Here is a 57671-nt window from a genome sequence, read left to right as displayed (position 1 = left end):
CCGGTAATTTAACGCTAACGCAAGCTCATTGTGTCGATAACAGAAGCGGTGATGTATTTAGCTGGAAAGCGGAACTTAACAATAAAAGCACCGCACTTCAGGGATGTGCTGCCCTTTCAAATGGCGACTCCAGCCACGACTGGCTTGGCAGCTACCGAGCTCGAAGCACACAAACAGACGGCTTTTCAGTTCAGCTTGAACTCAATGCGGATCACACCGCTTTTACTCACTACCATTACAGCAACGGTGACCCAAGTACCCAAGAGAGCGGCTACTGGCAACAACTCAATCCTAATCAAGTAATGGTGACCATGACGCACTATCAAAACCAGCCACTGTTATCGGAACGCATATACACCCGAAAAGGTTCCAGCTTGAAAGCCATCAAAGAGAAGGTGAATGGCATTGTGTACCCCATTCAGGGTGACGGCTTAGAGCTGTTCGCAGACAGCGGCTCTTATACTCAGCAGTTAGACGCTCCAGACATTAAGACTAATGCACCGCTCAAAGACGCCACTGTGGTCTCTTCTAATCAGTTCGATAACCAAGTTGACAAAGCTGTACGTCAGTATTTCACGTTACACAAGACTGATCCCAAAAACACACGTTACCGCTGGCTAAAATACGACTTGAATCAGGACGGTCGACAGGAGCTGCTCACTTATCTGGACTGGTGTGGTGCTCAAGGTTGTACCCTATTGATTTTTGAAAACAAAGGCAGTGATCAGTGGCGGTTCCACTCCCGTATCACCCAAGTAACAACGCCGTTTAAAGTCAGCCAGCATAACAAGCTAGGCTGGCACGACTTGGAACTGGAAGTAACAAATGGCGAGAAGAAAAGCGTTCATTCACTGTCGTTTGATGGTATCAGCTACCCAGTCAGCCCAAGTTCAACACCAGAGCTATGGTCACCCTCTAACGCAGTAGTGAATTTGTTTTCCGATGCTCAGCCACCACAAACAGGTGTGAAGATGTAATGCCGACTGATTCAGACAATAGTGCTTGTTCTCAGTGTCATCTGACATGGAACTGCGTATGTGAAGCTCTGCCGGATATCCGCACAAGCTGGCGCTTAGTATTACTGACTCACCCGAATGAGTTTCGCCGCGAAACGAATACCGGACAATGGCTGGAAAAGTCTTTTCAGCATTGCGAAATCATAGAGTGGAACCGGGTAGCACCGCCTGAAAGATTGTGTGCTCTGCTGGATGATCCATTGATTGAAGTATTTTTGTTGTTTCCCGGTGAAAACAGCCTCCCTTTAACCCCCTCTTCGTTTGAAGATAACGGCAAACACAAGGTATTCATTGTTCTGGATGGCACCTGGCAGGAAGCCAAAAAGATGTACAACCGCAGCCCTTGGTTGAAAGCTTTGCCACATTGGAACCTTAAAATGTCGGGCGAGTCTTGTTATTCGCTTCGCAGAAATCAAACTTCGGGGCATTTCTGTACACTGGAAGTTGGCATCCAATTGTTATCATTATCAAATAACAGCAAGAACGAACCTCTGCGTCGGTTTTTTGAACATTATCTGAATGTCTATCAAGCTGAGAAGAGTGGGCATCAATGGAAAGGGAACCAACATGACAACAACTCAAAATAACCCCTTGATTGCGCATTTTCACCGCCAGAAGCTGGCTTTTGAGGGTGAAAAGTACCCGAGCCTGGAAGAAAGAAAGCAAAGACTGAAGGCATTGAAAGACGCCCTGCTCCTCTATCAGGATGAGCTATGCGAAGCCGCTTCGAAAGATTTTGGTGCCAAACATCATTATGAAACACGGCTGACGGACATTCTGCCTTGCATTCAGCAAATCAAATACACCAATAAGCGACTGAAAAAGTGGATGAAACCACGTCGTCGCCATGCCGGTTTGGTGCTGGCACTGTCGCAGGTACGAGTGCAGACTCAACCACTGGGCGTGGTCGGGATTATAGCCCCGTGGAACTTCCCGGTGTTTCTTTCCATTGGTCCCTTGATTACCGCTCTTGCTGCCGGCAACCGTGCCATGATCAAAGTGAGTGAGTACACACCGCGAACCAATCAGGTACTCATCAAAATGCTGCGCAGCATTTTCTCAGCCGAGTTGGTGCACATAGTAGAAGGTGATGCGCAGGTAGCCGCACAGTTCTCTTCTCTCCCTTTTGATCACTTACTGTTTACAGGTTCGACAGAAGTGGGAAGAAAAGTCATGCAATCGGCTGCCCCTAATTTGACCCCAGTAACTCTGGAACTCGGTGGGAAAAGCCCGGTGGTTATCGGTCCGGACATGACCATGGATGATGCGGCAGAAAGGCTGGTTTACGGTAAAACGCTCAATTCCGGGCAGATTTGCGTATCTCCCGATTACGTCTTGATTCCAGAAGGGAAAGCCAAAGAATTTGTCAAAGCCTACAAGCACCACTTCAGCTATCTCTACCCGTCTGGGGTGAATTGTGACGCCTACACAAGCGTGATCAGCCAGTCGCATTTTGAGCGTATTCAACGCTGGCTGGATGAAGCTGAACAAGGTGGAGCGTGGATTGAACCTGCCAACAAATACTCCATCGACAGCAGTCAAAGAAAAATGGTGACTCAACTTGTGATGGATGCGCCTGAAGACAGCCAGTTGATGCAAAATGAAATCTTCGGTCCTGTACTTCCCATAGTGGCTTACAAAAATCTGGACGAAGCCATCAAATACATCAACCAACGCCCGAAACCGCTGGCGTTGTATGTGTTCTCTCATGAAAAGCTGACGGTCGAAACCGTTCTGGAAAAAACGCACTCAGGTGGCGCTTGTGTCAATGACACCATTTTGCATGTGGTGGCTGAGGACGCACCGTTTGGAGGGGTCGGGTCTTCAGGAATGGGGCAATATCACGGAGAAGAAGGCTACTTAACCTTTAGCAATCAACGAACCGTGGTCGCCAGAAAGAAACTCTACCCCACGCGGATGATTCACCCTCCGTTTCGCAGTATCCACCAGCTAGTATGCAAGTGGCTCCTTCGCTAGCAGTGGTGAAGGTTCTGCAAGATAAAACCCCTGTAAGTAATCGACGCCCAGGTCTTCCGCAACGCGGCAGACCTGCTCATTGTGAACGAATTCTGCCACCGTTCTGGCTTCGAACACGTGACACAACCTCACAAGCTGCATTGCAATCTGTCGCTGGCGACGATCTTTATCGATATTGCGAATGATGCTGCCATCCAGTTTGATGGTATCGGGTTCGAGCTTAATGATTTCATCAATATTGGAATAACCTGAGCCAAAATCGTCCACCACGATCTTCGCACCTAATCCTTTAAAGTGGTTACACACCTCGCGCATACGGGTGTAGTCTTTGATTTGTTCCGTTTCCAGCACTTCAATCCCTACCCGCTCCGGTCTCACCATTTTCTGCAAGGCGCTTTCCAAAAGGTACAGAGTTTTGTCGCTCATTAAGTCTTGTGGCGAAAGGTTAATGGAAAATGATTCATCACTGTGCGACATCGTTTCAAAGACATGGTTAATCATCTGACGACTCAGGCGCGTATAGATATGAGTACCTTCGATGATGGGTAAGAATTTACCCGGAGGGATCACCTGATTGCCATCTTTGATGCGAACCAGACATTCCTGAGAGACCTTCGCATGACTATGAGCAGCAAATATTGGCTGTGCATAGGCGATGACTTTATGGTCGAGCACAGCGCGGCTCACTGAAGCCAGCCAGCTTAACTGCTCTTGCCGGTTTTCTTCTTCCTTTTCCAAAAGTTTGGCATTACACATATGCCGGTTGTTTTTCATCCCATGCTTGCGAGCTTCAATCGATTTGATCAACAGCTCTTCTACACTCGTATCGGGGAAGTCACGGCGACTGACCAAACCACCGCATATAGAAACAGACAAGCAATCGAGATCCGGAAGACCAAACGGCTCAAAATTAACATGCTCAATGGCATCCACCAGCTCAGTGAACAGGTGACGGATATAAAGCCCGGTATGATGCGAAGGGAATACTGCTGCCCATTCTCCAACGCCAATGCTGTACAACTCTGCGCTGCCACCAAAGCGTTGCCACAGTTGTTCTTTAAAGTACTGGCTGAGATCTTTTAGCAGTTGATCGCCCACCTGATACCCGTACTTTTCGTTTACCTGACTGAAATTGGTCAGTTTCACCGTAAGCAGGTGCTCACTAATACGAATCGAGGCTAAACGTTCTTTTAACACTGAACGGTTTGGCAAGCCTGTGCGACGATCGCGGCGGTAGCTTTCCGTCAACCTGCGAGCCTGTTCCAGCAGCTTCTGCTCCATGTTGGTTTGCATGTCATCCACATCAGCGACGGCATTGCGGATTAAGGAAAAAAGTGGAGAGACGTGATGCTGATAGGTTGCCCTTTCTTCGCAAACTTCGTTGGTGATGACTTCGTGTTCACGCATTGCCAGATAGGTTAGGCTATGATGCATGATAGTCTGCTGATTCACATCGCGGTACAGCTCACCCAAACAGTAGGAGCCGTTTACGCTTCCTGCTGAAGCAAATGGGCGGGTTTCGTTTACATCGTCGATAAAGTCGAGGCGCGAGGAACAATTGTATATGAAGACACTTTCCGGCTGATGACGACGCAGGTTTTTTGCTCCAATGCGCACTTGCTCTTCGGTGAGTGACGGATGGTTATAGCAGAACCGAACTTCATCACCTTCTTGCCAATGCGTATCGAACTCTATACCACCATCTTCGAGCTGACGGACAGGCACATACACTTTCTGACCGTTTGCTTCGCCTTTCATCAATGGAAAATCGTACAGTTGTTCAAAAGGTACCGGATTTCCATCGGCCAGATAGCGGTTATACACCTGCTGAACAGGCACACCATCAAGCTTGTAAAGCACGCCATCTTTGGCTTCGGTTATCCGAAAAGTTCGACCAATAGGGTTCCATTCCGCAAAACACCCTCGCCAAACATTCAGATCGTGATTGTGCAAAGCGACGGCAACACAGGCATGATGAAAAATCTCTTCACCGCACAACACCCAGCGCCCGAAGAGATTGGGCTGAGATAAACCACCCGCCACGGGCAGCTCGAAAGGCAGCTCGTTGAACGCTTCAAATACCTGATAATCCTTTGAGCCAAACAGCAGCGTTTCTTTGTCATCGACTTGTTCAGCAAAACAGATGACGGCTTTGGTTTCTTCTGTAATCTGCAACTGCTCAATCAGTGCCTCACCATCACGGGATTGATCGCCAGTGTAAGGAATAACACAAGCGCTAAGGCGGGTTTCATCCAGCTCGGTAACCACAACCAAAGTTCCAAGACTGACGATATCGCCGTCTTTGATGCAATGACTGGTGCTCTGACCCAGGATAGTTGCGTTGGGAAATCTTTGCTGGAGTAACCGACTGTACTCGACGACAAGGTCGGAAGATTGAGTGGAGAAGACCTGAATCAGGTGCTGGGCGCTTTGATTCCAGGAAAACTGCAATACCTCAGCTTGCAGCTGGCTGAGATCCTGAACCAAAATCGAGTGACATTGCATATTACAGATTATTAACAGATAGAGGTTTTCGCCACTATAACGTTTGCGTATCAGAGGAAAACACGCATCGGATCAACTTTTTCTCAACTAGCTAATAATATTTCAGTTTTTAGTGATTATGCTCCAAGTTTTATGCGACGCCATGTAAAGCAATAACAACAAAACAATAGATAGAGCGTAAGTACCCACTAACTAAAATTAATGCAATCAATACCTTACTAGTTTTAATAAACAGCTCATCGTACGGATTTCGACGTCCGGTAAAGTACGCATATGACGGTTCATTGAAATGTTAGGAAACTGATCATTGAACCAGCACGCCATATAACCAGCCTCTTTCGCACCAAACACGTCACTGATTCCATGATCACCAACATGAAGGATGGATTCAGGGGGAAGCTTTAAATGGCTTGCAGCGCGTTCAAACATCTCCGGATGAGGTTTCGCCTTTCCGTCAGGTCCCGCTTTTAACACAAGGGAAAAATACTGAGCAAGCCCTACCTCTTCAGGATCGACATTGCCGTTAGTGATCGCCACCAGCGGCATGTGTTTCGCCAGTTCAGCCATCACCAGATGCGTTTCTGCAGGAATATCAATTTGATGACGCCAGTACCTTACCTGCTCCATCACTTTAGGAATCGCGACTTCCACCTCTGAAGCGTCATAGCCGGCATGGATAAACGCTAACCTCAGCTGTTGCTGGCGAAGTAAAGTCACGTCGTTGGCAAGCTCTGGGTTCTCCTGTCGAGCCTGTTTTTTAAAGGCAAACCAGTCGTCATTATTGTAAGCGCCGCATTTTGGATAATTCGTTCGAATCCATGCCTGTACTTCTTTCTCTACCCGATGGATGACTGGTACGTTGTCATAAAGCGTGTCATCCAGATCAAAAGTCATGGCTTTGATATCAGAGATAGAGCGGTAGAAGTGCATTATTCGTCCTTGTCTGTTTTGTCTTTCTTGCGGGCTCTGGGATGCGCCTTATCGTACGCATTAGCCAAATGTTGGAAATCTAAGTGGGTATACACTTGAGTGGTGGAAATGTTTTCGTGCCCAAGCAGTTCTTGCACCGCACGTAAATTACCACTGGATTCTAATACGTGTGTCGCAAAGGAATGACGCAGTTTGTGTGGGCTGATGTGGCTGGCAACAGACTGTTTCTGCCCCCACTCTGCCATGCGTTTTTGCACATTGCGGTGAGATATTCTTCCCCCCAGTTTGGACACAAACAAAGCAGGCTCATCAGGAGACGCCAGTTCGCCGCGCACTTTTAGCCAGTTGGACACCCACTCTTTGGCAAGCCCGGAGAACGGTACTTTACGTTCTTTGTCGCCTTTACCCACCACACGCAGCTCGCCCCGCGACATCGAAATGTGTTTCACGTTGATGCTGACCAGCTCTGCCAGACGCAAGCCTGCGCCATACATGAGTTCCATCATTGCGCGGTCGCGTACCGATAGCGGATCATCTTCATTCACTTCAAGCAGTTGACCCACTTCATCCACATCCAGATTCTTGGGTAACGGACGTTGCTTACGAGGCGCGGACACGCCTTTCGCAGGATTCGCCTGCAAATCGCCACGTAGAATGAGGAAATCAAAGAAAGAACGAAGGGAAGACAATCGAGTTGCAATGCTGCTGGGCTTCATGCCATCGCGCATGCCTTTACTGGCAAGCTGTCGAACCCAGGCGGCATCAACTTGTGACCAGTTTTTTAATCCTAGGGAGACCAGATGCTCTGCCATACTGGTCAGCTGAAGTTTGTAATTCCTTTGGGTATGAAGACTAAGCCCCCGTTCACTTCTTAAAAATTCGTAGAAGCTGTCGAGAGGCTTTTGAATACTACTTGGAAGAGGTGCATTGGACATGAGGGCTCTCTTCATTCTGCCAGGAAAGAGTTTCCACTAAATGGCTGACCACCAGCGTCAAATGACGCAAAAACAGGGTATCCATATTAGGCTGGAAATGACCGCCATCATCACTGGAAAACGCAATGACTCCCAATGGTTTCTTTCTGATTATAGGCAAAATGGCAAACGAACCCAGTTCAGAGACCGTTTCTTCACTGAATAACAGAGTGCGATCCGTCTGCTTCAAGCGACCTAAGAAGGCATCTTTACCGTTAAAGTGGTTGGTCGCAAAGCGCTGGTATTGCTCCTGAGACACAGCACGCTCGCTATCGGGAGCATTGAAGACCTTCATCCACCCTTTCAGCCCTAACTCACGCGCTTTTTCTTCAATACATTCCGCAACCTGATTCAAGTTGTCGCATTGAAGCACCTGCTGCTGCAAGTCCATAAACTCGTGGAAAGTACGATCATTGTTTGCCGCCAAAGACATCAACTGGGTGATCTCTTCTTCCAGCTCTTCAATACGCTGACGGTGGCGGTTCAACTGAACTTCTACCAGAGAGACAGCGCCTTGCTGGCGATGAGGGATCGAAAGACGCTCTACCAAATCAGCGCGATGCTGAAAGAAATCTGGGTTGTCTAACAAATATTCCGCGACAATTTCTGCTGTCAGAGCATCGGCTTCTGGGTAAGACAAAATGTTTCCTTATCTGTATTAGGATCTGTTGACCCTAGCAACTTAACTGACCGTCAAATACATGAGTCGCCGGACCCGTCATATAAAGCGGTTTTCCCGGTCCCTGCCAACGAATTTTCAGGTCACCACCTGGCAGATGAACTTTCACTTCGTTGTCCAGCAGCTCCTGCAGGATACCAACGGCAACGGCACCACAAGCGCCACTTCCGCATGCTTGAGTTTCGCCAGCACCGCGCTCATAAACACGAAGGTTAATTTCATTGCGAGAGATGACCTGCATAAAGCCGGCATTCACTCGCTCAGGGAAACGTTCATGAGATTCAAGTAATGGGCCTAAGGTATCAACGTCCGCCATTTCTGTATCATCAACCACAGTGACTACGTGCGGATTCCCCATGCTGACGGCACCACAGAATAAGGTCTTGTCTTCGGCACGCAGAATATAAGTCTTCTCTTTCTGCTTGGCTTTAAACGGGATTTTTGAAGGTTCGAATACAGGCTCACCCATATTGACGGTCACCTGATCCCCTTCTTCAATATTCAGCACCATTTTACCTTTCTTGGTGCTAACGCTAATGGCGTGCTTGTTGGTCAGCCCTTTCATTCGGACAAAGCGTGCAAAACAACGAGCGCCGTTGCCACACTGCTCCACTTCGCTACCATCCGCATTAAAGATGCGATAGTGGAAGTCTGTTTCCGGATCATAAGGGGCTTCAACCACCAGCAGTTGATCGAACCCGATTCCGGTATGACGATCCGCCAGGCGGCGGATCAAATCCGGAGAAAAAAACACATTTTGGGTAATGCAATCCACGACCATAAAGTCGTTACCCAATCCGTGCATCTTAGAAAAATGAAAGTGCATGTGTATCAACTTACTCCGGTAACACTTGTTCCAATTCCCACAAACTGCTCAGCTCTTCACGCTTACGCACTAAATGGCTTTGCTTGCCGTCCACCATGATTTCAGCGGCACGCGTACGGGAATTATAGTTCGATGACATCACGAACCCGTAGGCACCAGCACTGCGAACTGCCAACAAGTCACCTTGCTCAAGAACCAAGGCACGATCTTTACCCAGGAAGTCGCCCGTTTCACAGATAGGTCCCACCAAATCATAGTTCGTTGGCTCACCTTCACGTGGGGTGACTGGCACGATGTCTTGCCATGCCTGATAAAGCGCCGGGCGCATCAGATCATTCATCGCCGCATCAATGATGGCAAAGTTTTTATGTTCTGTATGCTTAAGGAATTCAACCTGAGTCAGAAGAATACCTGCGTTTGCCGCAATGGCACGACCAGGCTCAAAAATCAGCTCCAGATCGGAATGGTTGTCCAAACGCGCTAGCAGCGCCTTAGCATAGTCAGATGGCTGCGGTGGCAATTCATCTTTGTAAACCACACCCAAACCACCACCTACATCTAGGTGGTCAATTTCAATACCTTCAGCTTTAAGTTGGTCAATCAATCCAAGCAAACGGTCAACGGCATCGATAAATGGTTCGATGTCAGTCAGCTGAGAACCGATGTGGCAGTCGATACCATGAATATCCAGGTGCTCCAGGCTTTGTGCGAATTTGTAGACGCGCAGTGCCTGATCGAATGCGATACCGAATTTGTTCTCGAGTAGACCAGTAGAAATATAAGGGTGAGTTTTGGCATCCACATCTGGGTTGATGCGCAGGGAAATCGGTGCTTTTACGTTAAGCTCTTTCGCCACCTGGTTGAGTAGCTCAAGCTCTGGCTCAGACTCCACATTGAAGCATTTGATCTTCAGTTCAAGAGCTCGGCGCATTTCTGAAGCAGTTTTTCCCACACCAGAGAACACAATCTTAGCTGGATCGCCACCAGCTGCCAGCACACGTTCTAACTCGCCCTGGGATACAATATCAAAGCCCGAACCCAATCTTGCTAAAACGTTTAGCACACCAATGTTGGAATTGGCTTTTACCGCATAACACACCAGGTGAGGGTGCTCGCCGACGGATTTATCAAACGCGTTCCAATGACGTTCCAGCGTTGCACGAGAGTAAACGTAAAGTGGCGTGCCGTATTGCTCTGCCAGTTCAGTTAGTGCGACATCTTCAGCCCAAAGCTGACCATCATCCTGATAATTAAAGTAATCCAATGTAGTATCCCTGTTTCTTACTGTTGCGTTTGTTCGTTTTGCTCGGAGTCACTTGGCAGATAGAGTGACCCTGTTTGCCCGCACCCGGCCAAGCCAAGTACCGCAAACATAAAAAGTGCCATGATTGACTTTTTCATACTGCAATTCGTGATTAATAACTCAATGCCCCCTATAATCGCACCACACTCAGGAAAAGCAATAGGATATAAGGGATGAACGATACTGAATTTCATCAATTAGTGGATGAGCAGCTACAAATAATAGAAGAAGCCATCGATGATTCCGGTGCGGACATCGATTATGAAACATCCGGCAATGTCATGACCCTTGAATTTGAGGATCGCTCGCAAATCATCATCAACCGTCAGGAACCCATGCACGAAATCTGGCTGGCGTCGAAATCGGGTGGTTTTCACTTCAAACTACAAGGCGATGAGTGGATCTGTTCAAAAACAGGTGTTGAACTGATCACCATGGTGAAAGAAGAGTGCGAAAAGCACGCCCAAGAATCGATTGATTGGGAATAAGTCTGCTTTATAAAAGCAAAAAGGAGCGCTAGGCGCTCCTTTTTAGTTTGAGTTGATTTCAGGCATTCACCGCGTTATTTGAACGACTCTGAGAAGAGGAATCGCTTCGATATGGCACAACATAAGTCTCACCATCTTCTGGATTGATGATTTGGTAGTACTGAGGCAAATTGAAATTGATGAACTTAGAGCTGATCTCTAATTCGTCCTGATTCGACGTATAGAAGCGGTTCACGTTGCTGATCATCTCGTCTTTATCACCGCTGAACTGATGATATACCTCTACGCGGTTAGCTTCGTCCAACACATAGATATTGAACCCTTGCTCGGTGTCTTCGAAGAAGAACTGGATCAGACCTTCGCTGGCAAAGCTGTCGACTACAGCAGGAAGCTGATAATCCTGCTCCTTATCCAGCATCATCAACGGTGAACCTTTCAGCTTGTTGGTGGAGATACTGCGGTAAAAATCCACCGAGTTTTCCAGTTTCTGAACGGATACTCCGCGGCGCTCGAAGAACAGACCATATACCTGCTCACCAATTCGAATGGCTTTAAAGCGGCGGCGTTTTTCCTGCTCAACAGGCTTGAGACGTAGCTCAATGCATTCAGCCAATAGCTGATAAACCATATTGCGCATCACACCACGAAGGTTTTTGCTATAGCAGAACACGTCCACAGACTCTGGTGGTAACGCGTCCTGGTGCATTTTTCCAAGTACCGTTTTCAGAGCGTCCAGCATGGCTGTTTCGCCCGTAAAATGCAGCGTTCTCACTTCGTGCCATGAATTGCGGTATACCAGATCAACGCTGCCGACTAAGCTGCGGTGTTCTTCACCAAAACTGAAAATGTCGATGTTCTTCAAATCAACTTTGAGTGACTTGCCTTTAAGTTCACTGGTCGGGTCATTTTCAAAGTTGATGAACATTGCAAGCTGGCTGATTTCACACGGGCTCGCCAGCGCTTCCATTGTCGGACGGCGCTTATGTAGTGAAAAAGTATTACGCAGGTCACTGACCATCTGATAGAACTTGTCGATATCCAGCTCAGCTTCACGCACCACAGAATGCAAGCGGGTAGATTCGGTAATCAAGCCATTGAAAAATGACCAGGCCACAAGCTTACTGAGGTATTCATTGTGCTCCAGATGTTTCTGACCAATGATTGCGTGCGGATCAAGTGGCTGCTTATACAGATACCAGCCTAACTTATTGGTTCGACCCGGAGAGACCTGAATGAAACTTAAGTCCGATTCGTGCAAGTCTGGAGAAATCTGAGGATTCAGCAAAGTGACTTTGCCCGGTAATACCTCAAATGCGGCGTAAAGCTTTCGAGCAAGAATACTGATGTCTTGCGGACTGATCGCCGAGGTAATGTCATTGCGGCGAGCAAACTGAATTAAGTTACGGTAGCTGGTCATCAGAGCGTCAAGCAGCTCGTGATGCACTACTTTCACCTGTTCGACTTTCCAGTTCCGACGATCATCCAGCTCTTCAATCACACTGTCTGACCATTGCCACTTCTTCACCATGTCACCCAGAGCTTCACGACGCCATGCTACTGAACCAACACCCGGTTCGCGAGAAAGCTTTTCATGAGTTTTCAGGTAGAAACAGCGGCGAACTAAGTCCAGACGCCTGTGGTCATCCACTCGCTCCAGATAACGCGTCACTTTTTCCAGCATCAGATAATACGCGTCCATCCCGTAGAGATCGGGCTCATGCGAGAAGAAACGACGCTTGGAATCAATGCAAAGGAGTCGAGTTGCTGGGTATTCCCATGAATAGGCTTCAAGCAAAATGGCTTTCAAGACGGACTTATACGGAGAGTCGATGCTCTTATAAAGTTGCCATAGGTTGGAACCGAAATACTCTTCGGCAGGAATTCGGTCAAGCTGACCAAAATCGATCCACTCATCGCGGTTGATGTCACCGTTGTCGACGAGTTGTTTTACGTAGTCGTCGTACGCTTCTTCCATCTCTGGCGGCACAACCTGCCAGAGCAAGCGCTGCCCCGCCAGGCGAACTGCCGAGCGGTAAAATTCATCTAAAAGCAGTAAATGCTGCGAGGAACCACAGTTGTCCCCGGTCATTTCTTCAGAACGATTACTTCTAAATCGTTCTTCATCCATTAAGAAGAAGTTGGCTTCCACCCCTAAGTTCTTCGCCCAGTCAGTAATCAGCAAACATTTGTTGGTCAGGCTTTCTCTTTCTGCCTTTGGCATGGATGGAGATACACAAACCCACACATCTAAATCACTGGAAGTGCTTTGACCGATAGACGATGTACTTCCCATGGTGTACAGAGCAAGAATCCCTGGATTTTCGGCAGTCTGTAAAGATTCTCCTAATGTCAGTTCCGTATCATCAACAAACTGTTGTTGAGTCACGTTAAGAGAGAAATTCGTAATGCCGAATGGAACGTTGCTTTCGAGATAACCTGGAATGGATGGATGATTGAAATGCAGAAGTGCAGGCAGTAAATGGAATACGCGTTGACTTTGCGTATCCATCAGAGCAAGGGCTCGATCAATACGCTGTTGATTCAACAAATCCAATCTGTGAACAAGTGTTTCGGTAAATGCCTGCAAGGGGGTGATTCCTTGAATTCTTGGTTAAATTGATGTTTTTGCTCAAAGTGTATTCACAATCGCCACAAAAACGTGATCAATTTAACACTTTCCTTCTCAAGGGTAAAGAATAAGCGTATATCTTAAACATCAGCTTTCATCTTCTTCCTGCATCTTGCCCTGCCGCACTAAGTGTCATCCCTTCTGCCCTATAGTAATAATAGACCGAATAACATTTGAGATATTGATCACATATTTTTTTCTTAATATCGAGATTAGAGGTCGCGCCCTATGCTGCTGTGATGAAACAGTAATACTTTACTGAATGGAGTGGTAGGATTAGCGCATCCGATTGACCTATATGGAAACACTATGTCAGAAAGAGCTCCCATTCGAATCGCAACCAGAAAAAGCCCACTTGCCCTTTGGCAGGCAAACTTTGTTAAGGATGCACTGAAAGCAGCACACCCCGGTTTAAACGTTGAGCTGGTAACAATGGTGACGAAGGGAGACATCATTTTAGACACCCCACTAGCCAAAGTGGGTGGAAAAGGATTATTTGTAAAAGAGCTGGAAGTCGCCATGCTGGAAGGCAGAGCCGATCTGGCGGTACATTCTATGAAAGATGTTCCTGTCGATTTCCCCGAAGGTCTTGGTCTTGTCACTATTTGCGAGCGAGAAGATCCACGAGATGCATTTGTTTCGAATACTTACGCCAATATTGACGACCTTCCTCAAGGTGCAATCGTCGGTACGTGTAGCCTGAGACGCCAATGCCAGCTAAAAGAATATCGCCCGGATCTGCAGATAAAAGAACTGCGAGGCAATGTGGGCACGCGCTTAGGCAAACTGGATGCGGGCGAGTACGACGCCATCATATTGGCTGCCGCTGGCTTAAAACGCCTTGAACTTGAAGAGCGCATTCAAAGCTTTATCGAACCTGAACAGTCTTTACCTGCCGTCGGCCAGGGCGCAGTTGGCATTGAATGCAGACTGGATGACGAAGAGCTTATCAAGCTGCTTGAACCATTGAACCACAAAGCGACCGCTGACAGAGTGAGCGCAGAAAGAGCGATGAACCTGACGTTGGAAGGTGGGTGTCAGGTGCCTATTGGCAGTTACTCACTCATTGAAGACGGAAAAATCTGGTTGCGTGCATTAGTGGGTGAGCCTGATGGTTCAAAAATTGTACGCGGGGAAATTAAGGGACCTGTCGATAAAGCCAGTGAGTTAGGTGTTACTCTCGCGCATCAACTGCTTGATGATGGCGCCAAAGAGATTCTAGAACGCTTATATCAGGATCACGAATAGGCGACTATGGCAGTTCTCGTCACCCGACCTGGTCAAGATGGCATCGAACTATGCGAGGCGCTGACTTCGCTACATATAGATGCCATCCACCATCCATTGATTAAACTACAACCCACCCAAGACCACCACCCCCTGCTCGAAAAGCTACAAACCGCAGATATCATTATTGCGGTAAGCCAGCATGCTGTTCATTACGCGCACCAAATTCTTTCTCAACATCATTTAAGTTGGCCAGAAGGTAAGCTTTACCTTGCCGTTGGTCAAAAAACTGCGTACAAATTAGGCAAAGTAGCGCAACAAAAAGTACACTATCCGACAACCAGCGATAGCGAACACCTTCTGCAATTACCTCAAATACAAAGCGTTTCTCAATGCTCCATCATTATTTTGAGAGGGAATGGCGGTCGAGAACTGATCTATCAGTCGCTACTCGAAAGGGATGCCAAAGTTGAATACGTCGAAGTTTATCGACGTTCACCTCTCCCTTTCGATCCAGAACAGGTTATTCAGCATTGGCGCAGCCGCAATATTGATACCTTAGTTCTGACAAGTGGTGAACAACTCCAATATTTGGATAGTTCACTCAGTGAAATGCAAAGAAATTGGCTGCAAACTTTAAGCCTTCTAGTGCCAAGCCAGCGAATAGCGACAATCGCCAGGGAACTGGGATACAAAAATATCGTCAACATAGGCAGCGCGGCAAATTCGGACTTGTTGAATGCAATCAGCAAGAAACAAACAGGACAAGAGCATGGTAAGTAAAAAGAACAACAAAGAGCACATTGAACCTGAAGAAACAAAAGAGGAAGTGACGGAATCCAAAGAACCCATCACTGAACCTGAGGAAGAAGTGGTAACTTCCAAGCCTGAAGAGCCAGAACAAGAGCCTGTTGAGTTTGAAGAGAAACAAGGCAAGCGTGGCGTTAAACTGGGCACCATTGCCATTATTCTTGCATTGATATTTGGCGGCGGACTCACTTACCTTATCCAGCAGAAGTCTCACCAGCACGAACAGCAAATTGCCCAGTTAAAAGCGCAGCTGACTTCCACTCAGACAAATCTGTCGCAAGAGATGGAAACCACCAAAAATGAAGTAGCAGCGCAGAGCCGCGACGTCTATAACCGCACTCAGGTGGAACTGGAACAGCAGCAGAAAAGTATCGAAAGCCTACAACTGGCACTGGCAGACGTAAAAGGTCGCCGACCAAACGACTGGCTGTTGGCTGAATCGGATTACTTAGTGAAACTGGCCGGTCGTAAACTATTCCTGGAGCACGATATTGTCAGTGCGACAACCCTGATGGAAAATGCCGATCAAAGGATTGCAGCACTGAATGATCCAAGTCTGGTACCTTTACGCCGCGCCTTAGCGAACGACATCACTCTGCTACGCTCATTACCCTTGATTGATCGTGATGGGTTAATTCTGGCACTGACCAGTCTTCAGCTTCAGGTCGATGAACTGCCACTTGCGAATGCCATTCTCCCTGAAGCCCCTGTTGTCGAGACAAAGGAAGTATCTGAAGACATTAACGACTGGCAACAAAACCTTCAAACATCATTGAAAGAGTTTTCAGAGCACTTCATCACCTTCCGTACTCGTGATGGAAACGTGATTCCCCTTCTCTCACCTGAGCAGCATTTCTACCTTCGAGAGAACATCAAAGCGAAGATCGAAACCGCAATGAAAGGGGTGTATACGGAACAGGGTGAAATTTTCTCTACGTCTCTGAAAGTCGCGCATGAATGGTCTACTCAATTCTTCAACCTTGATAACCCAGCAGTGCAAAGGTTTAACCAGCGCCTAGAAACACTTGGTAAGCAAAACATCCAAGTCAATTACCCAGTGAAACTTGAGACCCAAGAGTTATTGTCTGACGTCATTGCTGATCGTTTACGCCGTGAAATGACAACCATCATCACGGAGGAAACCAAATGATTCGATTGATTTTCCTCTTTATCGTGCTGGGTGTTGGGCTGTATGCCGGTACTCAGTTCTCAGGGCAACAGGGTTACGTCCTCATTTCGATCGCAGACAAAACCATTGAAATGAGCGTGACGACACTAGTCATATTTGTCGTTGCCCTGCTGGCTGCACTGTTTGGTATTGAGTACCTGATTAAGAAAGTGCTGTATACCAGCAGTGCGACCTGGAACTGGTTCAGTGTGCGCAAAATGAAACGCGCACGTCGATACACCAACGAAGGAATCATTAAACTTCTGGAAGGTGACTGGAAAGGTGCGGAAAAGAAAGTGACACGCTGGGCAAATCATCACGATATGCCAATACTTTGCTATTTAGTCGCTTCCGAAGCCGCCCAGGGTTTAGGAGACAAGAGCAAGCGTGACCACTACCTGGAGCTGGCATCTAAGCAAGAAAACTCAGATCTGGCGGTTGAGTTAACACGTTCTAAGCAACAAATCAGCGACGGTCAATATGAACTCGCACTTGATACTCTTCATGACCTTAAAAGAAAGTACGCAACGAACCCCGTCATTACGGAACTGCTCAAAGTGGTTTATAGCAAATTATCACTTTGGGACAGCCTGATTGAGTTACTGCCGCAACTGAAGAAAGCCAAACAGATCGATCAGCAAGAGTTTGACGAGCTTACGCAAAAAGCGCAGTGCGGTTTATTGGCGGATGTCGCTCAACAAAAAGGGAGCGAAGGGCTATTGGCTTATTGGAATACTCTTCCGCGTAAAGCCCGCCAGAATGATGTTTTACTGTATTGCCTACTTGAGCAGCTCATTGAGCGTAAAGCAGATTCGCAAGCATACATTATCGTTCGAGATCATTTGAAGAAGCACTCAGATGACAAGCTCTATGCACTGATTGCAGAAATGAACTTGCCAGACTTACATCCAGCTGTCGTACTGCTACAGGGAGTGCTTCAAAAGGATGGTGAAAACGCGGTAGTGCACAGCACTCTAGCGCAACTGCTGATGCGTCAGGAGAACTGGTCTGAAGCACAACACCACTTTGAGCAGGCTCTGAAGCTTCGTCAGGACATTTCCGACTATGCTTACCTTGCGGATGTGTTGGAGAAACAACAGCTCACTCAAGCGGCTGGAGACGTTTCTCGTAAAGCCTTGTCCTTGATGGACAATAAGCCGCAATAACTAATCGTCCCCCTTCTACAAAGCCAGTGTTCAACCACTGGCTTTTTTATTACCTCACGCAAATCCCTTCCAGTAACAAGTAACCACTTCTAACCGTTTCTGTTCAACACGATTCTATTCTGTAGCCCTGCTGATCTTATATCGATACTTCACAAAGTAACTTGGGTTCAATTCATTGGGTTCGAAACTGCACTAAAGAGATCATTTGACACTCTTTAGTAAAGTAGTTCCAAAGTAGATTACTAATAGGTTCTCAGGAAAAAACTTTCTCGTGATACGTTGCTAAGGTCTTACAGTAATACAAAGTGGTTGCATGGGCATAAGATGGGGTTACACATTTTCTTGTAGATAAATGCTTTTAAACGAAGAGCAACACGAGCTTTCCAATGGATTTGAGATTGTTGTTCAAAAGAAATAGCGGAGGCTAGAAAGGCATGCGAACGGGCGCGCATTCTAACGTAGCTCATTTACCCATACCCATTGGGTAAGCAAAACTGACAGATAAGAAAAAGCCCTAGCATTGCTGCTAGGGCTTCGTCTGAATAAATGGCGGAGTGGACGGGACTCGAACCCGCGACCCCCGGCGTGACAGGCCGGTATTCTAACCAACTGAACTACCACTCCGCAGTGGAATACCCGCTTATCAAAAGCAGATGTTCAAATGTAAAGCCTGGCGATGTCCTACTCTCACATGGGGAAGCCCCACACTACCATCGGCGCTATTGCGTTTCACTTCTGAGTTCGGCATGGAATCAGGTGGGTCCACAACGCTATGGTCGCCAAGCAAATTCTTAATTCGGAAAGCTGTTTTTTTTAATTCTGATTCTTACACATTCAATGTTCTTATCTGAGTCCATCAAAACCCCTTGGGTGTTGTATGGTTAAGCCTCACGGGCAATTAGTACAGGTTAGCTCAACGCCTCACAACGCTTACACACCCTGCCTATCAACGTTCTGGTCTCGAACAACCCTTTAGGATACTTAAAGTATCAGGGAAGACTCATCTCAGGGCTCGCTTCCCGCTTAGATGCTTTCAGCGGTTATCGATTCCGAACTTAGCTACCGGGCAATGCCATTGGCATGACAACCCGAACACCAGAGGTTCGTCCACTCCGGTCCTCTCGTACTAGGAGCAGCCCCCTTCAATCTTCCAACGCCCACGGCAGATAGGGACCGAACTGTCTCACGACGTTCTAAACCCAGCTCGCGTACCACTTTAAATGGCGAACAGCCATACCCTTGGGACCGACTTCAGCCCCAGGATGTGATGAGCCGACATCGAGGTGCCAAACACCGCCGTCGATATGAACTCTTGGGCGGTATCAGCCTGTTATCCCCGGAGTACCTTTTATCCGTTGAGCGATGGCCCTTCCATTCAGAACCACCGGATCACTATGACCTGCTTTCGCACCTGCTCGAATTGTCATTCTCGCAGTCAAGCGGGCTTATGCCATTGCACTAACCACACGATGTCCAACCGTGTTTAGCCCACCTTCGTGCTCCTCCGTTACTCTTTGGGAGGAGACCGCCCCAGTCAAACTACCCACCAGGCACTGTCCTCACTCCCGATAAGGGAGCCAAGTTAGAACATCAAAGCTACAAGGGTGGTATTTCAAGGACGGCTCCACGCAATCTGGCGACTGCGTTTCAAAGCCTCCCACCTATCCTACACATGTAGGTTCAATGTTCAGTGCCAAGCTGTAGTAAAGGTTCACGGGGTCTTTCCGTCTAGCCGCGGGTACACTGCATCTTCACAGCGATTTCAATTTCACTGAGTCTCGGGTGGAGACAGCGTGGCCATCATTACGCCATTCGTGCAGGTCGGAACTTACCCGACAAGGAATTTCGCTACCTTAGGACCGTTATAGTTACGGCCGCCGTTTACCGGGGCTTCGATCAAGAGCTTCGTCCGAAGACTAACCCCATCAATTAACCTTCCGGCACCGGGCAGGCGTCACACCGTATACGTCATCTTACGATTTTGCACAGTGCTGTGTTTTTAATAAACAGTTGCAGCCACCTGGTATCTGCGACTCTCGTCAGCTCCATCCGCAAGGGACTTCACCGATAAGAGCGTACCTTCTCCCGAAGTTACGGTACCATTTTGCCTAGTTCCTTCACCCGAGTTCTCTCAAGCGCCTTGGTATTCTCTACCCGACCACCTGTGTCGGTTTGGGGTACGATTCCTTACAATCTGAAGCTTAGAGGCTTTTCCTGGAAGCATGGCATCAATGACTTCATCACCGTAGTGACTCGACATCGTGTCTCAGCCTTAAAGAGAGCCGGATTTACCTAACTCTCAAGCCTACGCACTTGAACCTGGACAACCGTCGCCAGGCCCACCTAGCCTTCTCCGTCCCCCCATCGCAATTGTAAGAAGTACGGGAATATTAACCCGTTTCCCATCGACTACGCTTTTCAGCCTCGCCTTAGGGGTCGACTTACCCTGCCCCGATTAACGTTGGACAGGAACCCTTGGTCTTCCGGCGAGGGAGTTTTTCACTCCCTTTATCGTTACTCATGTCAGCATTCGCACTTCTGATACCTCCAGCAGCCCTTACAGACCACCTTCAACGGCTTACAGAACGCTCCCCTACCCCGCATACAAAGTATGCAGCCGCAGCTTCGGTGTATTGCTTAGCCCCGTTACATCTTCCGCGCAGGCCGACTCGACCAGTGAGCTATTACGCTTTCTTTAAATGATGGCTGCTTCTAAGCCAACATCCTGGCTGTCTGAGCCTTCCCACATCGTTTCCCACTTAGCAATACTTTGGGACCTTAGCTGGCGGTCTGGGTTGTTTCCCTCTCCACGACGGACGTTAGCACCCGCCGTGTGTCTCCCGGATAGTACTTACTGGTATTCGGAGTTTGCAAAGGGTTGGTAAGTCGGGATGACCCCCTAGCCTTAACAGTGCTCTACCCCCAGTAGTATTCGTCCGAGGCGCTACCTAAATAGCTTTCGGGGAGAACCAGCTATCTCCAGGTTTGATTGGCCTTTCACCCCTAGCCACAAGTCATCCGCTAATTTTTCAACATTAGTCGGTTCGGTCCTCCAGTTGATGTTACTCAACCTTCAACCTGCCCATGGCTAGATCACCTGGTTTCGGGTCTATATCCAGAGACTGAGCGCCCAGTTAAGACTCGGTTTCCCTACGGCTCCCCTAGATGGTTAACCTTGCCACTGAATATAAGTCGCTGACCCATTATACAAAAGGTACGCAGTCACCCCGAAGGGCTCCTACTGCTTGTACGTACACGGTTTCAGGTTCTATTTCACTCCCCTCACAGGGGTTCTTTTCGCCTTTCCCTCACGGTACTGGTTCACTATCGGTCAGTCAGTAGTATTTAGCCTTGGAGGATGGTCCCCCCATATTCAGACAGGATATCACGTGTCCCGCCTTACTCGATTTCACTTTAAATCCGCTGTCGGTTACGGGGCTATCACCCTGTATCGCGCTCCTTTCCAGAAGCTTCACCTGACGCATAAAAAGCTTAAGGGCTAATCCAATTTCGCTCGCCGCTACTTTCGGAATCTCGGTTGATTTCTCTTCCTTCGGGTACTTAGATGTTTCAGTTCCCCGAGTTCGCTTCACTGAGCTATGTATTCACTCAGCAATACTTACTTATGTAAGTGGGTTTCCCCATTCGGAAATCCCAGACTCAAATGACTCTTACTGTCTTATCTGGGCTTATCGCAAGTTAGTACGTCCTTCATCGCCTCTGACTGCCAAGGCATCCACCGTGTACGCTTAGTCACTTAACCATACAACCCCAAGAGGTTTCTGTATGTTCAAACAACCAAGGTTTGTGTCTCTCATTATTGAATGAGCGAGAGACATTCGATTTTGCCGGACTCAAATATAAACATCCTATGGATGTTTCCAAGAACACTTGAATGTGTGTTGGTACCTAAAACACAGTTTTAGGATTTGAGAACTTTTAATTGAATAACAACGCTTATCCGAAGATAAGGGGATTGTTGCTATTCGTCAGCTTTCCAAATTGTTAAAGAGCAAATTACTTCCTAAGAAGCACATTTTCTAAAGACTTTCAGCTACGCTGCATAGGCGTCAAAAATTCCAACCACATACGTTTTAATGAAGTGGTTTGGAAAGATTATCCAAAAATACTTAGAGAATGGTGGGCGATACCGGGCTCGAACCAGTGACCCCCTGCTTGTAAGGCAGGTGCTCTCCCAACTGAGCTAATCGCCCACATATGTTTTGATTTCCTGTGGCAGGAAATGGTGGGTCGTGCAGGATTCGAACCTGCGACCAATTGATTAAAAGTCAACTGCTCTACCAACTGAGCTAACGACCCAATGGTATCCCGTAGGGGAGTCGAACCCCTGTTACCGCCGTGAAAGGGCGGTGTCCTAGGCCTCTAGACGAACGGGACACTAGTTGTGAGTGTTTGGGAACACTCTGCTCTCTTACGTTATAAACCGTACCAATCTGTGTGAACACTCATCGCAATAATCATCGTATAAGGAGGTGATCCAGCCCCAGGTTCCCCTAGGGCTACCTTGTTACGACTTCACCCCAGTCATGAACCACAAAGTGGCAAGCGTCCTCCCGAAGGTTAAACTACCTGCTTCTTTTGCAGCCCACTCCCATGGTGTGACGGGCGGTGTGTACAAGGCCCGGGAACGTATTCACCGTGGCATTCTGATCCACGATTACTAGCGATTCCGACTTCATGGAGTCGAGTTGCAGACTCCAATCCGGACTACGACGCACTTTTTGGGATTCGCTCACTCTCGCAAGTTGGCCGCCCTCTGTATGCGCCATTGTAGCACGTGTGTAGCCCTACTCGTAAGGGCCATGATGACTTGACGTCGTCCCCACCTTCCTCCGGTTTATCACCGGCAGTCTCCCTGGAGTTCCCACCCGAAGTGCTGGCAAACAAGGATAAGGGTTGCGCTCGTTGCGGGACTTAACCCAACATTTCACAACACGAGCTGACGACAGCCATGCAGCACCTGTCTCATAGTTCCCGAAGGCACCAAAGCATCTCTGCTAAGTTCTATGGATGTCAAGAGTAGGTAAGGTTCTTCGCGTTGCATCGAATTAAACCACATGCTCCACCGCTTGTGCGGGCCCCCGTCAATTCATTTGAGTTTTAATCTTGCGACCGTACTCCCCAGGCGGTCTACTTAACGCGTTAGCTCCGAAAGCCACGGCTCAAGGCCACAACCTCCAAGTAGACATCGTTTACGGCGTGGACTACCAGGGTATCTAATCCTGTTTGCTCCCCACGCTTTCGCATCTGAGTGTCAGTATCTGTCCAGGGGGCCGCCTTCGCCACCGGTATTCCTTCAGATCTCTACGCATTTCACCGCTACACCTGAAATTCTACCCCCCTCTACAGTACTCTAGCCTGCCAGTTTCAAATGCAGTTCCGAGGTTGAGCCCCGGGCTTTCACATCTGACTTAACAAACCACCTGCATGCGCTTTACGCCCAGTAATTCCGATTAACGCTCGCACCCTCCGTATTACCGCGGCTGCTGGCACGGAGTTAGCCGGTGCTTCTTCTGCAGCTAACGTCAAAATGTGCATCTATTAAATACACACCCTTCCTCACTGCTGAAAGTGCTTTACAACCCGAAGGCCTTCTTCACACACGCGGCATGGCTGCATCAGGCTTGCGCCCATTGTGCAATATTCCCCACTGCTGCCTCCCGTAGGAGTCTGGACCGTGTCTCAGTTCCAGTGTGGCTGATCATCCTCTCAGACCAGCTAGGGATCGTCGCCTTGGTGAGCCTTTACCTCACCAACTAGCTAATCCCACCTGGGCATATCCTGACGCGAGAGGCCCGAAGGTCCCCCTCTTTGAGCCGAAGCTATTATGCGGTATTAGCCATCGTTTCCAATGGTTATCCCCCACATCAGGGCAATTTCCCAGGCATTACTCACCCGTCCGCCGCTCGACGCCATTATCGTTCCCCGAAGGGTCAGACAACTCGTTTCCGCTCGACTTGCATGTGTTAGGCCTGCCGCCAGCGTTCAATCTGAGCCATGATCAAACTCTTCAATTTAAGATTTGGTCGGCTCAATGAATACTGATTACATTACATAGTAATGTTGAATTGACTGTGCCGGTATTGCTACCGATTGGTCACTCAGTTCATTGAAACCTAATTTGAAACCAAAGTTTCTAATTGGATTATCATCAACGAGTGCCCACACAGATTGATAGGTCTATATTGTTAAAGAGCTTTGCTTTCAGTGCGTTAGCACTTAGGCAGGACGCGTATAATACGCGATTGACTCTGTAAGTCAACATAAAATTCTAAACTTTTGTTTAAAACCTTATGGTGACTGAACTCTGTCGAGTTCAATCAGAATCAAAACCTGGCGATGTCCTACTCTCACATGGGGAAGCCCCACACTACCATCGGCGCTATTGCGTTTCACTTCTGAGTTCGGCATGGAATCAGGTGGGTCCACAACGCTATGGTCGCCAAGCAAATTCTTTAATTCGGAAAGCTGTTTTTTTAAGTTCTAGTTCTTACACATTCAATGTTCTTATCTGAGTCCATCAAAACCCCTTGGGTGTTGTATGGTTAAGCCTCACGGGCAATTAGTACAGGTTAGCTCAACGCCTCACAACGCTTACACACCCTGCCTATCAACGTTCTGGTCTCGAACAACCCTTTAGGATACTTAAAGTATCAGGGAAGACTCATCTCAGGGCTCGCTTCCCGCTTAGATGCTTTCAGCGGTTATCGATTCCGAACTTAGCTACCGGGCAATGCCATTGGCATGACAACCCGAACACCAGAGGTTCGTCCACTCCGGTCCTCTCGTACTAGGAGCAGCCCCCTTCAATCTTCCAACGCCCACGGCAGATAGGGACCGAACTGTCTCACGACGTTCTAAACCCAGCTCGCGTACCACTTTAAATGGCGAACAGCCATACCCTTGGGACCGACTTCAGCCCCAGGATGTGATGAGCCGACATCGAGGTGCCAAACACCGCCGTCGATATGAACTCTTGGGCGGTATCAGCCTGTTATCCCCGGAGTACCTTTTATCCGTTGAGCGATGGCCCTTCCATTCAGAACCACCGGATCACTATGACCTGCTTTCGCACCTGCTCGAATTGTCATTCTCGCAGTCAAGCGGGCTTATGCCATTGCACTAACCACACGATGTCCAACCGTGTTTAGCCCACCTTCGTGCTCCTCCGTTACTCTTTGGGAGGAGACCGCCCCAGTCAAACTACCCACCAGGCACTGTCCTCACTCCCGATAAGGGAGCCAAGTTAGAACATCAAAGCTACAAGGGTGGTATTTCAAGGACGGCTCCACGCAATCTGGCGACTGCGTTTCAAAGCCTCCCACCTATCCTACACATGTAGGTTCAATGTTCAGTGCCAAGCTGTAGTAAAGGTTCACGGGGTCTTTCCGTCTAGCCGCGGGTACACTGCATCTTCACAGCGATTTCAATTTCACTGAGTCTCGGGTGGAGACAGCGTGGCCATCATTACGCCATTCGTGCAGGTCGGAACTTACCCGACAAGGAATTTCGCTACCTTAGGACCGTTATAGTTACGGCCGCCGTTTACCGGGGCTTCGATCAAGAGCTTCGTCCGAAGACTAACCCCATCAATTAACCTTCCGGCACCGGGCAGGCGTCACACCGTATACGTCATCTTACGATTTTGCACAGTGCTGTGTTTTTAATAAACAGTTGCAGCCACCTGGTATCTGCGACTCTCGTCAGCTCCATCCGCAAGGGACTTCACCGATAAGAGCGTACCTTCTCCCGAAGTTACGGTACCATTTTGCCTAGTTCCTTCACCCGAGTTCTCTCAAGCGCCTTGGTATTCTCTACCCGACCACCTGTGTCGGTTTGGGGTACGATTCCTTACAATCTGAAGCTTAGAGGCTTTTCCTGGAAGCATGGCATCAATGACTTCATCACCGTAGTGACTCGACATCGTGTCTCAGCCTTAAAGAGAGCCGGATTTACCTAACTCTCAAGCCTACGCACTTGAACCTGGACAACCGTCGCCAGGCCCACCTAGCCTTCTCCGTCCCCCCATCGCAATTGTAAGAAGTACGGGAATATTAACCCGTTTCCCATCGACTACGCTTTTCAGCCTCGCCTTAGGGGTCGACTTACCCTGCCCCGATTAACGTTGGACAGGAACCCTTGGTCTTCCGGCGAGGGAGTTTTTCACTCCCTTTATCGTTACTCATGTCAGCATTCGCACTTCTGATACCTCCAGCAGCCCTTACGAACCACCTTCAACGGCTTACAGAACGCTCCCCTACCCCGCATACAAAGTATGCAGCCGCAGCTTCGGTGTATTGCTTAGCCCCGTTACATCTTCCGCGCAGGCCGACTCGACCAGTGAGCTATTACGCTTTCTTTAAATGATGGCTGCTTCTAAGCCAACATCCTGGCTGTCTGAGCCTTCCCACATCGTTTCCCACTTAGCAATACTTTGGGACCTTAGCTGGCGGTCTGGGTTGTTTCCCTCTCCACGACGGACGTTAGCACCCGCCGTGTGTCTCCCGGATAGTACTTACTGGTATTCGGAGTTTGCAAAGGGTTGGTAAGTCGGGATGACCCCCTAGCCTTAACAGTGCTCTACCCCCAGTAGTATTCGTCCGAGGCGCTACCTAAATAGCTTTCGGGGAGAACCAGCTATCTCCAGGTTTGATTGGCCTTTCACCCCTAGCCACAAGTCATCCGCTAATTTTTCAACATTAGTCGGTTCGGTCCTCCAGTTGATGTTACTCAACCTTCAACCTGCCCATGGCTAGATCACCTGGTTTCGGGTCTATATCCAGAGACTGAGCGCCCAGTTAAGACTCGGTTTCCCTACGGCTCCCCTAGATGGTTAACCTTGCCACTGAATATAAGTCGCTGACCCATTATACAAAAGGTACGCAGTCACCCCGAAGGGCTCCTACTGCTTGTACGTACACGGTTTCAGGTTCTATTTCACTCCCCTCACAGGGGTTCTTTTCGCCTTTCCCTCACGGTACTGGTTCACTATCGGTCAGTCAGTAGTATTTAGCCTTGGAGGATGGTCCCCCCATATTCAGACAGGATATCACGTGTCCCGCCTTACTCGATTTCACTTTAAATCCGCTGTCGGTTACGGGGCTATCACCCTGTATCGCGCTCCTTTCCAGAAGCTTCACCTGACGCATAAAAAGCTTAAGGGCTAATCCAATTTCGCTCGCCGCTACTTTCGGAATCTCGGTTGATTTCTCTTCCTTCGGGTACTTAGATGTTTCAGTTCCCCGAGTTCGCTTCACTGAGCTATGTATTCACTCAGCAATACTTACTTATGTAAGTGGGTTTCCCCATTCGGAAATCCCAGACTCAAATGACTCTTACTGTCTTATCTGGGCTTATCGCAAGTTAGTACGTCCTTCATCGCCTCTGACTGCCAAGGCATCCACCGTGTACGCTTAGTCACTTAACCATACAACCCCAAGAGGTTTCTGTATGTTCAAACAACCAAGGTTTGTGTCTCTCATTATTGAATGAGCGAGAGACATTCGATTTTGCCGGACTCAAATATAAACATCACAAGGATGTTTCCAAGAACACTTGAATGTGTGTTGGTACCTAATTCATAGAATTAGGATTTGAGAACTTTTAATTGAATAACAACGCTTATCCGTAGATAAGGGGATTGTTGTTATTCGTCAGCTTTCCAAATTGTTAAAGAGCATGATTCGTTAAGAACCATTTTTAAATATTCTGTATCAAGAAAATACTTAAAGATGGTGGAGCTAAGCAGGATCGAACTGCTGACCTCCTGCGTGCAAGGCAGGCGCTCTCCCAGCTGAGCTATAGCCCCATAAAGATCCAATGTCTGACCCGCTATCTTTGGGAAGATAGTGGTGGGTCTGAGTGGACTTGAACCACCGACCTCCCGCTTATCAGGCGAGCGCTCTAACCAGCTGAGCTACAGACCCAACATTGCTCTTAACGTTATAAACCGTATCAATCTGTGTGAACACTCATCGCGACTTATTCGTCTTCACTTTAAAAAGTAAAAACAAACTATCCGTATCGTATAAGGAGGTGATCCAGCCCCAGGTTCCCCTAGGGCTACCTTGTTACGACTTCACCCCAGTCATGAACCACAAAGTGGCAAGCGTCCTCCCGAAGGTTAAACTACCTGCTTCTTTTGCAGCCCACTCCCATGGTGTGACGGGCGGTGTGTACAAGGCCCGGGAACGTATTCACCGTGGCATTCTGATCCACGATTACTAGCGATTCCGACTTCATGGAGTCGAGTTGCAGACTCCAATCCGGACTACGACGCACTTTTTGGGATTCGCTCACTCTCGCAAGTTGGCCGCCCTCTGTATGCGCCATTGTAGCACGTGTGTAGCCCTACTCGTAAGGGCCATGATGACTTGACGTCGTCCCCACCTTCCTCCGGTTTATCACCGGCAGTCTCCCTGGAGTTCCCACCCGAAGTGCTGGCAAACAAGGATAAGGGTTGCGCTCGTTGCGGGACTTAACCCAACATTTCACAACACGAGCTGACGACAGCCATGCAGCACCTGTCTCATAGTTCCCGAAGGCACCAAAGCATCTCTGCTAAGTTCTATGGATGTCAAGAGTAGGTAAGGTTCTTCGCGTTGCATCGAATTAAACCACATGCTCCACCGCTTGTGCGGGCCCCCGTCAATTCATTTGAGTTTTAATCTTGCGACCGTACTCCCCAGGCGGTCTACTTAACGCGTTAGCTCCGAAAGCCACGGCTCAAGGCCACAACCTCCAAGTAGACATCGTTTACGGCGTGGACTACCAGGGTATCTAATCCTGTTTGCTCCCCACGCTTTCGCATCTGAGTGTCAGTATCTGTCCAGGGGGCCGCCTTCGCCACCGGTATTCCTTCAGATCTCTACGCATTTCACCGCTACACCTGAAATTCTACCCCCCTCTACAGTACTCTAGCCTGCCAGTTTCAAATGCAGTTCCGAGGTTGAGCCCCGGGCTTTCACATCTGACTTAACAAACCACCTGCATGCGCTTTACGCCCAGTAATTCCGATTAACGCTCGCACCCTCCGTATTACCGCGGCTGCTGGCACGGAGTTAGCCGGTGCTTCTTCTGCAGCTAACGTCAAAATGCGCATCTATTAAATACACACCCTTCCTCACTGCTGAAAGTGCTTTACAACCCGAAGGCCTTCTTCACACACGCGGCATGGCTGCATCAGGCTTGCGCCCATTGTGCAATATTCCCCACTGCTGCCTCCCGTAGGAGTCTGGACCGTGTCTCAGTTCCAGTGTGGCTGATCATCCTCTCAGACCAGCTAGGGATCGTCGCCTTGGTGAGCCTTTACCTCACCAACTAGCTAATCCCACCTGGGCATATCCTGACGCGAGAGGCCCGAAGGTCCCCCTCTTTGAGCCGAAGCTGTTATGCGGTATTAGCCATCGTTTCCAATGGTTATCCCCCACATCAGGGCAATTTCCCAGGCATTACTCACCCGTCCGCCGCTCGACGCCGTTGTCGTTCCCCGAAGGGTCAGACAACTCGTTTCCGCTCGACTTGCATGTGTTAGGCCTGCCGCCAGCGTTCAATCTGAGCCATGATCAAACTCTTCAATTTAAGATTTTGGTCGGCTCAATGAATACTGATTACATTACATAGTAATGTTTGAATTGACTGTGCCGGTATTGCTACCGATTGGTCACTCAGTTCATTGAAACCTAAATTGATACCGAAGTATCTATTTGGATTATCATCAACGAGTGCCCACACAGATTGATAGGTCTATATTGTTAAAGAACTTGGCTTTTCGAGAAGTTTTTCTCTCAAAGCGGAGGTGCATTCTAGCGAGATAATTTGAAGAGTCAAACACTTTTTCAAATTTATTTTCTCAGAAGTTTTTCACCTCTCTGATTCAGCTGAAGCCTTGTGGCGTCTGCCGTGTCAGTGAGGCGGCATTATAGAGACACGAATCACATTGGCAAGCCTTTTTTGAGAAAAAATTCAAAAAAGTGCCTTTTCGATGAATATTCAATCAAAAACAAAAAAAGAGGGTTAAAAAACCCTCTTTTCTTTCTATTTATCTTCAGTATTTAGATAAATGCGTAGGCGTCAGCGTACATCTGATCTCGGTTGGCTTGCTTAGATTGCGTGAATTGCTCTCTTGCCGCACCTGCCATTTCAAATCGACCTGCTATATAGATGTCGACGTTTTCCAGACTTTCAAAATCTGCTTCCACGGCTTGGAGTACGTTTCCGACTTTACCCGCCCAGTTTTCTGGTGCTTCCTCTACTACTGGTACGAATGTGATATTACCGTGCGCGTTTGCGATTTCATGCAACTCTTCTTTTGCATATAGCTGGCATTCGTCTTTTGCTCCCCAATATAGGTGGATCGCGTTTGACAAATTTTGACTTACGCAGTGGTCCAAAATAGAGCGTACGTAACTGAAGCCTGTGCCACCAGCGATTAATAGCAGCGGGTTTTGGCTTTCTTCACGAACCCAAGCATCACCATGTGGTGCATCGATGGCAATATCGCCACCCTCTTCTAACGCTTTTTTCATGGCTTCAACCACTTCGCTTGCGTAGGCGTTGTGCTCCGCAGCTCCGATATGAAGCTCTAGTTCACCTTCGTGACGGCAAGGGCTGCTTGCAATAGAAAATGGACGTTTGTCTTTTTCACCCATTTCAACCAACAGGTATTGACCTGCTTTAAAGCTGACTGGTGTTTCTGGGTGCAATAGAATTTGGTATGTGTTGCACGCCAAAGACTCAATGGACTTTACTTGGCACTTAATTGTCATGGTTTCCTCTTACTCACTTTCGAACGTGAGTAGTAAATCACTTTCGGCGTATGCCTGACATGGGAAGATCCAACCGTGAGCTATTTCTTTTTCCGTAAGCATAGGCTCAAGGTGATAGCTGACTTCCCCTTCTAATTTTCTGCACATACACATGGCACATGCGCCTACTGTACAACGATGCGGGAAGCGATAATTATTGTTGAGCGCTGCTTCCAGTATTGTTTGCCCAGTAGAAACTTCAAATACCCATTGCTGGGGCATTATTGTGACGGTTTGAGTCATTCTATTCCTAGTTGATCCCAAATCTCATCAATTTTTGCGACTACCGCAGGGTCTTTCTTAATGGGTCGACCCCATTCACGCTGGGTCTCTTCTCCTTCGACCTTATTGGTCGCATCCAGCCCCATTTGAGTTGTTGGGAGATTAGCTTCTTGCTTCATTAATGTATCGCGAGCAGGATCCATACGTGTGGTTATCGCCCAAATAACATCGTTCCAATCTCTTACATCTACGTCTTCATCGCAAATGATGATGTATTGAAGGTGGATATGCGCCTCAAACTCTTCCCAAAGCGCATTCATTAAGTTACGCCCCTGCCAGGCTTCACTTTTATTGATACTGATAATTGCCATGCTTCTGCCATTGGCAGTTTCAGGTAAATAGAGATCAATCTGCTCTGGGTGATTCTGTTTGAACTGAGCAACCAATCTATCTACGGTTTCCGCTTCAGGCATTGCTTCTTCAAGTTTTGCAGAAACGGACAGTTCTGCATCCCACTTTATCGTGGCATCCAGCCCCATCTTCGACCCGAGCCCTACTACTGGAGAAGCGAAGTCTAGAGAATCAATTGGCGTGTTTTCTATCATGACGGTATCGCGAACAGGATCCATCTGCGAAGTCATGGCATGAACCACTTCATTCCAGTCTCGAGTATTGACACTCTCATCGACCACGATAACGAACTTAGTGTACATGAACTGGCGAAGGAATGACCAAACTCCCATCATGACGCGTTTGGCATGTCCCGGATATTGCTTTTTCATCGACACAACGGCCATGCGATACGAGCAACCTTCGGGTGGAAGATAGAAGTCGATAATCTCTGGGAATTGCTTCTGCAAGATAGGCACAAACACTTCGTTCAGTGCAACACCCAGTACCGCTGGCTCATCCGGCGGACGACCCGTGTAGGTACTATGGTAGATTGGGTTTTCACGCATGGTTACGTGAGTGACGGTAAAGACGTGGTGTTTCTCTACCTCATTGTAGTAACCGGTATGATCGCCATAAGGACCTTCATCGGCATATTCGCTTGGGTCGATGTAGCCTTCCAGAACAATCTCTGCGCTGGCAGGTACTTCCAAATCGTTGCTGACCGATTTCACCACTTCGGTTTTACTACCCCGAAGCAAGCCTGCAAACGCGTATTCAGATAATGTATCTGGCACTGGAGTTACCGCACCAAGGATGGTAGCTGGATCCGCGCCAAACGCGACGGAAACTGGAAAAGGTTTACCTGGATTGGTTTCCATCCAATCTCTGAGATCGAGCGCGCCGCCACGGTGAGCAAGCCAGCGCATGATGACTTTGTTTTTACCAATCTTTTGCTGGCGATAAATCCCTAAGTTCTGGCGTTTCTTGCTCGGACCTTTAGTGACGGTTAACCCCCATGTTAAAAGAGGGGCTACGTCATCTGCCCAACAGCTCATCACTGGCATCTTATCCAGATCAACCTGATCGCCCTGCCACACCACTTGCTGACATGCTGCTTTTCGCAAGCGCTTCGCAGGCATATTCAAAACCTGACGAAAAACTGGGAGCTTATCTAAAGCGTCTTTAAACCCTTTCGGCGGCTCAGGCTCTTTTAAATAAGCCAGGAGCTTCCCAACTTCCCTCAGTTCGGAGACATCTTGCCTTCCCATACCTATGGCGACCCGCTCCGTGGTACCAAAGAGATTAGTTAACACAGGGAAGTCGTAACCAATTGGGTTTTCAAATAACAGAGCAGGACCACCAGCACGCAGCGTGCGATCGCTGATTTCTGTCATTTCATAGTGAGGGTCAACCGGGTGAGTGATGCGTTTTAGCCGACCGTCCTGTTCCAGACGATCTATAAAGTCGCGTAAATCCTTAAAACTCATAAGCCTTTCTTGTGGCAGGTTAAACTGCGCGCATTATAGCAAATATAACTTGGTAACCTAAAGATACGTACATTTTACAAGTTAGTAGCAATGCAATGGCTAGGGTCTGTTGACCTTTCGCGGTTAAATTTTGTTCGAGTTCTATGTGGTTTAATCGCGGCGCAAGGTCTTTAGCTTAGTCATTCTAAGCAAATACCTTGCAACAAAGAGTAAAGCACATAGAAACGAACCCTTTGGGCAGCATTTGTGGTTCCTTTCTACTGCGTTACCGCTTATTGATGTAGATCGACTACACCTAATAAACGCTGCCTTGTATAAAGAACCCACAAATCGCTGCAAAAATCAGCTCGAAAGGTCAAAAGACCCTACTTATCTTTTCCACCAGACAGAGCTTTAAGCAGTGACTTGGTGTTCAGACCACGATGGTTTTCTGCCAACTGTTCAACCCATCGGCGATGACCATGGCTAACAAGATTGCGGGCAATCACCGAAGCGCCATCCGATTGCTCCAGTTTCTTAATCAAAAAGGTTTTCACTTCAATGGGGAGTGGGTCGAGACGTGTCAGTTCGTTAAGGGCTTGATCATGCAGCGAGGGATTTTCGCTGGCGAGCATCACCTGTTGCAGGGAAAATTCGTCTTTGGTTTTGGCTAAGCGAACCATCTCGGCTCTGGTATGTTGATCGGCTTTCATTCGCCAGAGGATTTTGTACACCTCGGGATCTTCACTCACCTGCGCCATTCGAACGACAACTTTGGTGGATGGAAGCCAATTGGCAACTGGATTATGAGTAAGCTGCTGGGTGAGGTGATTCAGAGCTTTGGGAGATAGTCCATCAAGTTCGCGAATTAAAAGCGCTTCTCTTGCTTTGTTCTGCTTGTCTTTGCCTTCTGTCAGCCACTTGGACAATTTTAGTTTCTGCTGCTCTGCCTGAAGAATGAAGGTCAGTATCTGCTGATCGCCGTGCCAACGCTTTAATAAGCGACTGGCTACTGCACCGCTGTCGAAAGCTGGAATGGTAAATTCGTAACCGTCACCCTGCTTGCGAACTTTATATGGAGAAGGACGACCGATTTGCTTCTGAACAAACTTCGCCATTGACGTCGTCAGGATGATGTCTTTCTCTTCCATATGCTCGAGCAATAAAAAACGAACCACATCCTGTTGTGGCAAGTTGAGTCTTTGGAGAGCGAATTCCAATGAATCAACTTCATCAGTCAGAACTAACTGATAAAGCTCATCGGCTTTGGTGAGTATTTGCTGGTTCTCTATCCATTGCTGTGCTTCATCCTGTGAGAGCTCTTTTGCCATCACCGGAGAAAACACCAAAAGTAACGATATAAACCATGCTAACTTTCCCTGTCGCATATTCACATCCTGTTAACGATTTCGTTTATTCTGCAACCATTATGGAACAGACGCAAACAAAAACACCACCCTGAAAGGTGGTGTTTTGTTAAACAATATTACCGCTTTTTACTGACGACGCATGGCGTCAAAGAACTCATCATTGGTCTTTGTCATTGCCAGTTTGTCGATCAGGAATTCCATCGCATCGATTTCGCCCATTGGGTGAACGATTTTACGCAGAATCCACATTTTCTGTAGCTCGTCCGCTTTCGTAAGAAGCTCTTCACGACGAGTACCACTGCGGTTAAAGTCGATAGCTGGGAATACACGTTTCTCAGCAATCTTACGGTTCAGGTGCAATTCCATGTTACCTGTACCTTTAAATTCTTCGTAGATAACTTCATCCATCTTAGAACCAGTATCCACCAGCGCTGTTGCGATGATTGTCAGGCTTCCGCCTTCTTCTACGTTACGCGCCGCACCAAAGAAACGCTTTGGACGGTGAAGTGCGTTTGCGTCTACACCACCAGTCAGTACTTTACCTGAAGAAGGTACTACTGTGTTGTAAGCACGCGCCAGACGTGTGATGGAATCCAGAAGGATAACTACGTCTTTCTTGTGTTCAACCAAACGCTTCGCTTTCTCGATCACCATTTCGGCAACCTGTACGTGGCGAGATGCTGGCTCGTCAAACGTTGACGCAACAACTTCGCCTTTTACCAAACGTTGCATCTCGGTTACTTCTTCCGGACGCTCGTCGATAAGAAGTACCATCAATTCACATTCTGGGTGATTGTGAGCAATGCTCTGAGCAATGTTTTGCAGAAGCATGGTTTTACCCGCTTTTGGCGGAGCAACAATCAGACCACGCTGACCTTTACCAATCGGTGAAGCCAAATCCAGTACACGCGCCGTGATGTCTTCGGTAGAACCGTTACCACGCTCCATCACCATACGTTCGTTGGCGTGAAGTGGTGTTAAGTTTTCGAAAAGGATTTTGTTGCGGGCGTTGTCTGGTTTGTCGTGGTTGACGGTGTTGACTTTAAGAAGGGCAAAATAACGTTCACCGTCTTTTGGTGGTCGAATCTTTCCTGCTATCGAGTCACCTGTACGCAGGTTAAAACGACGAATCTGACTTGGTGAAACATAGATATCGTCAGGACCTGCTAAATAAGAACTGTCGGCACTACGTAAGAAACCAAATCCATCTTGAAGAATTTCCAGAACCCCATCGCCAAAGATGTCTTCACCACTTTTCGCGTGAGCTTTCAAAATAGCAAAGATAATGTCTTGTTTTCTTAGACGCGCTAGGTTTTCCAAACCCAGGCTTTCACCTAGTTTCACGAGCTCAGACACAGGTCTGTTCTTCAGTTCTGTCAGGTTCATAGTAGTGGATACTTGTTTAGTCAAAATAGGATCTGTTGTGTTAGTTAGAGAGATTTGGTCACAGGATCGACCAAGAAATGAACATTTGTTTAATTAACGTGCGATAAACTAGCACTAAAATCAAGCCTAGTCTAGCCATTAGAAAAAATCAAAACCGTGCATCTGGACATAGAGCACGGTTTTATGACCTCGTTTGCACTCGCTATCAGATGTTAGCGTCTAGGAACTCTTTAAGCTGAGTCTTAGACAGTGCACCAACTTTGGTCGCAGCAACGTTGCCGTCTTTAAATAGCAGCAATGTTGGGATACCACGGATACCAAACTTAGGTGGTGTGTCCGCGTTTTGATCGATGTTTAGCTTGCCGATAGTGAGCTTGCCTTCATATTCTTCTGCGATTTCGTCAAGAATCGGCGCAATCATTTTACAAGGACCACACCATTCTGCCCAGAAATCAACCAGAACTGGACCTGCAGCTTTGATTACGTCGTCTTCAAAACCGTCATCAGTTAGCTGCAAAATCTTGTCACTCATCTTCCACTCCGTTGTGTTTTTCAGGAACTGGTTGGATGATAACCAGTAAATAGATGCCCTATTGGAATGTATTTACTTTCGTAATGCAAGCTTAAGCTGATATTCTATAGCCATGAAAAAGACGCATATCACAGAGCAAAAGTTCGCCGATTTGGATTTACATCCCCAAATCATTGATGGGCTTGAAAAAAAAGGGTTCGAGTATTGTACCCCTATTCAAGCCTTGGCGTTGCCGGTACTGCTCACCGGCCAAGACATTGCAGGCCAGGCCCAAACGGGTACTGGTAAAACCCTAGCGTTTCTTACTGCTACTTTTAACCACCTGCTGAGCACACCAGAACACGAAGGACGTAAACCATCGCAGCCACGCGCGATTGTTATGGCACCAACACGTGAGCTGGCTATCCAGATTTTCAACGATGCCCAGCCTTTGATGGAATCGACAGGCATTAAAGCAGCATTGGCTTACGGCGGCGAAAGCTACGATAAGCAGCACGCTGTGATCGAGAAAGGCGTCGATATTCTGATCGGCACCACTGGACGCATCATCGACTTCTACAAGCAACGTGTCTTCAACCTGAACAACATTCAGGCGGTGGTATTGGATGAAGCCGACCGTATGTTCGACCTCGGCTTTATTAAAGACATCCGTTTCTTGTTCCGTCGTATGCCAGAGCCAAAAGATCGCCTGAACATGCTGTTCTCGGCTACTTTGTCTTATCGCGTTCAAGAGCTGGCGTTTGAGCACATGCATAACCCAGAGCATGTTGTTGTTGAACCAGAAAGAAAGACAGGTCACCGCATTCAGGAAGAGCTTTTCTACCCTTCTAATGAAGACAAGATGACGCTTCTGCAAACACTAATAGAAGAAGAATGGCCAGATCGCGCAATTGTATTTGCCAATACCAAATACAAATGTGAAAACATCTGGGGGCATCTGGCTGCAGATGGTCACCGTGTAGGTCTTCTTACTGGTGACGTACCGCAGAAGAAGCGTGAGCGCATTCTGGAACAATTCACTCAAGGTCATGTTGATCTGCTCGTTGCGACTGATGTCGCGGCACGTGGACTACACATTCCTCAAGTGACACATGTATTCAACTACGACTTACCAGACGATTGTGAAGACTACGTACACCGCATTGGTCGTACTGGTCGTGCTGGCGCAAGTGGTCACTCCATTAGCTTTGCGTGTGAAGAGTACGCGATCAACCTGACGGCGATCGAAGACTACATTGAGCACCCAATTCCGGTTTCCGATTACGATGCCAGTGCTTTGATCAGCGGCTTACCTGCGCCATTGCGTCTGCGTCACAAATCGCACCCACGTCGCACTAATACTGGTGGCAACAAGCCAGGCGGCAACCGCAAGCGTCACTCGCGCCCAAGAAACCAACGTCAGTCGTAAGGAACACTACAAATATTTATGAGTCAGTCAGCTACCTCGCCGCTCTACGCTGCTATCGACCTCGGGTCGAACAGTTTTCATATGCTCGTTGTGCGTCATATTGATGGCAGCGTTCAGACCATGGCCAAAATCAAACGCAAAGTACGTTTGGCCGCTGGGTTAAATAAGGAAAATGAACTTAGCGCTGAAGCTATGCAGCGAGGCTGGGACTGTCTCAGCTTATTTGCAGAAAGGCTGCAGGATATTCCGCCTGAAAACATCCGCATTGTCGGTACCGCGACGTTACGTACCGCCACAAACGTGGATGTGTTTCTGAAAAGAGCCAATGAAATACTCGGCTACGAAATTGACGTCATCTCGGGTGAAGAAGAAGCCGCTACCATCTATAAAGGCGTGGCACACACGTCGGGTGGTTTAGGTAAACGCCTGGTTGTGGATATCGGTGGTGCCAGTACTGAGCTCATCATCGGTGAAGGCTTCGATGCCAAAGCCCTGACCAGCTTGAAAATGGGCTGTGTCACCTGGCTGGAGCAGCACTTTAAAGATCGTCAGCTTACGGCAAGCAACTTCAGCACCGCAATTGAAGCAGCGAAGAATACACTCTCTCCAATTCTAGAGCAGTACAAAGACATTGGTTGGGATGTGTGTGTCGGTGCCAGTGGTACTGTACAGGCGTTGCAGGAAATCATGCTGGCGCAGGGTATGGATGAAGTGATCACCCATGCCAAGCTAAAGCGGCTTCAGAAGCAAGCCATGCTGGCGGACCATCTTGAAGAGCTGGATATTGATGGCTTAACGCTTGAGCGAGCTCTGGTCTTCCCTAGTGGTCTGTCTATCCTGATTGCCATTTTTGAGCTTCTGGAAATAGATTCCATGACTCTGGCAGGCGGCGCACTGCGTGAAGGTATGGTTTATGAAATGATGGCAGAAATGCGCCAGAATGATATTCGTGACCGTACCATTACATCGCTTCAATCTCGCTACCAGCTGGATTCGGAGTACAGCGAGCTGGTAGCCGAGTCCACCAGCCAGCTTCTTAGCCAGTGTGGTGGAGAAGCCTGGATTGCGGAGCCTCAGGCTCAATACCTGTTAACAACAGTGGCTAAGCTGCACGAAATCGGGTTAACTATTGATTACAAAACAGGCGGCGAGCATAGTGCGTACTTACTTCATAACCTTGATTTACCAGGTTATACACGCGCTCAAAAGCACCTGCTGGCAGAGCTTGCAAGGCGTTATCGTGAGCAATTGAGCTCCCTGCCAGAGCAGCACGCTCTGTCCGGTCAGAGTGCAAAACGCGTACTTCGTCTGCTGCGCTTGTCTGTACTGCTCACCCACCGTCGCTGTCGCAATCTTCAGCCACGCGTGACCCTCAATGCGGATGGTGACAGGCTGGAACTGTGCGTAGACAGCCAGTGGTTGGAAGCAAACCCGCTCACCAAAGCTGAGCTTGAAATTGAAGCCAACCGTCAGTCTGATATGGGCTGGCCATTGAGTCTGAAAGCCTGTTAGTCATACATTCTTAACGAATATCAAATACCAGAAGACCTCGCATTGCGAGGTCTTTTTTTTCATATCAAAGCCAGGTTACTTAATCGCTACTGACGCTAAGATGCGTCGCTTTCCGGTAAATGGCTGTCTGGCGTGCAAGACCGTGTAGTTATTTACGAGAAGCACATCTCCGGCTTCCCAGCGAAAATTCACACACAACTCGTCCATAGCGGCTTTGGTCTCTTCCATGACTTCGGCGTCCATAAACTCACCCGAACCGGTGGTCACGGCTTTGGTTGATACATTCCGGCTGTCGTTCCAGCCGTCGTATACCGCAATCATAGAGTTAAAGAAGGTTTTTTCCTGCGTCTCTTCATCTAGCCGAATGGCAGGTAACGTCGAAGTCTGAGTTTTCAGCACCCCACCGTCTTCCCACTGCCAAGTCATATTGTGTTCCCTAAGCTTAGCTTCACACTCTTCACGCGTCTGCACGTTGAAGGTCTCTTTCCAGGAACGACCTATGGGAGAAGAATTGTCGGTTTCTTCTGGCATGTAGCGTACGTAACGCACCCCCTCTTCTTCTATCTTTTGTGCAAACTCAGAATTTATCTCAAAGAATCTCTGACAGATTTCAGAAGAATGCAGAATCGAAGTTGCTCCGCCAGTTTCTGATGGGTAATCACAATAGAAGAAGATATAGCCCGGCGGGTTAGGCACTTGGGCCATCTCGTGGTGAAACGGGATCTTTTCCGTTGCTGGCGCTTCATTGGCAGTCACAATTCGAGATTGCGTAACCTGAACACGAGGAGCCGCTCCACCAATGTATGGCATGTTTTCGTAGTTGGACTGATTGAGCAGATCTTCAAATAAATCGGCATCTTTTACTGGGAAACCACGCAGCAAAACAGCGCCATGTTCAATCAGCTTTTCATGGACAGCGTCCTTCACCTCTGCAAACCAATGAAGCATTGCGCTAGGTTCGCTGGCCACCGTTGAGTCTGGCGGAGAGACAACCAAAGGAAATGCTCGTCCGTTCACCATTTTTTGTTCAGATATATTTCCGATATTTAGGGTCATCCCTTCCTCCAAACATGAATCAATAGTAAATGAATGTTAAATCAACTTAACAGCCATTAATTAAAATGTAAATCAATTGTGAATGAATTTGCATCTCGGTCACGAATTCCATGCGACTGAACCTAACCAATCACAGATTTGAATAGATGAAAGGGAACATAGAGCCCGGTGAGCAAGTCGCCCAGAGCATTCACAAATCACATCAACCCAAGTCACGTCTAGCAACTGGGCGAAGCCAGGAAAACCTCTCCAACTCAATGGAGAGGTTGAGACCAATTATTTCAATTCGCTTGCGTAGGTATCCGCGATACGCTGTTCAGCGTTACCTGCCTCTGATACCAGCAGATTGTAGTATTTCTCGCCTTGCTTCACGTTCTTAGTGAACCATTGATAAACGGGCTGAGCTTTGGCTTTGAATTGATCTTTTTCTGCCTGACTCGGTACGTACAACTTACCTCCAGCCTTAGCAAAGTCCTGATACGCTTTGATCGACTTACGCTTAGGTGAAGCGAAGGTGGCTTGTTGCAACGCATAGAACCCGTCAACAACGACTTTACGAAGGTCTTCTGGCATTTTGCTGAATTGCTGGTTGTTCATAAACCACAGGGCTGCCATGTAAGCATGGCCATCCAGCGTGACGTATTTCAGCCCCGCTTCTGGGAACTTCATCCCCATGATGTCGGTGATGCCGTTTTTTGATCCTTCCACCACACCAGTCTGGAATGAGGTGTAAAGCTCTGGCCACGGGATAGGAGTCGGGCTGGCACCCAATGATTTAACCAGTTCTTGTGGCAGATCCGCGACGATGGTACGAATCTTCAATCCTTTAATGTCATTCGGTGATTTCACTTCGCGCTTAGTGTTGGCAAAGTTACGCCAGCCGCCAGTATTACCAATGGTCATCAAGCGAACTTTGTTGCCTGAGTCTTTCAGTATGTCCTTTCTCATCTCTTGCACGAACGACCCACTGAGCACCTCTTCGGCAACACGGTCATCCGACAGAATGTAAGGCAGGTCGAGCACCTGAACGTAAGGGAACATATTAGCGGTACCACCGGATGTGGATACGTAGATATCGATCGAGCCATCTTCCAGCGCTTGGACACATTCCGTACCATTGCCGCATAGCTGGGTACCAATGAACAGATCGACCGAGATTTTTCCGTTAGAGCGGGACTCAACAAAGTCTTTAAATACGACCAGCCCATCATAGTCTTCGTCGTTTTCGTTCGAGTTTGCAACAGCCCTCAGACGAAAGTCCGCAGCCTGTACCGCCGAAATCGATGAAGCAAGAACCAGAGCAGCAAGACTGTTCACTATTGCTTTAGCAAATTTCATAATCTCTTATCCTTTTGACTTATTTCACTTTCCTGTTTTTGGTAAGCACTGAGTTTATTGTTATCCCCGTCCTCAATGACCTACCCTTTTGACCTTGCGGTCGGTTATCGCAGACACCCCAATCGGGCTGACTGCAAATCTAATGTACAAGCCCCAGCCACTTTGGAATCGTCATTGATACTGACGGGAAGAAAGTGATCAGGAAAATCACCAGAATCTCTACCGCCAGAAACGGAAGAATGCCTTTAGCGATGGATTCCACCCGCTCCCCTGACACGCTGGATGCCACGAATAGCACCAGCCCCATCGGCGGCGTCGCCAAGCCAACGGTCAGGTTGACACTCATGATGATGGCGAAATGCACTGGGTCGATACCAATAGAGATAAAGATAGGCGCCAATATGGGGCCTAAAATGATGATGGCAGGACCTGCGTCGAGGAACATCCCGACGATAAAAAGAAGAATATTGATGGCAAACAGCAGGATAAGTGGGTTCTCACTCACCCCCAACACCCAGCCTGCCAGGTCTTCTGCCGCATGCGATAAGCTCACAACCGTCTTAAACGCTAAGGCAGATCCAACCAGCAGTAATACCACGGCAGAAGACGACGCCGAACGGGCGAAGATTTCCGGCAACTCGCTGGTTTTGATGGTTTTCAGCATGAACAGGCTTAGGAAGAGTGCATACCCCACGGCAATGGCAGACGCTTCGGTGGGCGTGAAAATCCCCCCCACTATGCCACCCAGAATAATCACTGGCGTCAGCAGCGGAAGAATCGCCGCTCTGGTTGCCTGCCCACGTTCAGGCCAGGTGGCTTTCTGACTGGCGACGGGAAAGTCGTGCTTTTTCGCCATTAAGGAAGTCACCCCCATCAGTGCCAGCCCAATCAAAATCCCCGGAACAATGCCAGCGGCAAACAAGGCAGCAACCGATACCTCCATGGTATAGGCGTAGATGATCATGATGCCAGATGGCGGAATGATAGGACCAATAACAGAACTTGCAGCGGTAATTGCAGCGGCAAAACGCCGAGAGTAACCGTTCTTCTCCATGGCAGGGATCAGCATTGAACCCAGCGCTGATGTGTCGGCTACGGCCGAACCTGATAAACCAGCAAATAGCATGCTCGACATGATATTCACGTGCGCCAGACCACCACGTACATGCCCGATAAAGGCTTGCGAGAAGTTGACCAGCTGGAGGGTGATACCACCACGGTTCATCAGCTCACCTGCCAGCATAAAGAATGGGATGGCCATCAATGGGAAGGAATCGATCCCGTTATAGATGTTGCGAAACAGCAAGGGCAGGTCGCGATCCATATCCAAAGCCAGCATCATGGCTCCCGGCGCAAATAGCGTCGCAAAAAAGACAGGCAGCCCAACCAACAGGAGAATCAAGAATAAAGGTAAAAATAGAACGAGCATCGGTTACCCCCTTGCCGCTTCAGTTTCAGAACTTGCGACATTTGAACCAAGCAAGTTTTTCAGAATCAGTTCCACATTCACCATCAGCATGGTGATGAAACAAACGGGCATGGCGAGGTATATCCAGGCGCGGGAGAGTTGGAAAGACGCTGCGCGAGTGCGAAACCCACGGTCGAAGAATTCCAGCCCCAGAGTAGATAGCTTGAAGAGCACCAGAGCAGATATCACCAAAAGCGTAAGCTTGAGAAACTGCCCCAGACGCTGCGGGATAAAATCATGGAGCATTTCAATCGCAACAAACCCACCAGTACGGTAGGCACCTGCTGCAACCAGCGCCATCATCCAGATCATCAATGCTCTGGCTACCTCTTCCGGCCAGGGCAAAGCATTAGACAAAACGTATCGGCAAAAGACTTGCAGTAATATCGTCGCGACCATCGCGAATACTAAAACCCAGGCAATTTGCCGACCCACCCAGATCATACGGTTGTTGACAGCTTCCAGAAGTCGCAAGCTTCCATGCAACACCTTCATCATTGACTTTCTCCAGTGATAATCCGTTATCAGCAAGAAGCAATATCAGCGCTTACTGATACCGAGCGATTCCAAAGGGTCTGGAAAATGAAATTTCAGCAATGTTGAGCAGTGCTTTCCAAATACTTCACACCTTTAGTTAAAATTGCTTTTAACTGCTGGCATTTAGCTTTCCAGTCCGAATAAAATCACTTTCATTCACAATTCATTTATTTTTTTAGTTTGCAAGATTACCCTAGCAGTGTATTCTCTAGATGTAAATCAAATGTAAATGAATTGATGCAAAAATACGTATCTGTTTTAATTCAAACTAGTTACAAACTGCGGATAATTCGAGAAAAAAATGACCATTGATTTTCAATCCAAGAGCGGACAAGGCAAACAGAAGAAGCGACCTAAGTATGTGCAGGTCAGTGAACTGCTGATCCGCGAAATTAATGCGGGACACTGGCGCGCTGGTGAACGGCTGCCCGTAGAGGCGGAATTGGCCGTCGAGCTTAAAGTCGCAGTAGGCACTTTGCGAAAGGCTCTGGCTCTGCTGGAACAAGATGGACTGCTGGAACGCCGGCAAGGCAGCGGCACCTATGTGAAGAGCCCGCCTAAAGAAGCCGTGTATCAACTGTTCCGTCTAGAGTTACTGGAAGGAGGCGGCACTCCGCATGCCAATACACTGTCGGTACGTAAAGAACGCAACGAAGACGTGGCGCAGTACTTCAAAGCACCAGTAACCGCAGAATTCTGGCGAATTGAGCGCCAACGCTTTTTGAACAACACGGTGATCGCGGCTGAAGAGATGTGGATTCGTGCCGAGCATGCTGAATCACTAGGTGCTGATGAGCTGGACGAATCTTTGTATCGTCATTACCGGGAGCACTTTGGTTTTTGGATCAGCCGGGTAGAAGACAGAATCAATGTAAAAGTCGCAGACCACTGGGCAGCTCAGATTTTAGATGTTCCGGCTCAGACATCCGTAGGCTGGATAGAGAGAATCAGCTGGTCTGACGATGAAAAGGTCGAAGAGTACTCCAGAACCTGGTTTAACCCTGAGACCTGTCATTACGTATCACGAATGTCTTAGGATTCCTCCTGAGACATCTCCCTCAGGGGACAGATAATCATAAGGAGATGACATGGCAATTCGGTACGCCATCATAGGATGTGGCATGATGGGACAGGAGCACATCCGTAATATTCAGTTGCTGCCCGATGCATCGATAACCGCGGTATATGAACCCGACGGGGGTATGAGAGATAAGATTCATCAGCTCGACGCCAGCATTGAATTTGAATCCAGTATCGAAAACCTGCTGAATCGCAAAGACCTCGACGCGATACTTATTGCCAGCCCGAACCATTGTCATGCTGACCAACTGGTGCAAGTGATCAAAAGCACCGCCTTACCTATTCTGATCGAGAAACCGGTCATTACTTCTCTGGACGATGCCGATCGCATTCGAAAATCCGCTCAGCATCACCCGGCTCCCGTTTGGGTGGCGATGGAATATCGCTATATGCCACCTATCACCAAGCTGCTCGATCTGGTTAAAGAGAACAGTACGGGGAAAATTAGCCAGCTCAGCATTCGGGAACATCGTTTCCCATTTCTGGAAAAAGTCGGTGACTGGAACCGCTTCAATCGCAATACCGGCGGGACACTGGTTGAAAAGTGTTGTCACTTCTTCGATTTAATGCGACTGCAAACCCAAAGTGAAGCGGTACGTGTTTACGCCTCTGGCAGCCAGCACACCAATCATGTCGAGGAGCGCTACCAAGGTGAAGCCCCTGATATTCTTGATAATGCGTATGTAGTGGTCGACTTTGCTAATGGGCAACGCGCTATGCTGGAGCTGTGTATGTTTGCCGAAGGGTCACGGTATCAGGAAGAAATCTCTGTTGTTGGCAGTTCAGGTAAAGTCGAAGCATTTGTGCCCGGTCCTACCCGGTTCTGGAATACCGAATTGGGCGAGCCACCCACACCAAAGGTCGTCCTCTCACCCAGAAACCCGACCGGACCTGTTGAGATGGATATCCCCGTTGACCCAGAGCTTTTAGAAGCAGGCGATCACAATGGCTCGACCTTCTACCAGCATCAGAAATTTCATAAAGCCATCACTGAAGGCACAAAGGTTGAAGTCACTGTGGAAGACGGGCTGAAAGCCGTAGTGATTGGTTTAGCAGCACAAGCTTCTATTGAACAGGGACAAGTCATCCATATTCTGGATGATGGCTGGTCTTTTTAGGTTGGGTTAACTGCCAAACCACCACAAAACAGCGATCAGAAATAGCAGACAGCCCAATTCACGCCTTAGAAAGTGAATAGCAAGGAGAATAACTAGTAGCTCAATCATCGATATTCCTGCCTATTGAGTTCACATAAGAACAAAAGACAAAGGCTATCGGATATTGAGATTTGAAAATCCTAATTAGCTGAACATAAGTTGTTAGTCGTTCATCTCATCGATACAAAAAAGGAGCCTCTCGGCTCCTCTTCTATTTTGTTTACGCTTGCTGTGCTTTTAAATCCGGTTTTGCCAAAGTGAGCTTTTTCACCAGATAGTTAAGTAACACGCCGTACATAGGCACAAACAGACCCAAACTGATCACCAGTTTGAAGCCATAATCCACTAGCGCGATTTCCGTCCAGTGCTCTGCCATAAACGCATCTGTGCTTTGGTAAAAAGCAATGGAGAAAAACGCTAGCGTGTCGAGAGCATTACCGATCAAAGTGGAACATGTCGGTGCAACCCACCATGCTTTCAACTGGCGCAGACGGTTGAACACGTGCACATCCAAAATCTGACCCAGTAAGTACGCCATAAAGCTGGCAATCGCAATTCTCGCCACAAACAGGTTGAACTCTGAAAGCTGACCAAAGCCCTGGAATTGACCTTCAAAAAATAAAACCGACAACACGTAAGAGACCGCTAATGCAGGCAACATTACGTAGAAGATGATTTTACGTGCCATCGCCGCCCCAAAGATGCGAACAGTTAAATCAGTGGCAAGAAAGATGAACGGAAATGTGAATGCGCCCCAAGTGGTATGAAAACCAAAAATGGTGAACGGCAACTGAACCAAATAGTTGCTGGATGCAATGATAATTAGGTGGAACAGAACCAAAAAAGAAAGGGCGTTGCGCTGCTGCGCAGGAGTAAAGTGACTCATACTGTACCTTTTTCGTTTTATTTGGGGGCGAGGGAACCCAAATTGAAGCACTCGCTTCATAACCAATGTTATACCAATCGTAGTAAGTAATTGCTCATTCTAGCTTGTTAAAACACTCGATAACTACGTTAAAAAATTTGATTGTAGAATAGCTACTTATCGAAATTTTTTGCCTTGTTCTCAAGCGTTTTTCCTGCGCTATCTCTGAACACCTACTTACTGTGATTGGTATTAATCTGAATCTGCAAAATACCTTAAGGAAGGCAATGCCTCATCAGTGTTCAGGGTCGTGGATTATACGCCATTCTAATGATGGTGCAACAGGACGTTTTTTAGGCAATCGTTTAGCCTGATAGAAAATTGACAGAACCCACCTATATAGATGTTTCATGTGAAACAACAGGTTGGAAGGAAGAGAGTGAATGGGAGGTCAGATGGCGTCGAAGCCTGTTTCAAAAAGCCCGGCAAGGTAGTCCAGCTCTTCTCGGTTTTCATCTTTATTCAACACTTCTAACCAAACCGATTCGCTGTAATGCTCCGATTTCAGGAACAATTGGCAGCCTTCAAAGTCTATCAGCCATGAGTGAATGTCTGCGTCCCATTGCTTTTCAACCACGGAAGCAGATAAGGTTTTCACCAGCTTGTCACCCAGTTCTGGGAAGCTGTCATAATCAAACCGAGGCGTGGTCAGAATGATGCGCCCCTCTTCCCTTTGGTATTCCATCAGTCCGTAATCAGCCATTGTGGGTAATGTGCTCCTGAATTAAATCGAGAAATGGATCGGCGTATTTCTCCAGCTTGCGCTGTCCGACTCCATTCACCGCCAGCATCTCGCCATAAGACGTGGGTAAGATGTCCGCCATATCAATAAGTGTGGCATCACTGAACACCACGTAAGGAGGTAAGCCGTCTTCATCCGCAATGGATTTGCGAAGTTTACGTAACTTGGCAAACAGCTTTTTGTCGTAGTGTTTGTTGATAAGCTTGTCGGACTTGGCGCTTTTCGCCGCCGTATCTAACCTCGGAACCGCCAGTTCCAGCGGCTGTTCACTACGCAATACCGGACGCGCTTCCTCGGTGAGCTGCAAGGTTGAATTTCGCGTGATGTTTTGGGTTAGCAGCCCTTTATGAATAAGCTGACGAATGATGCTCACCCAGTAATCGTGGCTGTGTTCGCGCCCAATGCCATAGGTTGACAGCTTGTCGTGACCATTTTCTCGCACTCGGATGTTCTGCATTCCGCGAAGGACTTCCACCACGTAGCCCATGCCGAAGCTTTGATTGACTCGGTAGACGCAAGACAACGCTTTTTGCGCCGCTTCCATTCCATCAAAGTGTTTGGGGGGATCAAGGCAGATATCACAGTTACCGCAAGGCTTCTCGCTGTACTCACCGAAGTAGTTCAGCAATACCTGGCGACGACAGGTCTGCGCTTCAGCAAATGCACTCATGGCATTGAGTTTATGGGCTTCGACCTGCTTTTGCGGCCCGTCGTCTTTTTCATCCAACATTCGGCGCAGCCAGCTAATGTCAGCTGGGTCGTAAAGCATCATGGCTTCAGCAGGTAAACCATCGCGCCCTGCTCTGCCGGTTTCCTGATAATAGGATTCGATGTTTCGCGGAATATCGAAGTGCAGAACGAAGCGAACGTTGGGTTTATTGATACCCATTCCGAATGCCACGGTTGCCACCACGACCTGAATGTCGTCTTTTTGGAATGCATCTTGTACGTAGGCGCGCTCATCCGCATCCATACCTGCATGGTAACCTGCGGCACGAATGTGATTGTTGCACAACTTTTCCGTCAGCATTTCTACTTTCTTGCGGCTGCCGCAGTAGATAACGCCACACTGCCCTTGCTGAGTAGCAAGGAAGCGAATGACCTGAGAAACCGGTTTGTGTTTTTCCACCAGGTTATAGCGGATATTCGGGCGGTCAAAGCTGCCTAAGTATTCAAGAGGCTCTTCAAGGTGAAGACGGGAGATAATGTCTTTTCGCGTCGCTTCATCGGCAGTCGCCGTAAGTGCCATGATGGGCGCATAAGGAAAGCGCTGTTTCAGTTCACCTAGCGCGGCGTATTCACGACGAAAGTCATGACCCCACTGGGAGATACAATGCGCCTCATCCACTGCGATCATCGATAACCTGAGGTGTTCAAGCCTTTCCATGAAGTCACGGGTCAATACGCGCTCTGGCGAAACATAAACCAACTTCAACTGACCGGCATTCATGCGATTGTAGACTTTGATCAGTTCATCACGTTCCATGGTGGAATTGATGCACTCAGCGGCAACGCCATTGGCTTTTAGCTGGTCGACCTGATCTTTCATCAGAGAAATCAGAGGGGAAACCACAAGGGTCACGCCTTCTTTGACCAGAGCAGGAATCTGATAACAAAGCGACTTACCACCACCCGTAGGCATGATGACTAAGCTGTCTTTGCCTTCTAATGAAGACTGAATCACCTCTTCCTGACCGACTCGGAAAGACTGGTAGCCAAAGACCTCATTCAATACCTTGACGGCATCATCAATTTTGGGCTCGGCAGGCTGAACTGTAGCGGAGTCGGACATTCGATTCTCTGAAGGACAATATAGCAAGATGCAAAGCCGGATATTGTAGAGTGCTTTCCCTGTTAATTAAACTGCAAATTAACGGGCGAGAAGATATACTGGCGGCTCCTTCACAAATGTAACTTTCTGTTACCTCAAGCGATAAATAACAATGACAGACGAACAACAAAGATCGCGCCAAGGTGTAATTTTTGCGGTGTCCGCGTACACCATGTGGGGCATAGCACCCATCTACTTTAAAGCCTTAGAACAAGTCCCTGCATTAGAGATACTCAGCCACCGGGTAATATGGTCTTTTGTATTTCTGGCTATTCTCCTGCAAGCAGGCAGGCATTGGCACTCAGTAGTCTCTGTATTCAAGCGTCCTAAAACATTTGGGCTTCTGGCTGTCACCGGATTATTGGTGGGTATTAACTGGTTGATATTCATCTGGGCGGTCAATGCGGATCACATGCTGGATGCCAGTCTCGGGTATTACATCAATCCGTTACTCAACGTGTTATTGGGAATGATGTTCCTTGGAGAAAGGCTAAGAAAACTGCAATGGCTCGCTGTTTTTCTTGCCGCCATTGGTGTGCTGGTTCAGTTGGTGGTATTTGGCTCTGTTCCTATTGTCGCAATAGCCCTCGCTTTCAGCTTTGGGTTTTATGGGCTGCTGCGCAAGAAAATCAACATGGATGCGCAAACGGGGCTGTTTATCGAAACGCTCGTTATGCTGCCCGCTGCTGCAATCTACGTATTCTTTATAGCAAGCAGTGCGACTTCTGACATGAGCAACAACAGCCTGAGTCTTAACCTCCTGCTTTTTGCTGCCGGGATTGTAACCACGCTGCCTCTGCTTTGTTTTACAGGCGCAGCTACTCGCATCAAGCTTTCTACTCTGGGGTTCTTCCAGTACATCGGTCCTAGCCTGATGTTCTTACTGGCTGTTCTGGTGTACGGCGAAGCATTTACCCTCGATAAAGCGGTCACCTTTGGGTTTATCTGGGGAGCCTTGCTGGTGTTCAGTATCGACGGCATCAGAAACAGTAAGAAATCACGCTGATTGTCAATTTTTTACAAGACACAGAGAAGTTGGTTATGATTTAGTCGTCATAGCCAATTTTTTTTTGTATCTAACATAAGTAAGCATGGACAGCGTTAAGTACCACCTTTCAGAGCAATCTGGCATCCAGTTAATTGATGCCGACTACCAAAAGTTTGCGTTTTCACGCCACTATCACCTCGATTTTCATATCGGGCTGATTCAGCGCGGTGTGCAGAAATTCCATCATTCAGGAAGTAGTCATAAGGTCGGTCAGGGGCAAATCATAGTGATGCCGCCGGATGAGCTACATGACGGACACTCCGAACTGAAATCCGGCTATCAGGTAAAGGTATTCTCGATCAGACCTGAATGGTTTACTGATCAACTGGATCTGAGCAATAAACAGACAACTGCACACTTTACTCAGTTGATCATTGATGATCCGACACTTTTCCACCAGCTTTCCTATCTGCACTCACAGCTTATGCACACTCAGATCAGTCAGTTGGCTCAAGACTGCCTGCCTTTTGAGAGCTTCGAACAGATGCTTGATCAATATGGCACGATCAAACCGAACATCGCCCAGCCGCTTGGGAAAACCACCATACAGGTGTTAAGAGAATACCTGATGGAGAACCTTGATCAGCCCATACGCCTCAATGCATTGGCAGATATGTGCCAGTTAACACCCTCTCAGTTTCAACGCCATTTTAAAGCTCGAATGGGCATCACGCCTTATGCGTGGCTGACTCGTCTAAGAATGGAACATGCACTCAGCCTGCTCCTTCATGGCGTCAACAGCGTAAACGTCGCACTGCGGGTGGGGTTCTATGACCAAGCCCATTTCGTTAAAGCGTTTAAAACCACCTACGGGGCAACGCCCGGGCAAATCAACTGTCACTAATTTACAAGACGTACTCGTTGAGGTTCGACACAATGCCAGTATGTCTTCTTTAATCTCTCTAAGATCATGAACGAACTGACTCTATTACTGACACTTGCCACTGTTCATTTCATCGCACTGTTGAGCCCTGGCCCTGATTTTGCTCTGGTTGTCCAGAACGCCAGTCGCCACGGTCGCCAAACCGGTATCTACATCGCTTTGGGGCTATCGGTGGGTATACTTCTGCATTCTGTTTTCAGTTTAACTGGCGTAAGTTATCTGGTTCATCAGCACCCTAACGTTTTCCGGTTGTTGCAACTCGCTGGCGGGAGCTACCTGTTGTATCTGGGAATAGGCGCACTGCGGTATGTCATTTTCAGCTTCAAAAGCCATCAGCCTTCAGATGACACAGAAACCAGCCTGATTCTGGCTAACCGCAAGCAAGCTTTTGTCCGGGGTTTTATTACCAATATTCTCAACCCGAAAGCACTGGTGTTTTTTGTTAGCCTGATGTCTTCGCTAGTGCCCGCTTCCATGTCTCTCACGGGGAAAGGCTTCGCTTTACTGATCCTTTGGGGGCTCTCCTTCTTTTGGTTCTCCTTATTGGCTTGGGTGCTGTCGGCACAGCGCTTTCAGGCAAAATTGAAACAGGCGGCACTGTACATTGACGCTCTGTGTGGCTTGGTTTTTACTGGGATAGGTATCAGTATTTTGTATCAGGTTGCGTAAGGCTTTCTGACGTAACAAATCTGGTACATTGCTTACAAAACAACCGAAATAATGTAGACCGCGTTCCGTTGTCCTGACAGGCTGGAATCTCCACAAAAGGAGAAGCTTATGTCATGGAAAACAACACTCACACAAATGACCTCGTGCTCACTTCTGCTTGTCAGTTCATTTGGCTATGCAAATCAGGCTGCTGATGGGGTAGCACCAGAAGCAAGCACAGGAATAGAAACCAAAACACTCACCCATGCAAAAGACTGGATGGTAACGGCAGCGAACCCGCTGGCGACTCAAGCTGGGGCAGACATTCTCGCCGCTGGTGGGAATGCCATTGATGCCATGGTTACCGTTCAGCTCATGCTGGGTTTAGTCGAGCCGCAGTCCTCTGGTATTGGTGGTGGCGCATTTCTGGTGTACTGGGATGCCAAGAAAAACCGCCTAACCACGGTTGATGGTCGTGAAACGGCACCTTTGGCAGCCACACCTACCCTATTTCAGGATGCCGATGGCAAACCGATGAAATTTTATGACGCAGTCGTCGGTGGTCGATCCGTTGGAACACCGGGAACCGTTAAGCTACTTTGGGATACTCATCAGCAATACGGTAAGTTGCCATGGAAACAAGTCGTACAACCTGCGATAGACCTTGCCAACAAAGGCTTTGTTATCAGCCCTCGATTGGCGGGGTTAATCGAAAAAGACAAGGAACGTTTAAGCCGTTTCGCCACAACCAAGTCGTATTTTTTCAATGCTGATGGTTCACCGAAAGCAGAAGGCACCCTTCTGAAAAACCCCGAATATGCCAATACGCTCACCCAAGTGGCGGAAAAAGGGGCTAATGCCTTTTATTCAGGTGACATAGCAAAAGACATTGTCGAAACCGTTCAAAATGCTCCGAGCAATCCAGGAGTACTGGACCTGCAGGACTTCTCAAACTATCGCACCAAAGAGCGCGCCCCTGTATGTACCGCCTACCAGTCTTATGACGTTTGCGGAATGGGTCCTCCCAGCTCTGGCGCTTTAACCGTTGGGCAGATCCTATCGCTCACCGAGAAATTCGATCTGAAAAAGCTTGGGGCAGACAACCCAACCAGCTGGCAAATCATTTCCGAAGCGTCCAGACTGGCTTTTGCGGATCGCGGGCGATACATGGCAGACAGCGACTACGTACCTATGCCAACTCAAGGCTTACTGGATTCTGGTTATCTTGCTGAACGTGCAAAACTCATTACGCCAGATAAAGTGTTGGAAAACGTCAGTGCAGGTTCGCCACCCTGGAACCATGCAATGCGTCTGGCAAACGATGAGTCGATTGAGCTTCCATCCACCAGCCATTTCAACGTCGTCGATAAAGAAGGCAACGTCGTTTCTATCACAACCACTATTGAGAATGCCTTTGGCTCTCGCTTAATGGTTAGAGGCTTCCTGCTGAACAATGAGCTGACAGACTTCTCTTTCCGAACTCACAAGGACGGATTTCCGATTGCCAACCGTCTGGAGCCGGGTAAACGTCCTCGTTCTTCGATGTCGCCAACCATTGTTATGGAAAACGGCAAACCTTACATGGCAATAGGCTCGCCAGGTGGCAGCCGCATCATTGGTTATGTCGCGCAATCCATCATCGCTCATACTCAGTGGGGTATGGATATTCAGCAGGCGATAAACCAACCTCATTTGGTTAACCGCTTCGGAACGTTGGATGTAGAGAAAGGCACCAGCGCGGAGTCATTCAAACCTGCTCTTGAGAGCATGGGCTACAAAGTCAATGTCCGGGATTTGAACTCGGGCTTGCACGCAATTCGCATTACCAAAGACGGATTGGAAGGCGCAGCTGACCCTCGTCGTGAAGGTGCTGCAATCGGCAAGTAGCACATTTCAGACGTTGTACCTATGCCCTTGTAAGAGATCTCTCACAAGGGCGTAAGTTAACGCGGTTTCCTTTCTATCAATAAAGCACACCATAAATACTAACCAATTGAAAAATATAAACTTAAATACAATTGCTCATCATTTAAACAAAGAAATATTTGCTCGGTCTATTGAGTAAAATCCGCATTCTCTTAATATGAACCCTGTCGGAAGGATGCTGACACGGAACAGGAAACAGCCAAGGATTTGGTTATCTTCAGGATGAAGATTCGGTTATTCAGGACGAGTGACCAGCACGGAGCAAAAAAGGACATTGAACAGACTCAATCGTTATTAGGATGATAACGGCAAGGAAGGCAATGGACACCTCTAGGATGAGGAATGGAACTGGCATCAGGACGATGAAAGGGACACCGCTCAAGGAACAAGTGAGTGCGCTAACGAGGATTGTTAGCAGATCAGGATAAGATCATTGGACACCGCTAGGATGGCGATGAAAAGGATTGTGCTGAAGGACACAGCGCTGCTATCAAGGATTTGATGCATGGAGCAACATTAGTAGCCGGATTGCTGCGAGTAAGATTATAACCCCGACGGGCTTTGCCCTCGGGGTTTTTCTTTATCTATTCAAACCGTTCTGTAGATACTAAAAAGCCCGCTTTTGCGGGCTTAAGAAACTAACTGATGTCGGTTAGAGCTTTTCTAACTTGGCAAATGACGTTACCAGCCATTTGATCCCTTCGCCATTGAATGCAACCTGAACCCGACTTTGTGGACCGCTGCCCTCAAAATTGATGATGGTGCCTTCTCCGAATTTAGGATGCATTACTCGTGCTCCCAAAGAAAAGCCTGTTTCGTTAAAGTTTTCTTTCACCACTTGCTGGCTAAAACGTCCCGAACTTGCTGGGCGACTGACCTGAGCTTTCATCCGCACTTCATCCAGACATCCTTCTGGCAACTCGCGGATAAAACGAGATGGCTTATGGTATTTGTCCTGACCGTAGAGGCGGCGCATCTCTGCATAAGTGATGTAGAGTTTCTCCATGGCACGCGTCATGCCTACGTAGCAAAGACGCCGCTCTTCTTCGAGCCTGCCCGCTTCTTCCGCCGACATCATGCTTGGGAACATTCCTTCTTCAACCCCCACCATAAAGACCAGTGGAAACTCGAGGCCTTTCGCGCTGTGCAGCGTCATCAGCTGAACGGCATCGTCGAATTCGTCTGCCTGCCCTTCCCCTGCTTCTAAGGCTGCATGAGTCAGAAATGCCGTCAGTTCGGAAAGTTCTTCCGCTTCTTCTGGTTTTTCAAATTGTCGGGTCGCGGTAACCAGCTCTTCCAGGTTTTCAATTCGCGCCTTGGACTTTTCGCCTTTCTCCTGTTCGTACATCGCAAACAGACCAGAGTGTTTAATCACATGGTCGGTTTGGTGGTGTAGTGGCATTTCAAAGGTGTCGTCTTCCAACGCATTGATGAGTTCAATAAACCGACTCAGCGCACCAGCGGCACGACCCGCCAGAACTTTCTCTTCTAACAGAGCTTGCGATGCTTGCCATAAAGTGGCGCCGCGATCACGCGCCGCAAAGCGAATGGTTTCTAACGTTTTGTCGCCCATTCCACGGGTTGGCGTATTCACGATTCGTTCAAATGCCGCGTCATCATTGCGATTGGACATTAACCTTAGGTAACAGAGCGCATCTTTGATTTCCTGACGCTCGAAGAATCGCATGCCGCCGTAGATTCGATATGGCAGCCCCGCCTGAATCAATGCTTCTTCAAGCACACGAGACTGGGCGTTGTTTCGGTACAGCATGGCAGAGTCATTCAGTGCTCCGCCTTTCTCATGCCACTCTTTGATCTTACTGACGGTAAAACGGGCTTCGTCCAGCTCGTTGTAAGCCGAATAAACCGAGATGGGTTCACCTTCGTTCCCTTCGGTCCACAGCTCTTTACCCATACGCTCGGTATTATTGGCGATCAGTTCGTTTGCGGCCGATAGGATGGTTTTGGTCGAACGGTAGTTTTGCTCAAGGCGGATGGTTTTGGCTTCAAGAAACTCATTCAAAAAGCGTTGAATGTTCTCAACTTTTGCTCCGCGCCAGCCGTAGATCGACTGATCGTCGTCGCCGACTATCATTACTCGCGCATCGGGACCCGCCATCATTCTCAGCCATGCATACTGAATGTTGTTGGTGTCCTGAAACTCATCAACCAGAATGTGTTTGAAGCGTGCCTGATAGTGTTCACGGATATGCTGTTTTTCACGTAGCAGCTCGTGTGCTCGCAGAAGAATTTCAGCAAAGTCCACCAACCCGGCACGATCACAGGCTTCTTGATAAGCGGTATAAATTTGCAGATAGGTCTTGGTTACCGGATCCTGATAGCAGTCGATGTGGCTCGGACGCAAGCCTTCATCTTTCTTTCCATTAATCCACCAAGCCGCTTGCCTTGCAGGCCATTGCTTTTCGTCCAGATTGAGCGCTTTGATCAGACGACGCAACAAACGCTGCTGGTCTTCAGAATCAAGGATCTGAAAGTCTTCCGGCAATCTGGCGTCCAGATAATGTGCTCGAAGAATGCGGTGGCAGATACCATGGAAAGTACCGTTCCACATCCCTGATGCACTGCCCATCATCAGCTCTTCGATACGACCGCGCATTTCCGCCGCGGCTTTATTGGTAAAGGTAACCGACATAATAGAAAACGGCGATGCTTGCTCGACAGCCATAAGCCACGCGATGCGGTGTACCAGTACCCGGGTTTTACCACTGCCCGCTCCAGCCAGCACCAACATATTCTCAAGCGGCGCCGCTACGGCTTCACGCTGTTTGTCATTCAAGCCATCAAGTAATAAGGAAGCGTCCATCGTTTTCTACTGTGTATTTATACATAACTGGACATTATAACCGAATTCCTCGCAAGAATAAGGGCGATTTAACAATTTAAAGCCACTTTTTAACCAGCTATAAATCAACCAGTTACAGACGTTAAGAAAAAAATGTGAAAAAAAATCGGCTTTTTTGTGAAAGATTTGGCGTTCATTTCTAATCTTATTCAATAAGCAACCTGATAAACGCTTGTCCATCGCGAAACGGGTTGTCTTTATTAAAGAAACTAAGGATCAAGTTCGAGGATTTAAATATGAAAAAGTCTAATCTTGCTGTTACTGCTGCGGTTACGGGTCTTCTTGCAATTGCTGGTACTACGCTAACTGCTACTTCTGCGGTCGCAGCAGAAAAAGAGAAATGCTATGGCGTGGCGAAAGCAGGGAAAAACGACTGTGCAACTAAGACAAGTTCTTGTGCAGGCACGTCTAAAGAAGATTTCCAGAAAGACGCATTCATCGTAGTACCAAAAGGTTTGTGTGACCGTCTGGCGGGCGGAAGCAACACTTCTTCTTAAGCCTTTTCCTCTTAGCCATTCCAGGGCGATAGGCTGCGCTTGTCGCCCTTATTTATGAGTGGCTTTGTGAAAGAGGCTTGGAAACATCCATTCAGGGAGACACACATGCACAGCAAAGTCGGCGTTGGTTTAAGAACACCTCATCTGGATTTTTTTACCACCGAAGCCACAGGGCTAAGCTGGTTGGAAATCCATAGCGAAAACTACTTTCTACCCAACTCTTTGCAGCGCAAGCAGCTTAATCAGATCGCCGAGAATTACGACATCAGTTGCCACGGTATCGGATTGTCGTTGGGGTCTGTGGGTGGTGTCAATCACGAGCATCTCGTTCGTCTTAAGCGGTTAATCGACGACATCAACCCTATTCTGATTTCGGATCACCTGAGCTGGAGTGAAAACGGCGGGCATTACTACAATGATTTATTGCCACTGCCCTATACCGAAGAAGCGCTGGATGTTTTCTGCCAAAACGTAATACAGGTTCAGGATCATTTGAAAAGACCCATGCTGATTGAAAACCCAAGCAGCTATGTGAAGTTTTCTCACTCAACAATTGATGAGTGGGTGTTTCTCGCGGAAGTTCAGAAAAGAACGGATTGTCGCCTGTTGCTTGATTTCAATAACATCCACGTCAGTGCATTCAATCATGGTTTCAGTACTGATGAGTATCTGGCGGGGATAGATGCAGACACGGTGGATGAGATTCATTTGGCAGGCTTCACCATTAAACAGCTCGACAAAGGTGAAATCTGGATCGATACCCATAGCCGCCCGGTAAGCGATGAAGTGTGGTCGCTATTTTCCAACTGGGTTGCTCAACACGGTGACAGGCATACCCTGATTGAATGGGATCTGGAA

At 48.1% G+C, this 57671-nt stretch carries 40 protein-coding genes, 6 tRNA genes and 6 rRNA genes (2 of these 52 cut by a window edge); 18 read left to right on the top strand and 34 right to left on the bottom strand.

Annotation, left to right across the window (positions count from 1 at the left end):
- The 3 genes in view from INR79_RS00545 to INR79_RS00535 are tightly spaced (each overlapping or abutting the next) and all read left to right on the top strand, a layout consistent with a single transcriptional unit that may run on beyond the window.
- On the top strand, positions 1-977 hold the 3' portion of the coding sequence (locus tag INR79_RS00545; protein ID WP_223095518.1) for a hypothetical protein. It extends 565 nt beyond the left edge of the window; 977 of the gene's 1542 nt are visible here — the last part of the coding sequence; its start codon lies beyond the left edge, outside the window; it ends in the stop codon at positions 975-977.
- On the top strand, positions 977-1603 hold the full coding sequence (locus tag INR79_RS00540; protein WP_223095517.1) for a tRNA-uridine aminocarboxypropyltransferase: 627 nt from the start codon (positions 977-979) through the stop codon (positions 1601-1603). Before INR79_RS00545 ends, INR79_RS00540 begins: the two co-directional genes overlap by 1 nt.
- Positions 1584-2993: a coniferyl aldehyde dehydrogenase gene (locus tag INR79_RS00535; protein ID WP_223095516.1), complete on the top strand. Its 1410-nt coding sequence runs from the start codon at positions 1584-1586 to the stop codon at positions 2991-2993. The genes INR79_RS00540 and INR79_RS00535 overlap by 20 nt, the downstream gene beginning before the upstream one ends.
- Here INR79_RS00535 and INR79_RS00530 read toward each other — a convergent pair.
- From INR79_RS00530 to lptM, 7 genes are all read right to left on the bottom strand, one after another.
- Positions 2967-5498: an EAL domain-containing protein gene (locus INR79_RS00530; protein WP_223095515.1), complete on the bottom strand. Its 2532-nt coding sequence runs from the start codon at positions 5496-5498 to the stop codon at positions 2967-2969. The two genes, INR79_RS00535 and INR79_RS00530, sit on opposite strands and share 27 nt — an antisense overlap.
- Positions 5499-5705: 207 nt before the next feature.
- Entirely contained in the window at positions 5706-6428 is a 723-nt protein-coding gene (gene yigB / locus INR79_RS00525) for a 5-amino-6-(5-phospho-D-ribitylamino)uracil phosphatase YigB (protein ID WP_223095514.1), read from the bottom strand.
- A complete protein-coding gene (xerC, locus tag INR79_RS00520; protein ID WP_004408835.1) occupies positions 6428-7363 on the bottom strand; it encodes a tyrosine recombinase XerC in 936 nt (311 codons plus the stop codon). Before xerC ends, yigB begins: the two co-directional genes overlap by 1 nt.
- Positions 7338-8042 (bottom strand): DUF484 family protein, encoded by a 705-nt coding sequence (locus INR79_RS00515; RefSeq protein WP_004408834.1) that lies wholly within the window; start codon positions 8040-8042, stop codon positions 7338-7340. The genes xerC and INR79_RS00515 overlap by 26 nt, the downstream gene beginning before the upstream one ends.
- 34 nt (positions 8043-8076) lie before the next feature.
- Positions 8077-8907: a diaminopimelate epimerase gene (gene dapF, locus INR79_RS00510; RefSeq protein ID WP_223095513.1), complete on the bottom strand. Its 831-nt coding sequence runs from the start codon at positions 8905-8907 to the stop codon at positions 8077-8079.
- Between the two features lie 10 nt (positions 8908-8917).
- The gene (gene lysA / locus INR79_RS00505) at positions 8918-10171 is read right to left on the bottom strand and encodes a diaminopimelate decarboxylase (protein ID WP_223095512.1); all 1254 of its coding nucleotides are present in this window, start codon (positions 10169-10171) and stop codon (positions 8918-8920) included.
- A 17-nt stretch (positions 10172-10188) separates the two neighbouring features.
- A complete protein-coding gene (gene lptM, locus INR79_RS28245; RefSeq protein WP_022609491.1) occupies positions 10189-10308 on the bottom strand; it encodes an LPS translocon maturation chaperone LptM in 120 nt (39 codons plus the stop codon).
- Positions 10309-10383: 75 nt separating this feature from the next.
- On the opposite strand from lptM, the gene cyaY reads away from it, so the two are divergent.
- Positions 10384-10698, top strand: a complete 315-nt coding sequence (cyaY, locus tag INR79_RS00495) for an iron donor protein CyaY (protein ID WP_004408827.1) — start codon at positions 10384-10386, stop codon at positions 10696-10698.
- Between the two features lie 58 nt (positions 10699-10756).
- Here the strand turns inward: cyaY and INR79_RS00490 are convergent, their stop codons facing one another.
- The gene (locus INR79_RS00490) at positions 10757-13285 is read right to left on the bottom strand and encodes a class I adenylate cyclase (RefSeq protein WP_022552106.1); all 2529 of its coding nucleotides are present in this window, start codon (positions 13283-13285) and stop codon (positions 10757-10759) included.
- Between the two features lie 351 nt (positions 13286-13636).
- Here INR79_RS00490 and hemC point away from each other — a divergent pair, with 351 nt between their 5' ends.
- From hemC to INR79_RS00470, 4 genes are read left to right on the top strand one after another with little or no spacing between them, the layout of a single operon-like run.
- A complete protein-coding gene (gene hemC / locus INR79_RS00485) occupies positions 13637-14575 on the top strand; it encodes a hydroxymethylbilane synthase (RefSeq protein ID WP_223095511.1) in 939 nt (312 codons plus the stop codon).
- 6 nt (positions 14576-14581) lie between these two features.
- Positions 14582-15337, top strand: a complete 756-nt coding sequence (locus tag INR79_RS00480; RefSeq protein WP_223095510.1) for a uroporphyrinogen-III synthase — start codon at positions 14582-14584, stop codon at positions 15335-15337.
- Positions 15327-16514, top strand: a complete 1188-nt coding sequence (locus tag INR79_RS00475) for a uroporphyrinogen-III C-methyltransferase (RefSeq protein WP_022552109.1) — start codon at positions 15327-15329, stop codon at positions 16512-16514. Before INR79_RS00480 ends, INR79_RS00475 begins: the two co-directional genes overlap by 11 nt.
- Complete coding sequence (locus tag INR79_RS00470; protein ID WP_223095509.1) at positions 16511-17698, top strand: heme biosynthesis protein HemY; 1188 nt, start codon at positions 16511-16513, stop codon at positions 17696-17698. Before INR79_RS00475 ends, INR79_RS00470 begins: the two co-directional genes overlap by 4 nt.
- A gap of 547 nt (positions 17699-18245) precedes the next feature.
- On the opposite strand, the gene INR79_RS00465 is transcribed toward INR79_RS00470, so the two are convergent.
- From INR79_RS00465 to trxA, 18 genes are all read right to left on the bottom strand, one after another.
- Positions 18246-18322: transfer RNA gene (locus INR79_RS00465), tRNA-Asp, on the bottom strand.
- 44 nt (positions 18323-18366) lie between these two features.
- Positions 18367-18482: ribosomal RNA gene (gene rrf, locus INR79_RS00460) — 5S ribosomal RNA — on the bottom strand.
- 93 nt (positions 18483-18575) lie between these two features.
- Positions 18576-21461: ribosomal RNA gene (locus tag INR79_RS00455) — 23S ribosomal RNA — on the bottom strand.
- A gap of 375 nt (positions 21462-21836) precedes the next feature.
- Positions 21837-21912 (bottom strand) — tRNA-Val (locus tag INR79_RS00450).
- A 30-nt stretch (positions 21913-21942) separates the two neighbouring features.
- Positions 21943-22018: transfer RNA gene (locus INR79_RS00445), tRNA-Lys, on the bottom strand.
- Between the two features lie 2 nt (positions 22019-22020).
- Positions 22021-22096, bottom strand: a tRNA-Glu gene (locus tag INR79_RS00440).
- Positions 22097-22184: 88 nt separating this feature from the next.
- Positions 22185-23736: ribosomal RNA gene (locus tag INR79_RS00435) — 16S ribosomal RNA — on the bottom strand.
- A 314-nt stretch (positions 23737-24050) separates the two neighbouring features.
- Positions 24051-24166: ribosomal RNA gene (gene rrf, locus INR79_RS00430) — 5S ribosomal RNA — on the bottom strand.
- A gap of 94 nt (positions 24167-24260) precedes the next feature.
- Positions 24261-27146, bottom strand: a 23S ribosomal RNA gene (locus tag INR79_RS00425).
- A gap of 305 nt (positions 27147-27451) precedes the next feature.
- Positions 27452-27527 (bottom strand) — tRNA-Ala (locus INR79_RS00420).
- Between the two features lie 41 nt (positions 27528-27568).
- Positions 27569-27645 (bottom strand) — tRNA-Ile (locus tag INR79_RS00415).
- 102 nt (positions 27646-27747) lie between these two features.
- Positions 27748-29299 (bottom strand): 16S ribosomal RNA (locus INR79_RS00410).
- The 16S, 23S and 5S rRNA genes sit together here with 6 tRNA genes alongside, the layout of an rRNA operon.
- Before the next feature lie 473 nt (positions 29300-29772).
- On the bottom strand, positions 29773-30486 hold the full coding sequence (gene fre / locus INR79_RS00405; RefSeq protein WP_223095508.1) for an NAD(P)H-flavin reductase: 714 nt from the start codon (positions 30484-30486) through the stop codon (positions 29773-29775).
- A 9-nt stretch (positions 30487-30495) separates the two neighbouring features.
- Complete coding sequence (locus INR79_RS00400) at positions 30496-30768, bottom strand: 2Fe-2S iron-sulfur cluster-binding protein (RefSeq protein ID WP_004399134.1); 273 nt, start codon at positions 30766-30768, stop codon at positions 30496-30498.
- On the bottom strand, positions 30765-32627 hold the full coding sequence (ubiD, locus tag INR79_RS00395; protein ID WP_223095507.1) for a 4-hydroxy-3-polyprenylbenzoate decarboxylase: 1863 nt from the start codon (positions 32625-32627) through the stop codon (positions 30765-30767). Before ubiD ends, INR79_RS00400 begins: the two co-directional genes overlap by 4 nt.
- Positions 32628-32992: 365 nt before the next feature.
- Positions 32993-33994, bottom strand: coding sequence for a hypothetical protein (locus INR79_RS00390; RefSeq protein WP_223095506.1), 1002 nt, complete (start codon positions 33992-33994; stop codon positions 32993-32995).
- A 108-nt stretch (positions 33995-34102) separates the two neighbouring features.
- Positions 34103-35362, bottom strand: coding sequence for a transcription termination factor Rho (gene rho / locus INR79_RS00385; RefSeq protein WP_004399140.1), 1260 nt, complete (start codon positions 35360-35362; stop codon positions 34103-34105).
- A gap of 205 nt (positions 35363-35567) precedes the next feature.
- Positions 35568-35894, bottom strand: a complete 327-nt coding sequence (gene trxA / locus INR79_RS00380) for a thioredoxin TrxA (RefSeq protein ID WP_004399141.1) — start codon at positions 35892-35894, stop codon at positions 35568-35570.
- Between the two features lie 112 nt (positions 35895-36006).
- Between trxA and rhlB the strand changes: the two genes are divergently transcribed.
- A complete protein-coding gene (gene rhlB / locus INR79_RS00375; RefSeq protein WP_022552114.1) occupies positions 36007-37302 on the top strand; it encodes an ATP-dependent RNA helicase RhlB in 1296 nt (431 codons plus the stop codon).
- Between the two features lie 18 nt (positions 37303-37320).
- Positions 37321-38814, top strand: coding sequence for a guanosine-5'-triphosphate,3'-diphosphate diphosphatase (gppA, locus tag INR79_RS00370; RefSeq protein ID WP_223095505.1), 1494 nt, complete (start codon positions 37321-37323; stop codon positions 38812-38814).
- Between the two features lie 75 nt (positions 38815-38889).
- Here gppA and INR79_RS00365 read toward each other — a convergent pair whose 3' ends face one another.
- From INR79_RS00365 to INR79_RS00350, 4 genes are all read right to left on the bottom strand, one after another.
- Positions 38890-39870 carry a TauD/TfdA family dioxygenase gene (locus INR79_RS00365; RefSeq protein ID WP_022552116.1) on the bottom strand — a complete coding sequence of 327 codons (981 nt, stop codon included), beginning with the start codon at positions 39868-39870 and terminating at the stop codon, positions 38890-38892.
- Positions 39871-40146: 276 nt separating this feature from the next.
- Positions 40147-41208 carry a TRAP transporter substrate-binding protein DctP gene (gene dctP / locus INR79_RS00360; RefSeq protein ID WP_022599043.1) on the bottom strand — a complete coding sequence of 354 codons (1062 nt, stop codon included), beginning with the start codon at positions 41206-41208 and terminating at the stop codon, positions 40147-40149.
- A 139-nt stretch (positions 41209-41347) separates the two neighbouring features.
- Positions 41348-42637 carry a TRAP transporter large permease gene (locus tag INR79_RS00355; RefSeq protein ID WP_223095504.1) on the bottom strand — a complete coding sequence of 430 codons (1290 nt, stop codon included), beginning with the start codon at positions 42635-42637 and terminating at the stop codon, positions 41348-41350.
- A gap of 3 nt (positions 42638-42640) precedes the next feature.
- Positions 42641-43174, bottom strand: a complete 534-nt coding sequence (locus tag INR79_RS00350) for a TRAP transporter small permease (protein WP_223095503.1) — start codon at positions 43172-43174, stop codon at positions 42641-42643.
- A gap of 340 nt (positions 43175-43514) precedes the next feature.
- On the opposite strand from INR79_RS00350, the gene INR79_RS00345 reads away from it, so the two are divergent.
- Positions 43515-44249, top strand: a complete 735-nt coding sequence (locus INR79_RS00345) for a GntR family transcriptional regulator (protein ID WP_022552120.1) — start codon at positions 43515-43517, stop codon at positions 44247-44249.
- Between the two features lie 52 nt (positions 44250-44301).
- The gene (locus INR79_RS00340) at positions 44302-45411 is read left to right on the top strand and encodes a Gfo/Idh/MocA family protein (protein ID WP_223095502.1); all 1110 of its coding nucleotides are present in this window, start codon (positions 44302-44304) and stop codon (positions 45409-45411) included.
- Between the two features lie 259 nt (positions 45412-45670).
- Here the strand turns inward: INR79_RS00340 and INR79_RS00335 are convergent, their stop codons facing one another.
- The 3 genes from INR79_RS00335 to recQ all read right to left on the bottom strand — a co-directional run bounded on the left by INR79_RS00335 (position 45671) and on the right by recQ (position 48909).
- Positions 45671-46336: a 7-cyano-7-deazaguanine/7-aminomethyl-7-deazaguanine transporter gene (locus INR79_RS00335; RefSeq protein ID WP_022552122.1), complete on the bottom strand. Its 666-nt coding sequence runs from the start codon at positions 46334-46336 to the stop codon at positions 45671-45673.
- Positions 46337-46766: 430 nt separating this feature from the next.
- Complete coding sequence (locus INR79_RS00330) at positions 46767-47078, bottom strand: DUF3630 family protein (protein WP_022590259.1); 312 nt, start codon at positions 47076-47078, stop codon at positions 46767-46769.
- Positions 47071-48909 (bottom strand): ATP-dependent DNA helicase RecQ, encoded by a 1839-nt coding sequence (gene recQ, locus INR79_RS00325; RefSeq protein ID WP_223095501.1) that lies wholly within the window; start codon positions 48907-48909, stop codon positions 47071-47073. The genes INR79_RS00330 and recQ overlap by 8 nt, the downstream gene beginning before the upstream one ends.
- A 151-nt stretch (positions 48910-49060) precedes the next feature.
- Between recQ and rarD the strand changes: the two genes are divergently transcribed.
- From rarD to ggt, 4 genes are all read left to right on the top strand, one after another.
- Positions 49061-49954: an EamA family transporter RarD gene (gene rarD, locus INR79_RS00320; RefSeq protein WP_223095500.1), complete on the top strand. Its 894-nt coding sequence runs from the start codon at positions 49061-49063 to the stop codon at positions 49952-49954.
- Positions 49955-50039: 85 nt separating this feature from the next.
- On the top strand, positions 50040-50840 hold the full coding sequence (locus INR79_RS00315) for a helix-turn-helix transcriptional regulator (RefSeq protein WP_045966329.1): 801 nt from the start codon (positions 50040-50042) through the stop codon (positions 50838-50840).
- Between the two features lie 66 nt (positions 50841-50906).
- On the top strand, positions 50907-51548 hold the full coding sequence (locus INR79_RS00310; protein WP_004407725.1) for a LysE family translocator: 642 nt from the start codon (positions 50907-50909) through the stop codon (positions 51546-51548).
- Between the two features lie 108 nt (positions 51549-51656).
- Positions 51657-53414: a gamma-glutamyltransferase gene (gene ggt / locus INR79_RS00305; RefSeq protein ID WP_223095499.1), complete on the top strand. Its 1758-nt coding sequence runs from the start codon at positions 51657-51659 to the stop codon at positions 53412-53414.
- 691 nt (positions 53415-54105) lie between these two features.
- On the opposite strand, the gene uvrD is transcribed toward ggt, so the two are convergent.
- The gene (uvrD, locus tag INR79_RS00300) at positions 54106-56277 is read right to left on the bottom strand and encodes a DNA helicase II (protein WP_223095498.1); all 2172 of its coding nucleotides are present in this window, start codon (positions 56275-56277) and stop codon (positions 54106-54108) included.
- Positions 56278-56552: 275 nt separating this feature from the next.
- Here uvrD and INR79_RS00295 point away from each other — a divergent pair, with 275 nt between their 5' ends.
- Complete coding sequence (locus INR79_RS00295) at positions 56553-56813, top strand: DUF2282 domain-containing protein (protein WP_004407718.1); 261 nt, start codon at positions 56553-56555, stop codon at positions 56811-56813.
- A 105-nt stretch (positions 56814-56918) separates the two neighbouring features.
- Positions 56919-57671, top strand: the 5' portion of a protein-coding gene (locus tag INR79_RS00290) for a DUF692 domain-containing protein (RefSeq protein ID WP_223095497.1). 96 nt of this gene lie beyond the right edge of the window; only the first 753 of its 849 coding nucleotides appear in the window; it begins with the start codon at positions 56919-56921; the stop codon falls past the right edge of the window.

Origin of the sequence: Vibrio sp. SCSIO 43132, assembly GCF_019904195.1 — a bacterium.
Taxonomy (GTDB): domain Bacteria; phylum Pseudomonadota; class Gammaproteobacteria; order Enterobacterales; family Vibrionaceae; genus Vibrio; species Vibrio nigripulchritudo.
Note: the sequence above shows the minus strand (reverse complement) of the source record. Positions and strands in the feature narration are given on the sequence as shown.

What these genes read in the sequence shown, in the direction of transcription:
- trxA (WP_004399141.1), bottom strand. Translation starts at nt 35,894, where the DNA reads ATGAGTGACAAGATTTTGCAGCTAACTGATGACGGTTTTGAAGACGAC.
- ubiD (WP_223095507.1), bottom strand. Translation starts at nt 32,627, where the DNA reads ATGAGTTTTAAGGATTTACGCGACTTTATAGATCGTCTGGAACAGGAC.
- hemC (WP_223095511.1), top strand. Translation starts at nt 13,637, where the DNA reads ATGTCAGAAAGAGCTCCCATTCGAATCGCAACCAGAAAAAGCCCACTT.
- INR79_RS00350 (WP_223095503.1), bottom strand. Translation starts at nt 43,174, where the DNA reads ATGATGAAGGTGTTGCATGGAAGCTTGCGACTTCTGGAAGCTGTCAAC.
- INR79_RS00475 (WP_022552109.1), top strand. Translation starts at nt 15,327, where the DNA reads ATGGTAAGTAAAAAGAACAACAAAGAGCACATTGAACCTGAAGAAACA.
- uvrD (WP_223095498.1), bottom strand. Translation starts at nt 56,277, where the DNA reads ATGGACGCTTCCTTATTACTTGATGGCTTGAATGACAAACAGCGTGAA.
- dctP (WP_022599043.1), bottom strand. Translation starts at nt 41,208, where the DNA reads ATGAAATTTGCTAAAGCAATAGTGAACAGTCTTGCTGCTCTGGTTCTT.
- INR79_RS00330 (WP_022590259.1), bottom strand. Translation starts at nt 47,078, where the DNA reads ATGGCTGATTACGGACTGATGGAATACCAAAGGGAAGAGGGGCGCATC.
- INR79_RS00480 (WP_223095510.1), top strand. Translation starts at nt 14,582, where the DNA reads ATGGCAGTTCTCGTCACCCGACCTGGTCAAGATGGCATCGAACTATGC.
- recQ (WP_223095501.1), bottom strand. Translation starts at nt 48,909, where the DNA reads ATGTCCGACTCCGCTACAGTTCAGCCTGCCGAGCCCAAAATTGATGAT.
- fre (WP_223095508.1), bottom strand. Translation starts at nt 30,486, where the DNA reads ATGACAATTAAGTGCCAAGTAAAGTCCATTGAGTCTTTGGCGTGCAAC.
- cyaY (WP_004408827.1), top strand. Translation starts at nt 10,384, where the DNA reads ATGAACGATACTGAATTTCATCAATTAGTGGATGAGCAGCTACAAATA.
- xerC (WP_004408835.1), bottom strand. Translation starts at nt 7,363, where the DNA reads ATGTCCAATGCACCTCTTCCAAGTAGTATTCAAAAGCCTCTCGACAGC.
- lptM (WP_022609491.1), bottom strand. Translation starts at nt 10,308, where the DNA reads ATGAAAAAGTCAATCATGGCACTTTTTATGTTTGCGGTACTTGGCTTG.
- INR79_RS00400 (WP_004399134.1), bottom strand. Translation starts at nt 30,768, where the DNA reads ATGACTCAAACCGTCACAATAATGCCCCAGCAATGGGTATTTGAAGTT.
- INR79_RS00295 (WP_004407718.1), top strand. Translation starts at nt 56,553, where the DNA reads ATGAAAAAGTCTAATCTTGCTGTTACTGCTGCGGTTACGGGTCTTCTT.
- INR79_RS00390 (WP_223095506.1), bottom strand. Translation starts at nt 33,994, where the DNA reads ATGCGACAGGGAAAGTTAGCATGGTTTATATCGTTACTTTTGGTGTTT.
- INR79_RS00470 (WP_223095509.1), top strand. Translation starts at nt 16,511, where the DNA reads ATGATTCGATTGATTTTCCTCTTTATCGTGCTGGGTGTTGGGCTGTAT.
- INR79_RS00540 (WP_223095517.1), top strand. Translation starts at nt 977, where the DNA reads ATGCCGACTGATTCAGACAATAGTGCTTGTTCTCAGTGTCATCTGACA.
- INR79_RS00335 (WP_022552122.1), bottom strand. Translation starts at nt 46,336, where the DNA reads ATGAGTCACTTTACTCCTGCGCAGCAGCGCAACGCCCTTTCTTTTTTG.
- ggt (WP_223095499.1), top strand. Translation starts at nt 51,657, where the DNA reads ATGTCATGGAAAACAACACTCACACAAATGACCTCGTGCTCACTTCTG.
- INR79_RS00315 (WP_045966329.1), top strand. Translation starts at nt 50,040, where the DNA reads ATGGACAGCGTTAAGTACCACCTTTCAGAGCAATCTGGCATCCAGTTA.
- INR79_RS00535 (WP_223095516.1), top strand. Translation starts at nt 1,584, where the DNA reads ATGACAACAACTCAAAATAACCCCTTGATTGCGCATTTTCACCGCCAG.
- dapF (WP_223095513.1), bottom strand. Translation starts at nt 8,907, where the DNA reads ATGCACTTTCATTTTTCTAAGATGCACGGATTGGGTAACGACTTTATG.
- INR79_RS00365 (WP_022552116.1), bottom strand. Translation starts at nt 39,870, where the DNA reads ATGACCCTAAATATCGGAAATATATCTGAACAAAAAATGGTGAACGGA.
- yigB (WP_223095514.1), bottom strand. Translation starts at nt 6,428, where the DNA reads ATGCACTTCTACCGCTCTATCTCTGATATCAAAGCCATGACTTTTGAT.
- INR79_RS00310 (WP_004407725.1), top strand. Translation starts at nt 50,907, where the DNA reads ATGAACGAACTGACTCTATTACTGACACTTGCCACTGTTCATTTCATC.
- INR79_RS00345 (WP_022552120.1), top strand. Translation starts at nt 43,515, where the DNA reads ATGACCATTGATTTTCAATCCAAGAGCGGACAAGGCAAACAGAAGAAG.
- rho (WP_004399140.1), bottom strand. Translation starts at nt 35,362, where the DNA reads ATGAACCTGACAGAACTGAAGAACAGACCTGTGTCTGAGCTCGTGAAA.
- INR79_RS00340 (WP_223095502.1), top strand. Translation starts at nt 44,302, where the DNA reads ATGGCAATTCGGTACGCCATCATAGGATGTGGCATGATGGGACAGGAG.
- INR79_RS00355 (WP_223095504.1), bottom strand. Translation starts at nt 42,637, where the DNA reads ATGCTCGTTCTATTTTTACCTTTATTCTTGATTCTCCTGTTGGTTGGG.
- rhlB (WP_022552114.1), top strand. Translation starts at nt 36,007, where the DNA reads ATGAAAAAGACGCATATCACAGAGCAAAAGTTCGCCGATTTGGATTTA.
- INR79_RS00530 (WP_223095515.1), bottom strand. Translation starts at nt 5,498, where the DNA reads ATGCAATGTCACTCGATTTTGGTTCAGGATCTCAGCCAGCTGCAAGCT.
- gppA (WP_223095505.1), top strand. Translation starts at nt 37,321, where the DNA reads ATGAGTCAGTCAGCTACCTCGCCGCTCTACGCTGCTATCGACCTCGGG.
- rarD (WP_223095500.1), top strand. Translation starts at nt 49,061, where the DNA reads ATGACAGACGAACAACAAAGATCGCGCCAAGGTGTAATTTTTGCGGTG.